We start from the raw sequence: 57,671 nt of genomic DNA on the forward strand, positions 1-57,671 counted from the left end.
CAACTGCTGAAGATCCCGGCAGGGCCCATCACGATGTGTTGCCCACCGGCTTTCAGGGTGATGCTTGCACCCGCATCCAGAATCAAACGCGCGCCGGCTTTAAGGTGAACTTCCTGACCGGCTTCGGCGACCAGCGTTTGCCCGACGCGGGTGTGGCTGCTGTTCGCCACGCATAAATAATCGTTGGCCTTGAGCTGAGTTTTGCGGTCGGCGGTGACGGTGCGCTGGTCTTGCGCTTCCAACACGGCCACGCTGTTGCCCTTGATGATTTCCTTGCGCTCGTTACCGACGTGCAGAAGGCTGTCGTTTTCAACCCGATGCTGCATGTCTCGCTGAGCGCGCAGGTAGATCAACTCTTGGCCGCTACGGTCTTCCAGGTGCAATTCGTTGAAGCCGCTGCTGCCCGGTGAGCTGCGGCTGCGAAACACGCTGCGGGTTTTGTGGGCGGGCAGTTCGTAGATGGCCGCTACGGTCTTCCAGGTGCAATTCGTTGAAGCCGCTGCTGCCCGGTGAGCTGCGGCTGCGAAACACGCTGCGGGTTTTGTGGGCGGGCAGTTCGTAGGGCACGGGGTTAGCGCTGTTACTCAGGCAACCACTGATCACCGGGCGGTCGGGGTCGCCCTCGAGGAATGAAACCAGAACCTCCATGCCGACCCGAGGAATGGTCACCGCCCCATGGCTGTCGCCCGCCCAACTGGAGGCAACACGCAGCCAACAACTGCTTTTGTCATCGGCCTGACCTTCGCGGTCCCAATGAAACTGTACCTTGACCCTTCCGTGTCGGTCACAGTGGATGTCTTCGCCTTTGGGGCCAGTCACCAATGCCGTCTGACAGCCGAATATCCGCGGCTTCCGGTAAGCCTGTTGCGACCGCCCCATGGCTGTCGCCCGCCCAACTGGAGGCAACACGCAGCCAACAACTGCTTTTGTCATCGGCCTGACCTTCGCGGTCCCAATAAAACTGTACCTTGACCCTTCCGTGTCGGTCACAGTGGATGTCTTCGCCTTTGGGGCCAGTCACCAATGCCGTCTGACAGCCGAATATCCGCGGCTTCCGGTAAGCCTGTTGCGAGCGATAGAACACGTCCCACGGCGTGGCCGTAAACGTATTGCGGTAACCCTGAACGAAGTCATCTTTGTGCGCACTGCCGTCGCTCGCAAGGCTCTCCTCCAGAACAGCCGGTTGCAGGCCTTCGTGGCCAATCGAGGTGAGCAACCAAAGGTCATTCCAGTCATTTCGCGGGTGTTGCGACAGCGGCAAAAAATGACCGCTGACCAGCGTGGGTTGGTCACTTTTACCCTCGGCCTGACGGTAATCTGCGCGATGGCGCTCCAGAGCCCGCTGGCTCAACAACTGGCCGCGTGTGCGCTGGGTAAAACCACCGGGGTATTGGTAGTCTTCCAGGTCAGGCTGGCCGTCCTGGGCTGGCGGACGATGGCCCGCTTCGAGCGTGATGCGGGCCTTCTCGAAGTTGTAATCACGTCGCGTTGTGCGGCTGGTACGCGCCGCAAAACGCAGGTTGAAACGCTTGATTACGGGTTCATCAGCGACGAGGCCGGTGTCCTGCACATAGGCTGTGGGCCGGCTCAGCCTGGGGAATATGGTTTGGTCGTCACCCAATACCAATACGTGACCGTTTGGCGAGATCAGCGACGAGGCCGGTGTCCTGCACATAGGCTGTGGGCCGGCTCAGCCTGGGGAATATGGTTTGGTCGTCACCCAATACCAATACGTGACCGTTTGGCGAGTGCTGAAAGTGATAGTGAATACCTTCTTCCCAGCACAAACGGTGGATGTACANATATGGTTTGGTCGTCACCCAATACCAATACGTGACCGTTTGGCGAGTGCTGAAAGTGATAGTGAATACCTTCTTCCCAGCACAAACGGTGGATGTACAGCAGGTCTGATTCGTTGTACTGCACGCAGTAATCGCGCACGGGATAGGTCGAGCCCACGTGAAAATAGTAGGCGTCACCCTGGATGCCATGCTCTTCAAGAATCAGCGCGATAATGTGCGGGACGCTTTTTTGAGGATAGGTCGAGCCCACGTGAAAATAGTAGGCGTCACCCTGGATGCCATGCTCTTCAAGAATCAGCGCGATAATGTGCGGGACGCTTTTTTGTTGGAAAATGCGCTGGTTGGTGCGGTGCGCCAAATAGGCCAACTGCGGCACCAGCGTAAGGCTGTAATGGGTCAGGCGCTTGCCCGAGTCACCTTGGGCAACGCGGTAGATTTGCCCATGAACAATAGGCCAACTGCGGCACCAGCGTAAGGCTGTAATGGGTCAGGCGCTTGCCCGAGTCACCTTGGGCAACGCGGTAGATTTGCCCATGAACACCCGCGCCACTGTGGTTGAACGCCAGGAAGGCTTGTTTGTGCAACAGACGTTCGATGTTCAAGTCAGGGTGTTCGCTGCCCAGTTCCAGTTCAAACGCAAAGGGCGTGCTGATGGACTCTTTGCCGGTGAACGAAAGCACCTGAAAATCATGCTCGAAATCGTTGATCGTCAGGTTGAATTGCGCGTGTGGGGTTGCGACGAACATCCGCCTTTTCCTTGTCGGACTTTTAGCGTGGGCCCATAGGCTGGCAGCAGGCGGGCGCCTGTGAGCGTGTGGGGGCTAAAAATCAGGTTAAACAAGGAGCGGAAAAGAAATATGCAGGAAACTTCCTATATCTAAACGGAATTTTCTCTGATTCAGGAAGGGCTTTGGATCGCGCGTTAATGCGCGCTGGAACCAGGCTACTGCACCAACTGATTGATCTCGATGATCGGCAGCAACACCGCCAGCACAATCACCAACACCACGGCGCCCATCACCACGATCATCAGCGGTTCCAGCAGCGCGGTCATGCCCATGGCTCGGCGCTCGATATCCCGCGATAAGGTCTGCGCCGCACGCTCAAGCATCGACGGCAGCGCGCCGGTTTTTTCGCCGCTGGCGATCAGGTGGATCAGCACCGGCGGGAACACCTTCTCCACGCGTAGCGCAGCGGCGAGGTTGACGCCTTCGCGAACCCTCGCGGTGGCATCGCTCACACTCTGGCTCAGGCGGTCGTTGGACAGGGTTTGCCGCGCGGCTTCAAGGGCACGCAACAGCGGCACCCCGGCGCCACCGAGAATCGCCAGGGTCGAGGCAAACCGCGCGGTGTTCAGGCCCAGCACAAAGCGCCCGATCAACGGCAAGCGCAGCACGCGGCTGTGCCAGTTGAGGCGCGCCACAGGGTTGCGCAAATACACGCGCCACCCCCAGAAGCCCGCGACCATAACGCCCAAACACAGCCAGCCCCAACTGCGAATGAAGTCACTCGCATTGAGCATCGCCAGGGTCAGCCCCGGCAGGTCCTGACGCGCCTGCGAAAATGCGCTGACCACCTGCGGCACCACGTAGCTGAGCAGGAAGATCACGATCGCAATCGACACCAGGCCGACCACGCCCGGGTAGATAAACGCGGTGAGGATTTTACTGCGCAGGTTGTTGCGTTCTTCGATGTAGTCGGCCAACCGCTCCATGACCTGCGCCAGGTCGCCGGACTCTTCGCCGGCGGCAATCAGCGCGCGATAAATCGCCGGAAAATCCCGTGGCCGGGTCGCCAGCGCATCGGCCAAGCGCATGCCGCCGCGCACATCGGCACGCACCGCGCTGAGGGTTTGGGTGATGTGCTTTTTTTCCGCCTGCTCCACCGTGGCGCTCAGCGCCGCTTCCAACGGCAGGCTCGCGCCCAGCAAGCTCGCCAGTTGCCGCGTCGCCCACGCAAGGTCGTTGTCGGAAAGTTTGGCACTGAACAACGAGCCGCCGCCGGCCACTATTGGCGGTTCAAGCTGCACCGAGAGCGCGGTCAAACCGCGACTGCGCAGCACACCAAACGCTGCACCTTGGCTATCGGCTTCGAGATGCCCGGACTCGATTTTGCCGGTGGCGTCGGCCGCTTCGAAACGGTAGCGATTCATCAGGTGTCCCGTGTCACGCGCAGGATTTCTTCCGGCGCCGTGGTCCCGCTGCGCACCCAGCGCTCGCCGTCTTCGCGCAGGCTGAACATGCCGGCTTGGCGCGCAGCGGCGCGCAGCGCTGGTTCGCCGGCGCCTTGGTGGATCAACGCGCGAATCGCATCGTCGATGCAGAACAATTCGTGGATGCCGGTGCGCCCGCTGTAGCCGGTGTGGCTGCAGGCCGCACAGCCGAGCGGGCGCCACGTGCCAGGCTGCGCCGGGTCGGGCTGTTTGCAGTGGCTGCACAGGCGCCGCACTAACCGTTGGGCGAGCACACCGAGCATCGAAGACGCCAGCAGGAAGGGCTCGACGCCCATGTCAATCAGGCGGTTGACCGCCGACACCGAGTCGTTGGTGTGCAGCGTGGCGAGCACCAAGTGACCGGTGAGCGACGCCTGCACGGCGATTTGCGCGGTTTCCAGGTCACGGATCTCGCCGATCATGATGATGTCCGGGTCCTGGCGCAGAATCGCCCGCAAGGCCAGGGCAAACGTCATGTCGATCTTGGCGTTGACCTGGATCTGACTGATGCCTGGCAGGTCATATTCCACCGGGTCTTCAACGGTGAGGATGTTGCTGGTGCTGGCATCGAGTCGCGCCAGGGCGGCGTAGAGGCTGGTGGTCTTGCCGCTGCCGGTGGGGCCGGTGACCAACACAATGCCGTGGGGCTGGCGGATCAGGTTGTCCAGCTTGGCCAACACCTGCGCGTCCATGCCGAGGGTTTCCAGCTGCAGGCGCCCGGCCTGTTTGTCGAGCAACCGCATGACCACCCGTTCACCATGGCCGGTGGGCAGTGTGGACACGCGAATATCAATCGGCCGCCCCGCCACCCGCAAGGCGATGCGACCATCCTGCGGCAGGCGTTTTTCGGCGATGTCGAGTTGCGCCATGATCTTGATCCGTGACACCAACGCTGCGTGCAACGCCTTGCGCGGCGACACCACGTCACGCAAGGCGCCGTCGACGCGGTAGCGCACCACCGAATGGCTTTCGTAAGGCTCAATGTGAATGTCGCTGGCCTCGTCACGCGCCGCTTGGGTGAGCAACGCGTTGATCATGCGGATCACCGGCGCGCCGTCCTGCGTGTCGAGCAGGTCGGTGATTTCCGGGATCTCCTGCATCAATCGGTCGAGGTCGACTTCGTTTTCCGCCGCCCCCACCACGGCCGCCGCGCTGCCGGTGTCGGCGTAGGCCGCGGCGAGCAGCCCGTCGAGTTCCTCGTCACGCACCTGCTGCAAGCACGCCGGGCCGAACTGGCGGCGCACCTCGCTGATCGACCAGCCGGGCGTCGACGGGCACACCGTCAGCACGAGCCCTTCTTCGCCGCTGCGCAACACGATGCGCTGGGCCTTGGCCCAGGCGTAGGGCAGCGTGCTCATTGCACCGGCACCGCACGCATCGTCGCGCGTGGCAGACTTGGCAGCGGTTGCGCTGGCACACCCACGGCGGTTGCCGGCAATTGCGGCGCTTGCATGTCCGGCATCGCCCAATTGCGCTCCGGTTGCAGTGCACCCTGAGCGCGGCGAATGAAGTCGTAGCGGTTGAGGGTGATCGCACGTCCACCAGCGCTGTCACGGATGATATAAGGCCGCAGGAATACCATCAGGTTGGTTTTGGCGGTCGAACGGCGCTCATTGCGAAACAGCGCACCCAGGCCCGGGATGCTCGACAACCACGGCACCGCTTCGTTGCTCTGGCTGTAACCGTCCTGCAGCAAGCCGCCGAGTACCATGATCTGCCCGTCATCAAGCAAAATACTGGTGTCGATTGCACGCTTGTTGGTGACCACGCCCGCCGAACTCGCGGTGTTCGAGGCGCGCTCGTCAATGCTGCTGACTTCCTGGTAGATGTCGAGTTTCACCGTGCCGCCCTCGGAGATCTGCGGCCGCACATTGAGCTTGAGCCCGACCTCTTCGCGCGTCACGGTCTGGAACGGGTTATTGCTGGTGCCACCGCCACCGGTGACGTAGCTGCCACTCACAAACGGGATGGTCTGGCCGACGAAAATGCTCGCGGCTTCGTTGTCCAGGGTCAGCAGGTTCGGGGTTGACAGCACGTTGCTGCCGCCCTTGCTCTTGAGTGCCCGCGCCAGCACTTTGAGGTCCATCACATTGCCGATACCGGGAATGTTAACCGTGCCTTTGAGGTAACCCACACTCAGGCCGCCGGGCAGTGCGTCGATGCTGGTCCTGCCGCCAGCCTGGAAGCCGCTGCCGCCCAAGTTGGTACCGCCGATCACGCCTTTTCCGGCAAGGTCACCGCTCTGCCATTGCACGCCAAATTCGTTGGCATCGTCTTCACTGACCTCAACGATCAGGCTTTCGATCACCACCTGCGCGCGGCGCTGATCAAGCATATCGATGACTTCACGCAGGTTGCGGTACAGCGGCTCGGGCGCGGAAATCAACAAGGTGTTGGTGGTGGCGTCCGCCTGGATGGTCACACCGCCGGCGCTGAACGCAACACTTTGATCCGCCGCTTGAGTGCCGGTCGGGGTGCTCGAATTGCCATTGCTCTGCCCGTAAGCGGGGTTGGTGCCGGCAGTGCTGGCGGTACTCGATGCTTGGCTCGAACTGCTTTGGCTGCCCTGCCCGCCACTGGTGTTGGCACCCATCGCACTTAACACCGAGCGCCCGGTATCGGCCGTGCCGCTGTCGCTTTCGCCGGTCAGTAAACCGCGTAACGCTTGGGCCAGCTTCGCCGCCTGCGCGTTGCGCAAATACACCACGTGCAGGTTGCTCGGGTTGCTTTGGGCGTTGTCGAGTTTGTACACCAGGTTACGCGCCAACTCGGTCCGCTCGGGGCTGCCGGAGCGGATGATGATCGCATTCGAGCGCGGGTCACCGACCAGCGAAATCTTCTGGCTCGGGTCGTTGCCCGGCTGCTCCAGCAGTTGCGAGACCATGCCCGCGATGTCCACCGCGATGCCGTTTTGCACCTGCACCACGTCGGTGTCGATAGCGCTTGGGGTGTCGATGCTCTCGATCAACTGCGCCACGCGCGTCAGGTTGTCGGCGTAGTCGGTGATCACCAAGGTGTTATTGCCGGGGTAAGCGTTGATCGGGTTGTTCGGCGAGATAATCGGGCGCAGCACCGGGATCAGGTTGACCGCGTTTTCGTAGTGCAGCCGAAACGTGCGGGTCAGCATGCCATTCGCGGCCGGCTTGGTGGCGCTGTAGATCGGCCCGCCGAGCAACTTTGCGTCGGCCTCCGGCACCACATGCGCCACACCGCCGACATCGACCACGCTGAAGCCCTGCATGCGCAACGCCGCCAATAACATGTCATACGCCTGGTGGGCCGGCACCTCGCCTTCAGACACCAGCGTCAGGCTGCCCGCCACGCGTGGGTCGACCAGAAACTGTTGCCCGGTGGCACGCGACAAGCTGCGCACCACGGCTTGAATATCCGCATCAACGAAATTCAAGCTCACCGGCTGGTTGCCCAGCGGGCTGCTTGCCGCCGCGCTGCCGGGAACACTGCCAGCCCGTCGCGCCGGGTTGACGATGGTGTGTTGCGGCCGCGCCTGGCGCTGGATTTTCGCCTGGGCGCGCTGGCGCTCCAGCAGCACATCACCGCTGCGCTGGGTGTTGGCCAGGGGTTGGCCAAGTTCACTGTCGACCAGCAACGGTGGCGGGTTTTGCGCCGTTTGAGTGCTGCACGCGCTGAGTGCCAGCAACAGCAACGGCGCAGCTGTATGTACGTAGCTGCGCAGGTAATTGGAACCTGACCACTTCATGAAGCTTCCTTAGCGCCAAGCGCCTGATCCATGCGGACGGTTCCCGACAGAGTGCCTGTCGTATTATCGGTGCGGGTCTCGCCTGCACGCTGCACACGAGCCTCGACCACTTCCAGAGAAAATTGCGCTGGGGCGCTGACCAGCCAGCCTATGACGGCATCCGCCGGCGCATCGTCGAAGGTCAACTGCCAGCCACTGTCGAGTGGCTTTAATTGGTAGCGACCGGCCAGGTCGCGCGCATCCAGGCTGTGGCGCAATGCCTGTTCAAGCGGCTGGTTGGCGGGCGCGAGCGGCACATCGCGCAGCAACTGCTCGAGCGCTTGGGCTTGCGCACGCAATTTCGGCGTTTCAGCCTGCCAATACTCGATTTTTTTCAACGGCGGCTGTACCAGTGCGAACCAGATCAACAAGCCGCCCAGCAACAACGCCGTGCCGCTGACCAAGCGTTTTTCGCGCAGCGACAGGCCACGCCACAGTACGTGGACGCGCGCGTTGAACTGCTGCCACTGGCCACGCCAGGCGGTCAAGGAATGCTTATTCATCGTCCGCCACACCGCCGGAGCCGGATTCAGCGGGCGCGGCCACCGCCGGCAGCAGGCGCCAGCCCGTCGGCGTCGCCTGAACCGCTACGCCAGCCTGCGCGAGCGTGGCTTGCCAGGCGTTGTCTGCGCGGTTAACACGCGCATCGTCAGGCACGTTCAATTGCAGCTCACCGTGTTCAAATATCAGGCCTTGCACACTGCCCACCATGAACGGCATGGCGTCGGCGGCTTGCAACACCAAGCCGGTAAAACGCTGGGGCGCGTCAGTACTCGCCGGGTTGCTGCGCGCGCTCAATTGCTGACGGGCTTGTTGCAGTGGGTTGAGAATCACCGGTAACTCAGGAAAGGCCTGTTTGACGCGCTGCGCCATGTGCGCTTTGAGTGCCTGGCCTTCACCCGCGGCACGCGCGGCGTACAGGTTCAGGCCCAGCAACCACACGCCGATTGCCAGCGCGCAACAGGCAAGCGCCCTGCCCCAACCGGCGGCCGGTTTGGCGGCCTTGCTGACGCCTGCGTGCAACCCCCAGCCCGGTGCAACAGCGCACCAGCGCTGCTGCGCAGGTTGCCGCTCAATAACTGCCACGGGTGCGTCTTCGCCGAACCAGCACACGCCGCTGCCACTGGCCGCCAGCCCGTCCAGGCAGGCCTGAACCTGTGGGTCGACCACGCCGTGTTCGGCGCTGAAGCGCAGCAGCAAATGCCCGTCCTGCACACACGCGCTGATGTGCCCGGCCGAGGGCTCCGGCAGGCCGTATGGCGCGGGGTAAAGCCCGCGCAGCTTCAAACGGTGCTGGCTCAACAACGCTGCGAAATGCTCCAGCGCCACCCTCGGTAACCAACTGAGGAACACCTGCCCTTCACTGTTGCGCGCGCTGTGGGCGACATACATCTGCTCACTGCGGCCGAGGATCAGCGCTTGCGCCGCACACGCCACGGCCGCTTGGGTCTTCGCGGCCGACAGCGGTGGCAACTGCACGTGCGTGAGCACGCTGTCTGTGGGGTGCAGAAAACACTCCACGGCCTGCGATTGAGCAGACGCGCCAAGCTGCAACAAGCTGCTGACACCGCTGCGGCTGACGCGACCGTTGCGGTCCAGGCGTGCGAACTCAAACGCGCTGTCGGCCGTCAGGCTGTGCAGCGGCGGCAACGCAATGCGCACGCAGGTCATACGCCCAGCCTCGACCAGATCACCCTTGGCCGCTCGCCCTCCGAGCGGTACAGCAACGCCTCCAAACTGATGCGGCGCTGGTCACGGCGAGTATTCGCGTGCAGCACAAACCACTCGCTGCTAATGCCGACGTTAAGCTCGTCGACGGTCAGTTGTGGCGAACGCAAGCGATTGAGAAAGTCACCACGGTTGATAAACCACTGGCCTTGATCACGCTCCGCCACCAACGCCTGCGCCGTGGTCAACGACAACCCAGGCACCACCGCCGCCAACACTTCGGCGCTGGCGGTGTTGCCGTTGACCCAAGTCGTGACCGGGATAACCGTGACATGCTGCGCCAAAAGAGCCAACACACGCTCGTTCACACCCTCGATGCCGCGCAGGTCGTCGAGGCTGCGCAGCATCGGACGGGTCGCGGCGATCGGCTTTGCAGCGGCGTTGGGTGAGGTCGCACGGCCGCTGTCAAAGCGGCTTTGCTGCACACTGTGCGGGTGCTCCTGGCGTGGATAAGCCGCAATCACGCGCTGGCTGATGCGTTGCGCCACGCCGGCATGGATGCCGAGCATCGCGCACAGTTGCTCAAAACTGCGCAACTGCGCGGAGTTGACGCGCTCGTTGCCGATTAAATTACGCAGGTTGAATTTGCCTTGCTGATCTTCCAGCCGCCCTTCAAAACTGGCGCCGGAGAGCGGGCTTTTGATCGGCTGCGCCCACGCTTGGCCGCGCCGCGTCAGCGCCTCTTGCCGACGCGCGTCCCAGAGCAATTGCCGACTTATTTCCAGGCCGCCAAGCAGCACCGCACTGCTCTGCAGGCGGGACTGTTGAGCTTCCAGCGCACGCGTGAAAACACCCTGGCGGGTGAGCATACCTGCGGCGATAACCGCGACGACGGCGGTAATCAGCAAGGCGCTGATAATTGCCATGCCGCGTTGTTTCGCCCAACCAGGCGAATAGGTGTTCATGGCGACGCTTAGAGCTGCCAGGAGCCAATATCGGCGTTCACGCCGTCGCCGTCAGGTTGCCCGTCTGCGCCGAGCGAGAAGATGTCGACTTCGCCGTTCGCGCCGGGGTTGAGGTAGTGGTAAGGATGACCCCAAGGGTCATTGGGCAGGCGTTCGAGGTACGCGCGCCAATTGCTGTTTTTTGCGTCAGCCGGGCGTTCAACCAGCACCTTGAGCCCTTGGTTCATGCTGGGATAGGTGCCGTGGTCGAGGCGGTAGAGTTTCAATGCCTGCATCAGGCCGGCGACATCTTGCCTGGCCGCCGTGGCCCTGGCTTGATCGGGGCGGTCGAGTACTTTGGGCACCACCAGCGCCGCCAGAATGCCGAGAATCACCACCACTACCATGATCTCGATCAGGGTGAACCCCTGCTGACCACGGCCGCCTCCAGGCTGAAATTTGACGCGCGCGAAATCCATGTCGACCATCCTTGGCTTGAACTCAATTCGGCGCGCAGTGTAACAAAAGCAAGAAAGTGTGTATTAAAAAAACTCAACCGCGCGCCAGGTAATTTGCCGGATGGCGAGTGCTATCCTGTGCGCCGGTTAACCGCAAAGAGTCACCCATGGAGCTGTCGCGCAAGGAGCAAGGTTTTACGTTAATCGAGGTGCTGGTGGCGCTGGCGATTATCGCCGTGGCGATGTCGGCGGCGGTGCGCGTTGCTGGCCTGATGACCCAAAGCAATGGGCTGCTGCGCGATCGCTCGATGGCGCTGCTGGCCGCGCAAAGTCGGCTGGCAGAGCTGCGTTTGGAAGGCAAACTGAAGCCTGGGCGCAAAGCCTTCGAGTGTGATCAGGGGCGCCTGCGGCTGCGCTGCGAACAAACTATCGCGCCCAGCGCCGACACACGGCTGATGCGCGTCACGCTGCAGGTATCCGACAGCGAGCGCGAGGCGCCACCGTTGGCGCGGCTTGAGACGCTGCTCGGTCAACCACCGGAAAAGCCCGAATGAACCGGCTCAGCGCCGTATCAATTGCGGCAACACCGGGGCATCCGGCAGCGTGCTGACCTTGGATCGAGTCTGCTCGTTGCCGCGTTCAATCACCACGGCATCGCGCTCAATCGCCACCAGGCGTACGCCCGGGCTGAGCCGCTCACCGGCGAGAAAACCACGCGGCGGCGCGCCGTTGAGACTGAGGATCGCCACGGCGCCGTGCGCACCGGCCATGAGCCCCGAGACCTTGATGTCCACCTGCGCAGGCTGGTTGGAAAACCACTGCAATGCAGGCGTGTTCAGCGGCACCGCCGCACTTTCGCGCTCGGCGACCGGCACTTGGCTATCGGCCGGGCTCAGCCACAGCGATGACCAGACCACCACACCGGCCAGTGCTGCGAGCAGCGCCGCCGCCTGCACCGACTGCGTGATCGATAAACGAAACGTAAATGCCAAGACCGAACCTCCCTGTTGTCCCGCCGCAGAGTCTACAGTACGGCGCAGCATCTTTGACCGCCGCAAGCAGCCGAGACACGCAACACCGCTCGACAACGAAGGAACGTTGCCTCATGCACAAACCCACGCAGCAGGGCTTTACCCTGATCGAACTGATGGTGGTGCTGGTCATCATCGGCATCGCCAGTGCGGCGATCAGCCTGAGCATCAAGCCCGACCCGGCGCACCTGTTGCGCCAGGACGCCAACCGCCTCGTGCAATTGCTGCAGATCGCCCAGGCTGAGGCCCAGGCCGACGGCCGCCCGATCGCCTGGCTGGCGGATAACCACGGGTTTCGCTTCAGCCGCCGCAATCAACAAGGCGCAGGTTTTGATCACTTCAAGACAGACCCGCAACTGCGCCCTCGCGCGTGGGACACGGCAGCGGTTCAGGTACGCGTCATCCCCACACAACGCGTGGTACTGAATGCCGAATGGTTCGACACGCCGTTGCAACTGGAACTCTCGGACGGGCAACACAGCCTGTCGGTAATGCGCACAGCGGCCGGCCAATTTCGAGTGGTGAACGCACCATGAAAACCGCCCAACACGGCTTTACGCTGATTGAAGTGATGGTGGCGATCATGCTGATGGCCGTCGTCAGCCTGATTGCCTGGCGCGGCCTGGACGCGGTGACTCGCACCGACAGCCATTTGCAGGCCAGCACCGAGCAGACCGAACAAATACTGCGCGCCTTGAACCAGTTGGAGCGCGACCTGGCCTTGCGTGCCAGCGTCGAATTGCGCGCGCCAAACCTGACCGGTCAGGAAGATGAACCCGCGCCAGTGCCGGCGGTGATCAGCGTACGCAGCGCCGACAATCAGCGCTTTCGCCTTGACGTGATCCGCAGCGCAGCCTCGGTTGATGGCCTGCAACGCGTGCGCTGGTGGCTGAAGGGCGAAACCCTGTACCGCGCAGCAGCACCTGCGCGCAGTCACTACCCATTGCCGGCGCCAAGCGAGGGCGTGGCCGTACTCGACAAGGTCAGTGACCTGCAGGTGCGCGTTTGGGAACCCGGCCAGGGCTGGCGTCAACTCAGCGGCAATCGCAAAGACGAGCCCTCAGGCCTGGAAATCAACCTGACCCGGCAAACGCTGCAGGGTGCCGAACACTATCGGCAAGTGATCGGCCCACTCGACTAAGCGAAGCGCACGCCCTCCACACGCCGCACAACATGATTATTTATGATTATAAAAATTATCTAAATAACATAATTTAATAATTAGCTTATTCCAAAAAAGACCTTCACTCGGGTTTTTTATAGTAATACCTTCGCATCAGCCCTTGAAGCCAATCACCCTCGGCTGAAAACAGCCTGAACTTCCCTCACCGATAATGCTTTCGAAGCTGCACCCGTACCACGGGCCAGTGCCGGGCTTAATGGACTATTTCCGACATGCCAGACATTGCCACCGCGCTACCGAGCAAAAAGTTTCACCTGTCACTGTTAACCAGTTCACTGCTGCTCGCGGCGGCGCCGACGTATGCCAAGGCTGATGATACCCAGCTCAACACCGTCACGGTGATTTCCACCGGCTTGCGTGGCCAGGAACGCACCGTGGCCAACAGCCCGGCGCCGATTGACGTGATCAACAACGAACAACTGCTCAAGACCGGGCGCGCCGAGCTGTCCGAGGCGATTGCAAAACTGCTGCCCTCATTTAATTTCGGCACCAATATCGCAGGCTACAACTCGGTAACGCGCCCGCTGAGCAACCGCAGCCTCGGCCCGGCGTACACGCTGGTGCTGGTCAATGGCAAACGCCGCCACAACGGTGCAACCGGCCAACGCGGCTCGATCGACAACAGCGGCGCGAATGCGGTGGACATCGACCTGATCCCGGTCAGTGCGGTCGACCACATCGAAGTGCTTAAAGACAGCGCTGCCGCACAGTACGGTTCGGACGCGGTGGCCGGGGTGATCAACATCATCCTCAAGTCCAGCGACAACGGCGGGCACCTGGAAACCAGCTATGGCCAGTTATTTTCCGGCCAGGGCGAAACCATCAAGGTGGCCGGCGACCAGGGCTTCAAACTTGGCCAAAGCGGCTTCTTTCACTTCTCCGCCGATGCGCGCAAACGCGGCGAAGCGGCCTGGAACGACAAGGCCGACAGCAGCGTGCGCGCGTTCAACGACCCGGCCAGGGAGGCGGCATGGGACCGGGTTGCGATCAAAAACGGCGACCCCGACCTCAAGGCCTTCAACCTCGGCTATAACGCCGAGCTGCCACTCGAAGACCTCACGCTGTATTCGTTCAGCACCTACGGCGAGCGCGATGCCGAGGCCGCCAACTACTTCCGCCTGCCCACCGGCAGCGCGGCGGTGCCGCAAGTGTTCCCGGACGGTTATTACCCGCTGAACAACATCAAGGACCGCGATTACCAGTTGCTGTTCGGCGGCAAGGGCTTGCTCGCCGAGTGGAACTGGGACCTCAGCAGCACCTACGGGCGCAATAATGTTCACCACTCAAGCGACCTCAACATCAATCCGTCGCTGGGCACCGCGTCACCGACCAAATTCGATAACCTCGCCACCTTCCGCTTTGAACAATGGGTGAATAACCTCGACTTCACGCGCCGCTACGACAGCCTGTTCAACCTGACCTCGCCGGTGCAGGTGTCGGCTGGCCTGGAACATCGCTGGGAGCATTTCAGCACCTTTGCCGGCGACCCCGAGGCCTACATCACCGGCACCTACCCTGCCGCCTCGGGCGCGCAGGCGGCGGTGACGATTCGTCCGGAGGACGAAGTCAGCCTGATCCGCAACAACTATGCGGGCTACCTGGACCTCGGGTTTGATTTGACCGAGCGCTGGTTCCTCGACGTGGCCGGGCGCGTCGAACATTACGACGATGATTCCGGTAATACCTTTGGGCTCAAGGTCAATTCGCGCTACGAACTCACCGACAGCGTGGCCGTGCGCGGCACCGTAGGCACCGGCTTTCGCGCGCCGTCGCTGACCCAGATTGGCTACACGGTGGCGGACAACCGGGTGGCCGTCGACGTGAATGGCAACGTGGTGCCGGCCGTCACACGCCTGACGCCTTCCGGCAGCAACCTCGCCAAAGCCCTGGGCGGTGATGATTTAAAGCCGGAAAAGTCACGCAACCTGGGCTTGGGTTTGACCTGGCAACCGGCGCCGCGCACCAGCATCACCGCCGACGCTTACCTGATCGACATTGATGACCGCATCGCGCTGACCAGCAACCTGTATGACCAAGGCAACGGCGTCATCAACGGCATTCTTGCCGCGCAAGGCATCCCTACCGGTACGTGGGTCAACTATTACACCAACGCCTTCGACACCCGCACCCGCGGCCTCGATGTGGTTGCCGACCACACCACGCCGCTGGCGGCCTTCGGCGAGGTGCGCTGGAGCCTGGGCTTTAACTGGAACAAAACCACCGTCGAAGACAGCCGCGACACCCCGGCGGCGCTCGCCAGTTCCGGCGTAACCCTGGTCGGCCGTGACCGCGAGGGCGACCTGACTGAAGCCTCACCCAAGACCAAATGGATTCTGGGCGCCAACTGGAAGGTCGAGGACCTCGCGGTCAACCTGCAAACCAGCCGCTACGGCGCGGTCAAGACCTTGGCCGTCAACCCCAGCGGTGACCGCAGCTTCGGTGCCAAATGGATCACCGACCTCGACGTCAGCTACACCTTCGTCGATCACCTGACCGTCAGCGTCGGCGGCACCAACCTCTTCAACGTCCGCCCCGACCGCCACGCGGTGTACAGCAACCTGGGCCTGGCGCCTTACGGCAACGCGCCGTTCTACCCCGGCGGCGGCTACTGGTACACCAAGCTCGCCTACGACTTCTGATCCACACCTTACATGCACCCGAATCGCCACACGAGGGCACCCCATTGAACACCTCCCACTTGATGCGCCGTCTGCTCGCCCCTGGTGCCTTGGCGTTAAGCCTTGCCGCGTGCTCACCGTCGTCCACCGACACGGCCGCCAAGACCTTGAACATTGCCTTCTTCGGCGACAACACCACGTTGGTCAGCCTTGATCCGTTTCAGGTGTACTGGCTCGAACACCGCGTGTTGCTGCGCAATGTCGCCGAATCGCTGACCGACCAGGATCCTGCCACGGGCAAGATCATTCCATGGCTGGCCGAGCGTTGGGAGGTCAGTGACGATGCGCTGACCTACACCTTCCACCTGCGCAATAACGTGACCTTCAGCAACGGCGAGCGCTTTGATGCCAACGCGGTGAAAACCGCGTTCGACAGCGACAAGGCCTTTGCCGCCGAGTTGCCGGCGACGTTCGGCGCGACGTACCTGGCGGGCTATGACCACGCCGAAGTGGTCGATGACTTCACCGTCAAATTGGTGCTCGCCAAGCCCAACGCCGGGTTCCTGCAGGCCACGTCCACCACCAACCTGGCGATTCTGGCGCCCGCCTCGTATGCGCTGAGCGCCAAGCAGCGCTCGCTGGGCAAGATCATCGGCACCGGGCCATTTGTGCTGCAAAGCTACACGCCGGAAGTCGGCGCGCACCTGACCAAGCGCAAGGGTTATGCCTGGGCCTCGGCGAATATGCACAACCAGGGCGAAGCACACGTTGATGCCGTGGACATCAGCTACATCCCCGAAGAGAGCGTGCGCAACGGTCTGTTCCTGCAAGGCAAGGCCGACATTCTGTGGCCGCGCAACCCGTTCTCGGAGGTTGACCTGAAATTGTTCCAGTCCAAAGGCGCGACCCTCCAGAGCCGCTCGCTGCCGGGACCGGCCTTGAACCTCTACCCCAACACCCGTGGCGACCGCCCGCTGGCCGACAAGCAAGTGCGCCTGGCGCTGCAAAAGGCCATCGACCGCACCAGTTACGCCAGCACCGTGTACAACGCCGAGTTCCCGGTGGTAGACGGCATCTTCGATGTGACCACGCCCTACTTCAAAAGCCAGGGCAGCAAGTTGGCGTTTGACCCGGCAGGTGCAGAGCGCCTGCTCGATCAGGCCGGCTGGGCCAAAGCTGCCGACGGCTATCGGCAGAAGAACGGCAAGCGCCTCAGCCTCAGCTACAACATCAGCCCTGCGGAAACTGCCGGTGACGTGCTGCTTCAAGACCAACTGCGCAAGGTCGGTATCGCGCTCAAACTCAGCGTGGTGACACGCGCCGAATGGGTCGCCAACAACTCCGCCGGCAACTATGACCTGACGATCAACTACATGACCCGCGCCGACCCGATCATCCTGCAAACCATCCTGGATCCACGCACCGCCAACAGCTCGACCCTGGCGACCAACCTCTACGAACCAGCGGTGCTGGAAAAAGCCAAAGGTTTGTTCGATGCCGGTATCACCGCGACCCAAAGCCAACAGCGCGCGGCGGCTTACGGCGAGCTGCAGGACTTGCTGATTGATGAGGCCTCGGCGTTCCCGGTGTATGAGCGCGTGTGGCAGGCCGCGACGTCGGCCAAGGTGAAAAACTTCCGCTGGACTGCCGAGGGCTTCGCGCTGCTCGGTGACATCGAGATCGCCGCGCCATGAGCCGTTACCTGATCGGCCGTGTCGGCCAGGCGCTGTTGGTGTTATGGGGCGCCTACAGCATCACCTACTTCATCCTCTACCTGCTGCCGGGCGACACCTTGTCGATCATGCTCAGTGCCTCGGGCATGGAAGCCGATGCGTTGTCGCCCGCCGACCTGGCCAAGGCGCGCGCTTACTACGGCCTGGACAAAGGCCTGTTCGAGCAATACATCGACCTGCTGCTGGGCGCGTTGCGCGGTGACTTCGGGCAATCGCTTTCGCTCAATCGCCCGGTGGCCGAGCTGCTTGCCGAGCGCCTGCCGCAGACCTTGTCGTTGGCCGGGCTGGCCATCGTGCTGTCGCTGGTCGGCGGCATCGGCCTGGCCTGCCTGACCGCCTACATTCGCTGGCAGCCGTTGAAAAAAGCACTGGCGCGCCTGCCGTCGCTGGGCTTTTCGGTGCCGGTGTTCTGGATGGGCCTGCTGCTGATTCAAGTGTTTGCCTTTGGCCTTGGCTGGTTCCCCGCCACCGGCAGCCGGGGCATTGAAAGCCTGGTCCTGCCGGCGATCACCCTGGCGATTCCGAGTGCCGCGGTCTACGCGCAGGTGTTGCAACGCAGTTTTCAGGGCGTGTGGAAAGAGTCTTACATCATCACCGCCTACGCCAAGGGCCTCAGCCGTGGCCAGGTGCAGGCTCGCCACGGGTTCAAGAACGCCGCGCTGCCGATCCTCACGCTGATCGGTTTGCAGGTGGGCAATACGGTGTCCGGCGCGGTGCTGGTGGAAACCATTTTTGCTCGCTCCGGCATTGGCCGCCTGGCCCAGGAAGCGGTGTTGCGCCAGGACATTCCGGTGGTGCTGGCGATCGTCGCGGTGTCGGCGGCGGCATTTGTACTGGTGAACCTGCTGGTCGACCTGCTTTACCCGTGGCTCGACCCGCGCATCTCACACACGCCAAAGGTGTCTTAGACCATGACTGTTCTTGAGCAGAACCTCGGCCGTACAAGCCTCCCCGCCAGCCCCGGCGTGTGGCGCCGCCGCACTCGCCTGCAACGCGCAGCCTCAGTGGTATTGCCGTTATTGCGGCGGCCGGGGTTTACCCTGGCGGCGCTGATCGTGTGTTTTGCGCTGGTGTCGGCGATTGCGCCACAGTGGCTGAGCAGTTTCGACCCTTACGCCACTGCGCCCGCCGCCAAACTCACACCACCCAGCCTGAGCCATTGGTTCGGCACCGATGAGCTGGGCCGCGACCTGTTTACCCGAGTGGTCTACGGCGCCAGCCTGTCGGTACTCGCAGCCTTCCTCGCGGTCGGTATCGCGCTGGTCGGCGGGCTCGGGCTGGGCATTTTGTCCGGGTTTGCCGGCGGGCGAATCGATGCGGTGATCATGCGTTTTGTCGACGTGCTGCTCGCCCTGCCCGGCCTGTTGTTGGCCCTGGCGATTGTCACAGCCATCGGCTTCGGCACTGTGCCGGTGGCCGTCGCCGTGGGCATCGGCATCATTCCGGGGTTCGCGCGCACCACGCGCGCCGAAGTGCTGCGGGTCAAGACCTTGCCCTACGTCGAAGCCGCCCGATTGGGCGGCGCGAGCTGGGCGCGCACCTTGCTGCGGCATATCCTGCCCAACGCCTGGGGCCCGGTGGCGGTGTTGGCGACACTCGATTTCGGCGCCGCAATCCTCGCCACCGCGGGCCTGAGTTTTCTCGGTTTCGGCGCGGCTCCACCGGCCGCGGAATGGGGCACCTTGATCGCCAACGGCCGCCACTTTCTAATCACCGCGCCGTGGGTTTCGCTGCTGCCCGGCCTGTTCCTGGTCGCCGTGGTGTTCAGCCTCAACCATATCGCCCGCACCTTCGAGGAGATCCAGCGATGAGCGTGAATAATCTGTTGGTCGATGTGCGTCAACTCAGCGTTACCTACCGCAGCGGCGGGCACACCAACCAGGCCGTGCGAGCGTTGTCGTTTTCGATTGCGCAAGGCGAAACGCTGGCGATTGTCGGCGAGTCCGGCTCAGGCAAATCAACGCTGGCGAATGCGATTCTCGGCCTGCTACCGGACACCGCGCAGATCAGCGCCGGCCAATTGTGGGTCGACGGCAACGACATCACGCAGGCCAACGAACGCCAGAAACGTGCGCTGCGCGGCCGCACCATCGGCCTGGTGCCGCAGGACCCAATGGTCAGCCTCAACCCGACCTTGCGCATCGGCCAGCAAATTGCCGAAGCGCTGGTGCTGGCCAAGGGCAAGCGCTGCCCCGGCATCGACGCCGACATCGTCGAGTTGCTGCAACAGGTGGGCATCGACAAGCCGGTGCTGCGCGCCCGCCAATACCCGCATGAGCTCTCGGGCGGCATGCGCCAGCGCGTGCTGATCGCCATCGCGCTGGCCGGCAACCCACGCCTGATCATCGCTGACGAGCCGACCAGCGCCTTGGACGTCACCGTGCAACGCAAGATCCTCGACCACTTGCAGCGCCTGGTCAGTGAACGCGGGATTTCCCTGTTGATCATCACCCATGACTTGGGCGTGGCCACCGACCGCGCCGACCGTGTGCTGGTGATGCAGCAAGGTCAGGTGGTCGAGCAAGGCCCGCCACGGCAGATTTTGGTGGCGCCGCAACACGACTACACCCGTGCGCTGATCGCCGCCGCGCCTGCGTTCGCCAAACGCCGCGAGCCGCGGGTCAACCTTGAGCCGGCGCGCACACCGATTCTGCGCCTGCAAAACCTCGGCAAGACGTTCGCGCTGCCCAAGGTCAAGGGCGAAGACGCAACGTTCGTGGCCCTGGAAGACCTCAACCTGCAGGTTTACCCCGGCCAAACCCTGGCCATCGTCGGCGAGTCCGGCTCGGGCAAGAGCACCGCGCTGCGTATTGCGTTGGGCCTGGAAAAACCGACTCACGGGCGGGTCTGGTTCGAACAACAGGACGTTACCGAGCTCAGTTGGCGCGAATTCCGCCCGCTGCGCCAACGCCTGCAACTGGTGCAGCAAAACCCGTTCGCCGCGCTCGACCCGCGCTTCAGCGTGTTTGACAGCATCGTTGAGCCGCTGGTGTCGTTCGGCTTGCTCAAAGGCCCGGCCCTGGAACAGGCCGCGCGCGAGCTGATCAGCCGCGTGCACCTGCCGGTCAGTTACCTGGATCGCTTGCCGCGTGAGCTCTCTGGCGGCCAGTGCCAACGCGTTGCCATTGCGCGTGCGCTGGCGTTGAAACCCGATCTGTTGCTGCTCGACGAGCCGGTCAGCGCTTTGGATGTGTCGGTACAGGCGCACATTCTCGACCTGCTGGAAGAGCTGCAACGCGAGATGGGCATTGCTTATGTGCTGGTGTCCCACGACTTGTCGGTGGTCGCCAACTTCGCGCATGAGGTGCTGGTGCTGCGCAATGGCCGAGTGATCGAGCAGGGTTCGGTGGAGCAGATATTCAACCGGCCGGCCAGCGAATACACACGTGAATTGATTGCCGCCATCCCTGGCCGGCAGCTGACGGCAAGCGCTGCGTAACCACACCGTCAGCGCTGGGCGTGTTTGACCTGCACTTCAGGCATCGCCGAGGAGTGATGGTTGAGGATTTTCCATTCGCCAGCCACCAGCTCGTAGATAAAGCTGTAGCGCGCCTGCACCTGGCGCGTCTGGCCGTTTGGCTCGGTCAGCGTGAAGGTGTAGACCCCGCTGTCCATCGCCACGTTACTGCCCAGGCGGCGGATCTCGCGGTAATTGATCTGGCCGACCGGCTTAAGCGTCAGGAAGTGCTCAAAGTAGTTTTCGATCTGCTCACGGGTGGTGCGCACCTGGTTCGACACGGTCGGCTGCAGCACCGCGTTCGGTGCATACAAGTCGACCACCGTGTCGACGTTACCGCTCTGCAACGCGCGGTTCCAGCGGTCAAACAACCCTGCAACCTCGCGGTCCTGCACATTCGCCTGTGCCTGGGCTACCTCGCGGTAGACATACGGTGCTGTCTCGGCGGCCTGAACAAACGGTACGCTCAATGCAAACAACAGCGCGAATGAAGTGGCTTTGAAGTTCATTGCGGTGACTCCTGGGGTGGTCGTTGAGCCCACTTTGCCAACCTGCCCAGCCCCCGGCATCGGCCAACCGGAGTCATTTAACTATGCCATTTGGCAGATGGCGCGCAACCCGCCCGGCGAGGTTTAATAGCCTGCCTCGCGCCCGCGAGCCTGTGCCTGCACCGGAGCCTACGCATGCAAAACACGCCACACGATCCCGGTAGTGCCTTGGCTATCCGCGCGCACTATCGACAATCCGAAAGTCGCACCGCGCGTTTACGGCTGTTGGTCGACACCGGGCAGGCGCTCGCGCAATTGGCCCCAAACGCCATGCGCGAGTGCGCGCTGGCGCGGGCGTGCGCGTTCCTCGCGATGGACCACGGGCTGATTCAGGAGTGGGACGCCGAAGGCACCGCCACAGCGACCGCCCACCATGGCAGCCAGGAGCGGCTGAACAGCCTCGGCGCCATCGCTGACCGCAGACTGCGCGCACCGTGCTGGCTGGAGCTGCCGGGAAGCGCCCTGCCCAGCGTGTTGCAAGTGCCGTTGCGCGGCGGCGACGGCGAGGCCTTTGGCGTACTGGTGCTGGGCAACAGCGTGAGCTTGCGCGCGCCAGAGCATGAAGACAGTGAATCGTTGCAATTGCTCGCCACGCTGCTGGCCGCACACCTGGAAAACAATCGCTTGCTCGGCACCCTGCAAACGCGCGACAGAACGCTCTCCGACCTGGTCAACCGCTTGCTTCGCGCGCAGGAAGACGAGCGTAAACGCGTGGCCTACGACCTGCACGACGGCCTGGCGCAAACCCTCGCCGGGTTGCATCAACGCCTGCAAGGGTTTGCCGGCCGTTGCCCGACACTGCCGGGCACCCTCAACGCAGACTTGCAGGCGATTCTGAGCCTCGCCCAGCACTCCGTCGGTGAAGGCCGACAACTGATCGCCGGCCTGCGCCCGACCGTGCTGGATGACTTCGGTTTATTCAAAGCGCTCGACAAAGAAGCCGACCGCCTGCGTGACGCTGGCGTCGGCGTGCAATGGACCCTCGCCTACGAAGGGCGTTTGCCCAGCCAAGTGGAAATCGCCTTGTTCAGGATCGGCCAGGAAGCGATCAACAATGTCCTCAAGCACGCGCAGGCCAGCCACGTGCAACTGGCTCTGGAACTGCACGACGACGAGGCCTCGCTGCGCGTCATCGACAACGGCCAAGGCTTTGCCCGCGACCAGCACCCCGGCACTGAAGACGCCCAGCACCTCGGCCTGGCGACCATGCACGAGCGCGCCAGCCTGCTCGGTGGGCGGCTCAGTTGCAGCAGCGCGCTCGGTCGCGGCGCCCACCTGCACGCTCGCGTGCCTGCCCTTCTCAATGGAACAGCGCAATGAACGGCGTATTACGCTTGGTACTGGCGGATGATCATGAAGTCACGCGCACCGGTTTTGTTGCATTGCTGGCCGGTCATCCGCAGTTTGAAGTGGTCGGCCAAGCGCGCGATGGTCAGCAAGCGGTCGACCTTTGCGAGCAATTGTTGCCTGACATCGTCATCCTCGACATTCGTATGCCGGTGCTCAATGGCCTCGGCGCCGCGCGCCTGCTGCAACAACGCTTGCCGGCGATCAAGGTGGTGATATTCACCATGGACGACAGCGTCGATCACCTGGAAGCGGCGATGAATGCCGGTGCCGTCGGCTACTTGCTCAAAGACGCCAGCCGCGATGAAGTGATCGGTGCGCTGCAACGCGTCGCTGCCGGTGAAGAAGCGCTGAACACTGCGGTCAGCGCGCGGCTGCTGCGGCGTATGACCGAGCGCAGCGCTGCGGGCGCTACCCCGACCGAACATCTCACCCCACGCGAACGCCAGGTGCTTGGGCTGGTGGCGAACGGCAAAAGCAACCGCGAAATAGGCGAACAACTGGGCATCACCACCGGCACCGCTAAAGCCCATGTAGAACGGGTGATTGGCAAACTCGGTGCAGCCGACCGCACCCAGGCCGCCGTGCGTGGCATCGCGTTGGGCCTGGTGACGCAAGCATGAAGCTGTTTTACGCGAAACGCTGGGCCGACCTGCCCTTGCGCGGCAAGGCGCTGGTGGTGATTTCACTGCCGCTGGTGGTGCTGTTGTTGTCGCTGGTGCTGATCTACATCACCGAACGCCAAACCGCGCGTGCGGAAGAGGACGTGCGCCGCGTGCTGCGCGTGCAAGGCGATATTCGCGCGGTGCACACCCTGCTCGCCGAGGCGGCCGCCAGCGTGCGCGGCTACCTGCTGACGCGCCGCGAGGACTTCCTGCCGGGTTACCTCAATGCCAAGCCGCAGATTGAATCGGCCCTGCGCCGACTCGACCGCGATGTTCGCGATTCGCGCGTGCGCGAACAGCTCGCGTTGATCACGCCACTGATCAACAACAAAATCGATGGGCTGGAAGACATGCTCAGCGACCCGACCACACCCGCTGACACGCTTACGCAGATTCTGGTCAACAACAAATACATCCTCGATGCCTTGCGCCAACACATCGGCACCATGCTCACCCTTGAGGATTCGTTGCTCGCCGAGCGCACCTCGGCGGCGTCCGAAACTCGCCAGCGGCTGTTATTGTCGACCTGGCTGGCGGCCATCTGCGGCCTGTTTGGGGCGATTGTCGCGGTGCTGTTTCTGTCCAAGGGCATCGTTGCGCGGGTGCAACAGGTGCAAGGCAACGCGCAACGCCTGGCCCTCGGTCAACCGTTGCAGCCGCAACCGCCGGAGAACGACGAGATTGGCCAGTTGGGCACGCGCCTGGTGGAAGCCGGTGTGCTGTTGGCCGAGCGCGAGCGTGCGTTGCGCGAGAATGAAGAACGTTTGCGGCTGATCATCGACGGGGTCAAGGACTACGGCATCTTTGCGCTGGATACCGGCGGCCATGTCACCAGTTGGAATGCCGGTGCCGAACGGATCAAGGGCTACACCGAACAAGAAATCATCGGTCAGCATTTTTCGGTGTTCTACCTGCCGGATGAAAGCCCGCAACACCCGGCGATGGCGCTGGACGAAGCCACCCGCAACGGGCATTACATGGAAGAAGGCTGGCGCTGCCGCCAGGATGGCACGCGGTTCTGGGCCAGCGTGGTGATCACCGCGCAGTTCGACGCGACCGGCGCCTTGCGCGGGTTCTCGAAGATCACCCGCGACATCACCGACCGGCGCGCAGCGGAGATCGCACTGGGCACCGCGCGCGAGGAAGCCGAACGCGCCAGCCGCGCGAAAAGCGAGTTTTTGTCACGCATGAGCCACGAGCTGCGCACCCCGCTCAACTCGATCCTGGGCTTTGCGCAACTGCTGGACATGGACTCGGCGGCAGGGCAAAAAGCCCACGTCGGTCACATCCTGCGCGCCGGCCAGCACCTGCTGACGCTGATCAATGAAGTCCTCGACATTGCCAAGATCGAGGCCGGACGCCTGCCGCTGAACATTCAACCGATGCCGCTGGCGGGCACGTTGCAAGAAGCCCTGGCGCTGGTCTCACCGATGGCCGCCGACGCGGGTATTCAGTTGCAGCCGCTGCCAACCCTGGCAGCGCACATCGGCATCGTTGCCGACCGGCAACGCCTGACCCAAGTGCTGCTCAACCTGCTGTCCAACGCGATCAAATACAACCGGCCTCAAGGCCAGGTCAGCATTGAGGTCACGCTCGATGGGCAACGCATCCAGGTGGCCGTGTGCGACACCGGCAAGGGCATCGCCGCCGACAAGCTCGGGCAACTGTTCAAGCCGTTCGAACGCCTCGGCGCCGACCCGAACGTAGAAGGCAGCGGCCTCGGCCTGGCGCTGAGTAAAAGCCTGCTGGAAAAAATGCACGGCCACCTCAGCGTGCACAGCCAACACGGCGTCGGCTCACGCTTCACCCTCGAACTGCCGTTCGTGCACGTGCAGGCACCGCATGGGCTGGCGGCTGCCGTGGTGGAGATGCCGTCGACAACGCCGGCCGTGACGGCACCCGCGATCTACGGCAAGGTGCTGTATATCGAAGACAACCTCTCCAGCCTGGCGCTGATCGAAACCTTGCTGCAGCGCCGGCCAGGGATAAAACTGCTGTCGAGCATGCAAGGCCAACTCGGCCTGGACCTCGCCGCACAGCATGCGCCACAACTGATTCTACTCGACGTGTCACTGCCCGACATCGACGGCTTGACCGTGCTGCAGCGCTTGCGCAGGTTGACGATGACGCACACCACACCGGTGCTGATGATCACCGCCGACGCCAGCGACGTCACCCGTGAGGCGTTGCACAACGCGGGCGCGACCGCCGTGTTGAACAAGCCAATTAACGTGCCCGCGTTTCTCGCCCACCTCGACCAGTATTTTCCGGAGCCTGTGTGAACCTCGACCTGCGCATTCTGATCATTGACGACCAACGCCCGAACCTCGACCTGGTGGAGCAACTGCTGGCGCGCGAGGGCCTGACCAACGTACTGAGCAGCACCGAGCCGTTGCGCACCCTGGAACTGTTCAACAGCTTCGAGCCGGACTTGGTGATTCTCGACCTGCACATGCCGGAACTCGACGGCTTTGCGCTGCTGGAGCAACTCAACCGGCGCATCCCCAACGGCGAGTACTTGCCGATTCTGGTGCTGACCGCCGACGCCACCCGCGACACGCGCCTGCGCGCGCTGGCACTCGGCGCCCGCGACTTCATCAGCAAACCGCTGGACGCGCTGGAAACCATGCTGCGCGTGTGGAACCTGCTGGAAACCCGCGTGCTCTACAAAACCCTGCGCACGCTGGTGCCGGCGGATCAGATTGAGCTGTTGCACCGGCGCGGGGCGACCGGCGCCGCGTATAATGCCGAGGTGCCGACAGGCACGCCGGTTATTCGACGTTGCTAGCGCAGAACCAGCAAACCTGTCTCCAGCCAGCGCGATGCGTGAAGCTTTAGCCGGCCTGAGGACGCGGGAACAGACCCTGACAAACTATCTGCGCGAGTGTTCCTTGCAACCAGCGCAACAGTCCTTTGCCATCAAGCGTATTGATAGCTCCCTAACGAAACCCGCATTCTAGAGGGCTAATCTCGCGCTTATATCATTCCGAATGATAGTTACCTTTGCCTCATTCGATTCGTGACACAGCACCTCGCCGCGCATGATCCGCCCATCTTAAATACATTGGCGGATGCACCCATGGAACACTCACTCAAACATTTGCGCTTGCCCCTGGCGATATTGGCCGTGGTGGTGATGAGCGCGTGCGGCAAGACGCCGGATCAAGCGGCCGCCATGCCGGCACCAAAAGTCAGCGTGGCCAAAGTGCTCGAACAACCGGTCAACGAGTGGGACGAGTTCACCGGGCGCCTCGAAGCCCCCGAAACCGTGCAGATTCGTCCACGGGTCTCTGGCCAGATTGACCAAGTCGCTTTTACCGAAGGCGCTTTGGTCAAGAAGGGCGACCTGTTGTTCCAGATCGACCCGCGCCCATTCCAGGCTGAAGTACGTCGCCTTGAAGCGCAGTTGCAGCAAACCCGCGCCGCCGCCAGCCGCAGCGATAACGAAGCGCAACGCGGCGACCGCCTGCGCCAGAGCAACGCGATTTCCGCCGAACTGGCCGACTCGCGCACCACCGCCGCCCAGGAAGCCCGCGCCGCAGTGGCGGGCATTCAGGCGCAGTTGGACCTGGCCAAGCTGAACCTGAGCTTCACCCGTGTGGCCTCGCCGATCAGCGGCCGCGTCAGCCGTGCCGAAATCACCGCCGGCAACCTGGTGACCGCCGATGTGACCGCGCTGACCAGCGTGGTTTCCACCGACAAGGTTTACGCCTACTTCGACGCCGATGAACGTGTGTACCTCAAGTACACCGAACTGGCCCGCCAAGGCCGCCGTGGTGCTACCACGCCGGTTTACCTGGGCCTGTCGAATGAAACCGGCAACCCGCACTTGGGCCAGATGAATTTCGTCGACAACCAGGTCAATCCGGCCACCGGCACCATCCGTGGTCGCGCGGTGTTCGATAACAGCAAAGGCGAATACACGCCGGGCCTGTATGCCCGCCTCAAACTGGTCGGCAGCGGCACCTACTCCGCCGTGCTGATCAATGACGAAGCGGTCGGTACTGACCTTGGCAAAAAATTCGTACTGGTGATGGACGGCGACAAGCCGGCTTATCGCGCGGTGGAACTGGGGCCGAAGATCGAAGGGCTGCGCATCGTGCGCAGCGGCCTGAATAAAGACGACACGATTATCGTCAAGGGCCTGCAGCGTGCCCGCCCTGGGTCGCCGGTCGCCCCGGAAACCATCCCGATGGCCAGCAAGGAAACCCTGGCGGCCTTGGCCCAACAACGACAAGCACTTGAAGCCAGCAACGTGGAGCAAGTGGCGCCGGATAAAACCGCGCCAAAACTTGCGAGCAGCGCGACTCCACGCGGTTAAGGGATACAACTCCAGATGAATTTTTCCAAGTTCTTCATTTCGCGGCCGATCTTCGCAGCGGTGCTCTCGCTGTTGATCCTGATCGCCGGCGCGATCTCGCTGTTCCAACTGCCGATCAGCGAATACCCGGAAGTGGTGCCGCCGACGGTAGTGGTGCGCGCTAACTTCCCGGGCGCCAACCCCAAAGTCATCGGTGAAACCGTGGCTGCACCGCTGGAGCAGGCGATTACCGGCGTCGAGAACATGCTGTACATGTCCTCGCAGTCGACCGCCGACGGCAAACTGACGCTGACCATTACCTTTGCCCTCGGCACCGACCTGGACAACGCGCAGGTGCAGGTGCAAAACCGTGTAACGCGCACTCAGCCAAAGCTGCCTGAAGAAGTTACGCGTATCGGTATCACCGTGGACAAGGCCTCCCCCGACCTGACCATGGTGGTGCACTTGACCTCACCGGATCAGCGCTACGACATGCTCTACCTGTCGAACTACGCGATTCTGAATATCAAAGATGAGTTGGCGCGCCTTGGCGGCGTGGGCGATGTGCAGTTATTCGGCATGGGCGATTACTCCCTGCGCGTTTGGCTGGACCCGAACAAAACCGCCTCGCGCAACCTCACCGCCACCGATGTGGTGACGGCGATCCGCGAGCAGAACCGCCAGGTCGCGGCCGGTGCCCTCGGCGCGCAGCCTGCGCCGAGTGACACCAGCTTCCAGTTGTCGGTGAATACCCAGGGCCGCCTGGTGACCGAGGAAGAGTTCGAGAACATTGTGATTCGTTCCGGCGAGAACGGCGAAATCACGCGACTCAAGGACATCGCGCGGGTCGAGCTGGGTTCCAGCCAATACGCCCTGCGCTCGTTGATCGACAACCAGCCGGCGGTGGCGATTCCGATCTTCCAGCGCCCCGGCTCCAACGCCATCGACATCTCCAATGACGTGCGCAGCAAGATGGCGGAGCTGAAAAAGAGCTTCCCGGAAGGCATGGATTACCGCATCGCCTATGACCCGACGATCTTTGTGCGCGGCTCTATCGAAGCAGTGGTTCACACACTGTTCGAAGCACTGATTCTGGTGGTACTGGTCGTTATCCTGTTCCTGCAAACCTGGCGCGCGTCGATCATTCCGTTGGTGGCGGTGCCGGTGTCGTTGATCGGTACGTTCGCGGTGATGCACATGTTCGGCTTCTCGCTGAACGCGCTGTCGCTGTTCGGGCTGGTGTTGGCGATTGGTATCGTGGTGGACGACGCCATCGTGGTGGTGGAGAACGTCGAGCGCAACATCGAACTGGGCCTGGAGCCGTTCCAGGCCACCGAAAAAGCCATGAGCGAAGTGACCGGGCCGATCATTGCCACGGCGCTGGTGCTGTGTGCGGTGTTCATCCCGGCCGCCTTTATCAGCGGCTTGACCGGGCAGTTCTACAAGCAGTTCGCCTTGACCATTGCGATTTCGACGGTGATTTCGGCCTTCAACTCGCTGACGCTGTCGCCGGCCCTGGCCGCCGTGTTGCTGCGTGGGCATAACGCGCCGAAGGATCGTTTCTCGAAGTTCCTCGACAAGATTTTCGGCGGCTGGTTGTTCCGTCCATTCAACCGCTTTTTCGAAAAAGCCAGCCATGGCTATGTCGGCACTGTGCGCCGAGTGATTCGCGGCAGTGGCATTGCGCTGTTCGTGTATGGCGGCCTGATGGTGCTGACGTTCTTCGGCTTTGCCCACACGCCTACCGGTTTCGTACCGGCCCAGGACAAGCAATACCTGGTGGCGTTTGCGCAACTGCCGGACGCTGCGAGCCTGGACCGTACCGAAAACGTGATCAAGAAGATGTCTGACATCGCCTTGAAACAGCCGGGCGTCGAAAGCGCGATTGCGTTCCCGGGCCTGTCGATCAACGGCTTCACCAACAGCCCGAACAGCGGCATCGTGTTCGTGACCTTGAAGCCCTTCGATGAGCGTAAAGACGCGAGCATGTCGGCAGGTGCGATTGCCGGTGCCTTGAACGGCAAATACAGCGAAATTCAGGAAGCCTACATGGCGATCTTCCCACCGCCGCCGGTACAAGGCCTGGGTACGATTGGCGGGTTCCGCCTGCAGATCGAAGACCGTGGCAACCTGGGTTACGACGAGCTGTACAAAGAAACCCAGAACATCATTACCAAAAGCCATGGCGTGCCTGAGCTGTTCGGCCTGTTCACCAGCTACACGGTGAACGTGCCTCAGGTTGATGCGGCGATTGACCGTGAAAAGGCCAAGACTCACGGCGTGGCGATCAGCGACATTTTCGACACCCTGCAGATCTACCTGGGCTCGCTGTACGCCAACGACTTCAACCGTTTTGGCCGCACCTATCAGGTTAACGTGCAGGCTGAGCAACAGTTCCGTCAGGACCAGGACCAGATCGGCCAGTTGAAGGTGCGTAACAACAAAGGCGAGATGATCCCGCTGGCGACCTTTATCAAGGTCAGCGAGACCTCCGGCCCGGACCGCGTGATGCACTACAACGGCTTTATCACCGCCGAGATCAACGGCAACGCCGCACCGGGCTACAGTTCCGGCCAGGCGCAGGTGGCGATCGAAAAACTGTTGAAGGATGAGCTGCCCAACGGCATGACCTACGAGTGGACCGACCTGACCTATCAGCAAATCCTCTCGGGCAATACCGCGCTGTTCGTGTTCCCGCTCTGCGTACTGCTGGCGTTCCTGGTACTCGCCGCCCAATACGAAAGCTGGAGCCTGCCGCTGGCGGTGATCCTGATCGTACCGATGACGCTGCTGTCGGCAATTACCGGGGTGATCATCTCGGGTGGCGACAACAACATCTTCACCCAGATCGGCCTGATCGTACTGGTGGGCCTGGCGTGCAAGAACGCGATTCTGATCGTCGAGTTCGCCAAGGATAAACAACAGGAAGGTCTCGACCCGCTGGCTGCAGTACTGGAAGCCTGCCGCTTGCGTCTGCGGCCGATTCTGATGACCTCGTTCGCCTTCATCATGGGCGTGGTGCCGCTGGTGTTGTCCAGCGGTGCCGGTGCCGAGATGCGCCATGCGATGGGCGTGGCGGTGTTCTCCGGGATGATCGGGGTGACCTTCTTCGGGCTGTTGCTGACGCCAGTGTTCTACGTACTGATCCGTCGCTATGTGGAGCGCCAAGAGGCGCGCAAAGCGGCCAAGGCCTTGAAGCTGGAGACACAGCAATGAGCGTGAAAGTCTTTCTGCCGAGCTTGCTGGTACTTGCGTTGAGCGCCTGTGCCGTCGGCCCGGACTACAAAACCGAACAACTTGAGGCGGCCAACATCACGGCCGCCGCCGACACCAAAAGTTATGACCATGCCAAGTACGAAGGCATTTGGTGGCAGCAGTTCGAGGACCCTACCCTCGACCAGTTGGTCACCCAGTCGTTGAACGGTAACCGCGACCTGCGCGTGGCATTCGCCCGCCTGCGAGCGGCCCGCGCGATTCGCGATGACGCCGCCAATGACATCATGCCGGTCGTCACCAGCCGTGCCAGCAGTGAAGTGGGCAAGGGCCAGATTCCCGGCCAGACCACCCAGCGCGTCAACAGCGAGCGTTATGACTTGGGCCTCGACATGGCCTGGGAACTGGATTTGTTCGGCCGCATACGCCGCAACCTCGAAGCCAGCGACGCTGACCAGCAGGTCGCCGAAGCCGACCTGTACCAGTTGCAAGTCAGCATGATTGCCGAGCTGGTGGACGCCTACGGCCAACTGCGCGGCGCACAACTGCGTGAACGCATCGCCCTCGACAACCTGAAGAACCAACAGGAATCGCGCACCATCACCGTCAGCCTGCGCGATGCCGGCGTGGGTGATCAGCTCGACGTGGAACGCGCCGATGCGCGCCTGGCTTCGGTTGAAGCCAGCGTGCCGCAACTGCAAGCCGAGCAAGTGCGCGAGCGCAACCGCATCGCCACCCTCCTCGGCCAGCGCCCCGACAAACTGAGCGTCGACCTGAGCCCCAAAGACCTGCCGGCGATTGCCAAGGCATTGCCGATTGGCGATCCAGGGCAATTGCTGCAACGTCGCCCGGACATTCTCAGTGCCGAACGCAAACTGGCCGCCGCCACCGCGCGTATCGGCGTGGCCAAGGCCGACCTGTTCCCACGGGTCAGCCTCAGCGGCTTCCTCGGCTTTACCGCCGGGCGGGGTTCACAGATTGGTTCAGCAGCAGCGAATGCCTGGTCGCTCGGCCCGAGCATCACCTGGGCCGCGTTCGACCTGGGCAGCGTGCGTGCGCGTTTGCGCGGTGCAAATGCCGAGGCGGAAGGCGCGCTGGCGACCTATGAGCAGCAAGTGTTGCTGGCGTTGGAAGAATCGGAAAATGCCTTCAGTGATTACGGCAAACGCCAGCAGCGGTTGGTCTCGTTGATACGCCAGAGTGAGTCGAGTCGCGCCGCGGCTGACCTTGCCGCGATTCGCTACCGCGAAGGCACGGTGGACTTCCTGGTGCTGCTGGATGCGCAACGTGAGCGTTTGGCAGCCGAAGATTCGCAGGCGCAGGCCGAAGTGGATTTGTACCGCGGTATTGTCGCGATTTACAAGGCCCTCGGTGGGGGCTGGCAGCCGAACACGGTAGTGGCAAGCAGCCAGTGATTTGATTTAAAGCGCTCCTTTGGTTGGTCGCATCCAGCCAATTTTTAGCCCCGTGGTCCATTCGGTCACGGGGCTTTTTTTTGAGTTTTTTGGGGTGGTTGGAGTATGTGTTGTGTATACGTTTCTTTGGTAACGACCGCTTATGATTCCGCCCTTGCGGCGGGGCACTTTTGATAGATCAAGATCACGATCAAAAGCAGGCGGCCCGAAAGCCGACCCAATCTCCCAAGCAGAATGCAGTCAACTGTGGGAGCGGGCTTGCTCGCGATGGCATCAACTCGGTGTACCTCATATACCGAGGTGCCTGCATCGCGAGCAAGCCCGCTCCCACAGAAAGCAGATTTGCTGTGTATGCGAGTGGTGGGGCGAGAGCGTTTTGGTTACTTTTGACTGGGCCAGCTTCCGGTTCTATCAAAAGTGACTCGCTGTAAATGCGAAACCGATATAATCCGTCACCCAAATAACGGACATACACTCAACCCGCATCGTCGAGAATCAAACCCCTATAATGCCCGGGATTCGACCCTGACCACTTACGAAACGCCTTGTAAAACGAACTCGCATCCGCAAACCCCAGCCGCGCTGCGATCTCGGCGAAACTGATCTGCGGCTCAGCCAGCCAGACAATCGCCAACTCCTTGCGCACGCTGTCCTTGAGGCCTTGGTAGGTCTGCCCCTCTTCTGCCAGGCGGCGGCGCAGAGTGGACGCCGAGATGCAGTGGCTGGCCGCCAGGCCCTCGGTTTCTGGCCAGCTATCGGGAGGCATCTGGCGCAGGTCGTGCTTGATCCGTGTGGCCAGGCTTTCCGGGTCGCGGTATTTGACCAGGATGTTGGCCGGCGCGCGCGCCAGGAAACGCTTGAGTTCCTCGGGGCTGCGCTTGACCGGCAGGTCGAGGCAGTCGGCGGAAAAGATCATGCGCGTGCGTGGCCGGTCAAAGCGCAGGTTGTCGGAAAACATCACCCGGTAGTCGTCGCAGAAATCCGGCTGTGCGCACCGCAGCTCTATCGCCAGAATCGGAATGCGCCGCCCCGCCAGCCAGCAGGCAACGCCGTGCACGATCATCCAATAGGTAAAATAGGTAAACGCCCGCTTGGGCTCAAGCGCTGGCTCCAACAGCACGATCTCTGCCAGGCTTTGCTGGCGCACAAGCTGCGCGGGCAAATGCTCAAGCATCAACGACAGAAACCCCAAACCAGTCTCCAGGCTGGCGCCCAGGTGTGGCTGCGCCATGCACGCGCGGCACAAGAACTCCAGGCTGCCGGACTTGAGCTTGCGCGGGTCCATGCCGAAAAACTCATCGTCGCTGCGCCGCGCCAACAAACGCCACAGTCGCGCATACGCGGTGGCGGGCACACGGGCGTCGGGCTGCGCCAGCAGCGCCGGGTCGATTGCGACTTTGCTCAACGCTTCAAGCGTGGCCTCCCCCGGCGCGCAGCTTTGCAGCAAAGCCTCACGGACAAGATGGATGGAGATGGTGTCTTTTTCCGCCATTGGAAGTCGGTTAATCAACGCTGTAAAAGAGGTTTTGCATCATAAGCGGCTATGCAATTCGCCACCACCGTTCAGGCGCAGTTCAGTAAACAGGCAGATTGGCTGTTTAGTAATGAGTATCATTATGTTACAAATTAGCATCCTCTCCCGTCATGATGCGGTGCCAAATGCTTGTTCCTTTTTTAATCATGCTGCGCGAAGGCATTGAAGCTGCACTGATCGTCGGCATTATCGCCAGTTACCTGCAACAAACCGGCCGTGGCCAGTGGATGCCCGCCGTGTGGATCGGCGTGTTCCTGGCGGCCGCCCTGGCCCTGCTGGTCGGCGGTGGCCTGGAACTGGTCAGCGCTGAATTTCCGCAAAAACAACAAGAGCTGTTCGAAGGTGTGGTCGGTCTGGTGGCCGTTGGCATCCTCAGTTCCATGGTGTTCTGGATGCGCAAAGTGGCGCGGTCCATCAAGCATTCCTTGCACGAATCACTTGATCACGCCTTGGCGGGCTCCAAACACCAAGTGATCGCGCTGATCGCCATGGTGTTTTTCGCGGTTGCGCGCGAAGGCCTGGAGACGGTGTTTTTTCTACTGGCGGTGTTCCAGCAAAGCGAAGGCCCGGGCGCGCCGATTGGCGCCCTGCTCGGCCTGATTTTGGCGATCATCACAGGCTTTTTGATCTACACCGGCAGCATGCGCCTTAACCTCGGCGCGTTCTTTCGCTGGACCGGCCTGTTCATCCTGGTGGTGGCTGCCGGCATTCTCGCCAACTCGGTACAAGCCCTGCACGAAGCGGGCGTGTGGAACCACTGGCAAACCGTGTTGTTCGATTTCAGCGCGACGCTGCCGATGGACGGCCCGTTGGGTTCGGTGCTGGCCGGGATGTTCGGCTATCAGGACGCCCCAACCGTGAGCACGCTCGGCGCTTATCTGATTTACCTGGTAGTGGCCCTGGTGATGTTCTTTATGCCCTCGGCCCCTGCCAAGCCCGTCGCCAAAACCTCTTCCGTTTCCAGCCAGTAAGGACCGTCATTTGTCCAGCCAAACCCCTCAACCGGCTCCGCCGTCCCGCGCCCTGCGCTGGGCGGTGGCGGGCTCGGTGGTCGTTATGATCGCCGCCGGTGGTCTATTTTATTACGCCTCGCAATTGGCCGCCGCCAAACGCCAGACCCACCACGATGAAATCACCGTGACCATTCACGGTCACGCCTGTGAACCCAACGCACTCACCGTGCCCGCCGGGCGCGCAAGCTTTCGTATCATCAACCGCTCCGAACGGGCGGTGGAGTGGGAAATTCTCGACGGCGTGCTGGTGATCGAAGAACGCGAAAATATCGCGCCGGGCTTGAGCCAAGTGATCAATGCCAACTTGCTGCCCGGCGACTACGCGATCACCTGCGGCTTGCTGAGCAACCCGCGTGGCACCTTGCACGTGACGCCGACGGCGGAGTCCGACGCCAAGGCCAAGGCCAAGCCGTCGATGGTGGCGTTTATCGGCCCGCTGTCGGAGTTCCGCGTGTACCTGAGCGGCCAAGGCAGTGCACTGATCACCGCCGTCACCGCCCTGGCGCAAGCCGTCGAGGCCGGTGATTTGGCCCAGGCGCAGGCGCTGTATGTGCCAGCGCGTGAGGCCTACCAGCGCCTGGCGCCAGCGTCGCAACGCTTGGCCGAGTTGGACAACGCGATCAACGCGCGCGCCGACTACTTTGAAAAACGCGAGCAAGACCCGGCCTTCACTGGCTTCCATCGCCTGGAATACAGCCTGTTCCAACAGCGCAGCCTGGACGGGCTGGCGCCAATTGCCCAAGCCCTGGTCAGCGACGTCACGCGCCTCAAGCAACAACTGCTCGCCCAGTCGCTGCCACCGGAACAACTGGTGAGCATTGTGGTGCGCAACCTCAACAGCCTGGCGGATGTGCGCGCGGCCAGCGGTGAAGAAGAACGCTACAGCCACATCGACCTCAACGGCTTTGCCGCCAACCTGCAAGCCGCGCACAAGGTGGTCGAGCTGATGCGGCCGTTGCTGAGCAAGTCGGCGGCTAACGTGTTGAGCAACGTCGACAGCGCGCTTGAGGCGTTCGATGCACAACTGAACAGCTTGAAAGTCGACGGCCACTACCGCCGCTACGACAGCGTGACCGCCGATCAGCGCAAGCAGATCGCCGACAAGGCCAAGGCTCTGGCCGTTGCACTCGATGGAATCGACCCCGCCCTTGGCCTTTCCGGCCTGCAGTGAAGACGACCGCACACATGAGTGATTCAGAACAATTTTCCGCACAACGTCGCCGTGTCTTGCTGGGCATGGCGGCCACCGGCGCGGCTATTGCCGGTAGCAGCCTGAGCTGCCCGGCGCTGGCCGCCGCTGCCGAGCAGGTCACCACTGCGCCGCGCAGTGACAAGACGCAGGACCACCACGACTTTTTCGGCAAGCACCAAACCGGCATCGTCACGCCGCGCCCGGCCTGCGGCATGCTGGTGGCGTTCGACGTATTGGCCAGCGACCGTGAAGACCTCGAACGGTTGTTCCGCACCTTGAACGAGCGCATCAGCTTCCTGATGACCGGCGGCACCGTGCCGCAGGTCGACCCGAAGCTGCCGCCCACCGACTCGGGCATTCTAGGCCCGGTGGTCACGCCGGATAACCTGACCATTACCGTCTCGGTCGGCGAGTCGCTGTTTGATGAGCGCTTCGGCCTGACTGCAGTCAAACCCAAGCGCCTGACGCGCATGGTGGGGTTTCCCAACGATGCGCTGGAACCGGCGCAGTGCCACGGCGACCTGAGCCTGCAATTTTGCTCGAACACCACCGACACCAATATCCACGCCCTGCGCGACATCGTGAAAAACCTGCCCGACCTGTTGCTGGTGCGCTGGAAACAGGAAGGCAGCGTGCCGCCTCAAGCCCCGGCCAAACCTGGCGAACCTGCGCAGAGCGCGCGTAACTTCCTGGGCTTTCGTGACGGTTCGGCCAACCCGGACTCCAACGACGACAAGAGCATGGACCAGATTGTCTGGGTGCAACCGGCCAGTGACGAACCGGCCTGGGCCGCCAATGGCAGCTACCAGGCGGTGCGCATCATCCGCAACTTCGTCGAGCGCTGGGACCGCACGCCGCTGCAAGAGCAGGAAAGCATCATCGGCCGCGTCAAAACCACGGGCGCGCCGATGGACGGCCAGCAAGAATCGCAAGTGCCGGACTACAGCAAAGACCCGCACGGCAAGTTGACCAAGCTCGATGCGCACATCCGCCTGGCCAACCCGCGCACCGCGCAAACACAGGCCAACCTGATTCTGCGTCGGCCGTTCAACTACTCCAACGGCGTCAATAAAAACGGTCAGCTGGACATGGGGCTGCTGTTCATCTGCTACCAGGCTGACCTGGAGAAAGGCTTTATCAGCGTGCAAACCCGGCTCAACGGCGAGCCGCTGGAGGAATACCTCAAGCCGGTCGGCGGCGGGTACTTCTTCACCTTGCCAGGCGTCACCGGGCCCAAGGATTTCATTGGGCGCACGTTGCTCGCTGCAACGCACCCGCAAACCACTGCCAATACTTAAAACACACCAGAGCGCACACCTCCCATGAAGAAGTCGACTATCGCGTTGTCGTTGTTAATGACCCTTTCGCCGCTGGCAGCGTTCGCCGCCACCGCGCCGCTGGACCTGGTAGGCCCGGTGTCGGATTACAAGATTTACGTCACCGAAGAAATCGCTGAACTGGTCACGCAGACCAAGGCGTTCACCGACGCCATCAACCAGGGCGACCTGGCCACCGCCAAGAAGCTTTACGCGCCAACCCGCGTTCACTACGAGTCCATCGAGCCGATCGCCGAGCTGTTCAGTGACCTCGACGCCTCAATCGATTCGCGCGTTGATGACCACGAAAAAGGCGTAACCGCTGAAGACTTCACCGGCTTCCACCGCATCGAATACACGCTGTTCTCGCAGAACACCACCAAAGGCCTGGAAACCCTGACCGCCAAGCTCAACACCGACGTCAACGACCTTAAAACCCGTGTCGACGGCCTGACCTTCCCACCCGAAAAGGTCGTGGGCGGCGCCGCTGCGCTGCTGGAAGAAGTCGCTGCGACCAAGATCTCCGGTGAAGAAGACCGCTACAGCCACACCGACCTGTACGACTTCCAGGGCAACATTGACGGCGCGAAAAAAATCGTCGACCTGTTCCGCGGCCAGATCGAGAAACAAGACAAAGCCTTCCTGGCCAAGGTCGACAAGAACTTCGCCAGCGTCGACAAGGTGTTGGCCAAGTACAAAACCAGGGATGGCGGGTTTGAGACCTACGACAAGGTCAAGGAAAACGACCGTAAAGCCCTGGTGGGCCCGGTCAACACCTTGGCTGAAGACCTGTCGACCCTGCGCGGCAAGTTGGGTTTGAACTAAGTCTAAGTCAGCCCAGGCCATCAGAGACGTCAGTGTGCGCAGCGCTATGACTGACACTGCCCGACAGCGCAACCGATCAATCGGCATCGGTTGCGCCCCTCGCAAGTTTAGCGATTTGCCGTGTGGATCAAGCGTCAACTCGATTCGGGGGTGAACTGCTCCAGGGGTACCCCTTCCGGCCTATGACTGACGGGGTTGATGGCGTACCACGAGCCGTTTTTCTGAACCGCAATAACCTCCTGGTTTGCACTCAAGCCTTTCCTGGCGCCCGGCCACTGGCTGTCGGGTTGATGGGTACCCTGCACCGTATCCCACGCCCCCAAAGACCATCGCAACTGCTCGAAAGCTTTGACTGGCAGGTACACATCGTAGGCGATATTAACCGGGATTACGTCGCCGAGCCTCTTCCACACACGCACGCCGTTCGGCCCCGCACGGATAAGCGCAGGGACGTTTTCCAAGGGGTTGAACACACCGCGAATAAATGACGCGCCGCCTTTCAGCCCGGCCATGCTGAATGGCTTGCCGCTGAAAGGAATCAACATTTTTAAACCCTTGCCAAAAAGCTTTGCCCCGGCCAGCCCACCGGTAGCCAGGAAAGACGCAAGGTCGATCAGCAAGCCTTTCACCCCAGCCTCGATTTTACCCTCCACCAAATCGGCAATGGCACCCACAAAAGGGATCAGGCTTATGACCTTGCGGGCATTTTCAGCCGTGAATGGGTTGGCAAAGGTACGCCCTTGTAACGCTGTCGGTTCGTTGGCATGCGCTATCCGCGCTTCACGGTTGTCATCAAAGCTGTGGGCCAACAACCTGTCTACGATCTTCGACGTCTTGCCAGAAAAAAATGAGTTGGGTAGCAGGGCCTTGTTGTCAGGCGTTGGTGTCTCTGGCAACTCGGCGCCGAGACGCTCGATAATCACCGTCGATTGCGCGCCAGAACGTGGCGCAGAGCCTGTGCTATAGGCATCAAAATCAAACCCTTGCAGCCTGCCATTGCGGATTACAGGGCCAAGGTAATGATGAGGTCCAGCGCTTACTATTCGGTTTTCCACCTTCCCGTCGAGCTGCAACTCAACGGGCAAATCGGTTCGCTTGACCATTTTCATTGAACCCGGAAAAACCTCGTAGTAACCGAACTTTGGCCAAACTGCGTCGGTTTCATAACGCAACAAGAGGCCATGCGTGCCCTTGCTTTTTTCAACGTTCGAGTTTTGCCCCAGATCGACCTGCAGAGTGTCCCCGGTGGTTTTGCGCAGGCTGTAGAACGTGATCTTGCCCACCTCCAGCGCCTTGCGCTCGTTCAATGGTAAATCGGCGATCATCAGCTTCAATGCCGTGGCTTGGGCCGCGCGGGTATCGGTGATGAATTTATCAACAGCAGGCACCACTAAAGGTTTAAGGTCAGGCAGTTGATCGAGACGTTCCCTGAAAGCAGCAAGGGAAATATTCGGATGAATAAACTCATCAGTCACCCAGCTCTCGTCTTCACCAAATGGCGGATTACCCTCCACCAGATTCTTCAGGACTATATCGACCAACGACGTCGGCCTCCGGTAAATAAACGGCGTCGAATTAGGGTAATCCACAAGAGATCTGGAGTTAGCCGCGTTTGCTGAAAAATCGGGGTACTTTTTCAGCGTTATTTGACTAATGTCCTGCTCGCTCATCTCTGGGAACAACTTGGCCAGTTGCTGCAGCAACACGCTCCTTTGGGTAGGCGACTCGCTCGATAAGGTACCGAATGCCTCACTCGTTTGGTTTTCGCGCGTGGTAAAGGCCTTTGCCGCCGCCGCGTAATCGCCCGCCGAGTATTTACCGTCTGAAGTCGCGGGAAAAATGCCCGCCATTACCGCCCAGTCCAGCAGCGCCTGGGTGCTCAGCTCTTTGATCAGCGCTTCTTGTTTTGGCCCCCCGCCGTCCTGGCGTGCCAGCGCCATTGCTTGCGTAAGGTTCATACGTGAGTCGCCCGCGATTGCACTCCCCAGGCGAAGGTTCATCCAGCCTGTCGACCCGACCTTGATGTTTTCCGGGTCCCGGTTGAGAATCCGGGCGGTATCGGCAGGTACCGTTGGGTCTTTCTTGACCAACATCTCCGGTGCCGACTGGGCCAAAAACAGGTGGGCCATCAGTGATGCGTGCTTCGGGTCAACCCCTTTGCTTTGGAGATGCTTCTCCACCTCATCACGGACTTCTTTAAGCGTGCGGCCCATATTGCCCGGTTGATAGAGCTCATACCCGGCCACAGTGCCCGTCATGCCGGGCATAGGCATATCCACACTGGATTTCATGGCCGTGGCCAATAGTTGATGGCGGTCGGCCCTTGAAAGCGCTTGCCCATCGGACACGGCATAGTGCTTGAGGGACTTGGCAATGCCTTCGGCCACGGCGATGGCCTGCGCAGAATCAAAAAAAGCTGCGAGCTGATTGTCCGGGTCGGGATAATTCTGGAAGCCGTGGGTGCTGACGGAAAAGTCCTTTAACAACGCCATGACCTGCGTCGATGCCTTTTTCAAGAGGCTACCTGCCTCGGCAGGTAACGTGCCATGCGCCGGCGAATAAGGCGTCATGCCCGCATAGTCGCCTGCCAACGGGGCATCCGCCAGTTGAATGCCAAGCCATCCCAGCGCACCGCGTAACTGGCCAACGGTGTGCGGAGTGTCGAGGGCATACAGCGCAAAGGCCTGGCGAGCGTCATAGCTGCGCGTGGAGTACAAAGCGTTGCCGGTTTTCTCGCTCATGGTTACTAACTGGTCGAAATCCGTATTCATCTTGCGAGCGCTAAGCCCATCTGCGTCGTCAACCCTTGACGTCTGCTCGACCTCAGCGTCGAACGCCTGCTGCAACGAGACCCAATCACCTGCGAGATTACGCATCTGCAGGTCGCCCGCAGATAGCCTGAACTCACTCATCTTCACCTCACTGCCGGGAAGATCAAACCCGGCCTTCTTGAGAAAGGCTTGAAATGTCGGTGACACAAGGAACTCAAGGAACCGTTTACGCGGCTGTTTACTGCGCCGGTCCAGAGCAGAGCCAGGCCCAGCAACCACGACCTGCGTTTCCAGGTTCAACAGGTTAGTGTCGGGTTCGCCTTCGAATTGAGATCGAAATTGCTCTACCAGCCGCGTGCGTATGGCACTGTCCTCGCGGTGTTGGGACAGCTGTTTAAACTGCCCCGCCCACTCAGCGCGTTGCGTTTGTGCGACCTCGGGCCACCCGCTCTGCGAGAGTTTTTTGCCCAGTTGCGGCGCAGACTTTTCATTCAGGGGCGGCTTTACTCCGTAAAAGCCGAGGAACACATCAGGGCTGATTGCACTGTAATTCGGACTCGGGCCTGGGTTGCCGGGCAGGCCCAGGTCATTGGGCGAGAGCACTTTTTGCACATAGCCGATGCTTTTGCTGACTTGCCCCCAGCCCGATCCATCCGTAATGGAAAAACGTTGAAAGGTTTCTTTACCATCGCGCACTACCACGCCCACCACGTAATCGCTGAATACCCGCACCGTCTGGGGCTTCAGGTGTTGGGTTTTGAACCATGCCTGTACGGCTGGCTCATTGATAGCGTGGTAGTACATCTCGATGAAGGGTGTGATAGAGGCTTTTTTTGGAATGTCTTTTTTATTCGCTTCGCCAGTTTTCAACCACTGAACCAGGATTTTCTGCAACCGAATGTCCGCCATCTTGGCGTCAACCGTGGCAGGGTAACTGCCCTTAAGGTTACTTTTATTGACGGGCGCCGCCGCTGGTTGATCGGCAGTATCGCGCCTGGCTCGACCTGCCGGTTGCTCCAGGCTCAATTGACGCAGTGATGACGTTGCACTGAAGGATTGATTATGAGAAGGGCTGAACGCTACAGCCGGGTGCGGGGGCGCCACGGGGTTATCGGCGGGTGGCAAGAGCGGTGCAGGGTTCTGTGGAGTTGATGCCTGGCTAAAAATCGTTAAGGTATTTTTTGTTTGGATTGCCGACATTTCTACGGGTCTCTATCGAAGGGATCAGAGTCCTTGTCCATAAGAACAGTCGATAGAAAGCGTATGAAAAAACAAGCCGGCACAGCATAGGCAAACTCGCACTGCACCCAGGAAAACAGCCTGACGCTAATACTGCCAGGCCTGCTTCCATTTACCGTGCCAAGCGCTATGGCTTACAAAATGCGGTAAAGCAACCGTTCAATGCGCACCCGGCTGACCCGTCGCAGGAACTTGCCGACCGCTTGCGGGTAATCCACCAGCGTCTGCAACTGCTGGTAACCCGCGATGCGCGTGGCGTGCTGGAAAATATTCGCCAGTTCGGCACGCCGTGGTGCCAGCCACTCGCCTTGTGGGTCGTCGATCAGCAGGGCATTTTCCAGATCGAGGCGGAACGCCCGGGGGTTGAGGTTGTTGCCGGTAAGCAAGGTGTAACGCTGGTCAACCCACAGGCCTTTGAGGTGGTAGGTGTTATCGCCGTCGCGCCACAGGTGCAGGTTCAACTGGCCGCTGTCGATCATCGGCTGATGACGCTTGGCGAAACGCCGCAGGCTGATTTCATACAGGTAAGGCAACGCTGCGATGACCTTGAACGGCTCGCTGGGCGGAATGTAGAAATCGTTGGCGGTTTTGTCACCGACGATGATGTCGATCTTCACCCCGCGCGCCAGGGCGCGGTTGATCTCGCGGGTCACCGGCAGCGGCAAATTGAAGTACGGCGTGCAGAGGGTCAACTGGTGCTGGGCACTTGCGATCAGTTCGAGGATTACCCGGTTCAGCGGGTTGTTTTTGCCGACACCGAGCAACGGGCTCACCGACATGTGGCCATTGGGCAAGAGGCCCTTGGTGGTGTCGTAGGTCGCGTGCTTGAGGCGGCTGCGCAGGTCGCCAATGTCGTTGCGCAAACTGCGGGTGGTGGGCGGGTTGGGCAAGTCCAGGCGATGCACTGCCCTGGAGGCCAACAGGCCGTGTTCCAACAGGTGCTGCATCGAATCCGCCAGCGGCGCGCTGTGGATCAGGTGGTAGCGGTCATAGCGGTATTTGTCGAACTTGTGCAAGTACACGTTGTTCAAACTGGCGCCGCTGTACAGCACACTGTCGTCGATCACAAAACCCTTCAGGTGCAGCACGCCGAACAACTCGCGGGTCTGCACCGGAACGCCGTACACCGGTACTTCACTGGCGTGCGCCTGGGTCATGGCCTGATACCAGGCGCTGTTGCCCGGCTGCTTGCCGGCGCCGATCAAGCCGCGCTGGGCGCGCAACGAGTCGACCACCACCACCACGTCCAATTCGGGCCGCGCGGCCTTGGCGGCGTGCAACGCGTCGTAGATTTCCTGCCCGGCTTCATCGTGCTGCAAGTACAGCGCGACGATGTAGATGCGCCGCGTGGCGTGGGGGATTTTTTCCAGCAGGCATCGACGAAACTCAGCGGCGCCGGACAGCACCTCCAGTGTCTCGGGAGACACTGGGAAACCGCGCAGTTTAGGCAACAGGGAGCGTTTGAAGAACGACGGCATAAGGCTCGCAATGGGTCGAATCCGAAGAGGCCCAAAGCTTACACCATGGGGCTGCTCAGGTCTCGCCGGGGAACATGGAAAAAATAAATTGACCATGAAGAACGATCGTTCTAGTGTTCGCAACATGAACGACATAGCCCACAATGAAACCCGCGACATTATTCTCGATGTGACCGAGAAGTTGATCTATCGGCACGGCATCGCCGCCACCGGCATGGCGTTACTGGTAAAAACCGCCGGTGTCTCGCGCAAGAGTATTTACCATTACTTCGCCAACAAAGATGAGTTGGTGCTCGCCGCCCTGCAACGTCGCGACGAACGCTGGATGCAGTGGCTGCGCGAGGAAGTGCAACGCCGCGAAGGCAGCGGCGAGCGCTTGCTGGCGCTGTTCAGCGCGCTTAAAGCCTGGTTCGACTCAGCAGACTTTCGCGGTTGCGCCTTCATCAACACCAGTGGTGAAACCGGCAATGCACAAGACCCGGTGCGTCTGCTGGCCAAGGCGCATAAACAAAAACTGTTCGAGTACGCACTCGAACTGTGTAAAGCGCATGGCAGCTGCGCCCCCGAACAGCAGGCCGCGCAACTGCTGATACTGATCGATGGCGCGATAACCGTCGCGCTGGTCATGGGCGATTCCAGCGCGGCTGATAATGCGCAATGCATGGCGCGAAAATTGTTCGGCCTGTGAACGCAGGCCTTTGCAACCGTCGATAACCCTTACTATTTCAGGAGTTGCCCCATGTCATCTGACGCAGAAGCACGCCCACCGTTGCCGCCGTTTACCCGCGAGTCAGCGATTGAGAAAGTCCGCCTCGCCGAAGACGGCTGGAACTCCCGAGACCCGCAACGGGTGTCGTTGGCGTACACCCTGGACACGCAGTGGCGTAACCGCGCCGAGTTTGTGCAGAACCGCGAACAAGCCAAAGGCTTCCTGACCCGTAAATGGGCCAGGGAATTGGACTATCGGCTGATCAAGGAGTTGTGGGCGTTCGGTGGAAACCGTATCGCCGTGCGGTATGCCTATGAATGGCACGACGACTCCGGCAACTGGTTCCGCTCTTACGGCAATGAAAACTGGGAGTTTGACCAGAACGGCCTGATGGCCAAGCGGTTTGCCTGCATTAACGATCTGCCGATCGAGGCCAGCGAGCGCAAGTTTCACTGGCCGCTGGGGCGGCGCCCGGATGATCATCCGGGGTTGTCGGACCTCGGGCTTTAAGGCCCACCTGTGGGAGCGGGCTTGCTCGCGATGCAGGCACCTCGGTATATCAGCCAAACCGAGTTGACGGCATCGCGAGCAAGCCCGCTCCCACAAAGGCGCTGGCGTTAGTTCTGGTTCAAGCCCACCCGATACAACACACCATCATCCTCATCCGTCAGCACATACAGATACCCATCCGGCCCCTGCCGCACGTCTCGGATACGCGCATTCAAACCGCCCAGCAAGCGTTCCTCATGCACCACCTTGTCGCCATCAAACTGCAAACGAATCAGCTCCTGACTCGCCAACGCACCGATAAAAACATTGTGCTGCCACGGCTTGAACCGGTCAGCGTCGTAAAACGCCATACCCGAAATACCCGGTGACTTTTCCCAGACATGATGCGGCTGCACGGTGCCCTCAACCTCCTTGCCCTTGGCCTCGGGAATCGGCGTCAGGGAATAGTTGATGCCGTGCGTCGCCAGCGGCCAACCATAATTCTTGCCACGCTCGATGATGTTGATTTCATCACCGCCACGCGGCCCATGTTCGTTTTCCCAGATCGTCCCACTCCAGGGGTTCAACGCCAGCCCCTGCGGATTGCGCTGACCATACGACCAGATTTCCGGTCGCACGCCCGCCTGACCGACAAACGGATTGTCATCCGGCACACGGCCGTCCGGGTAAATGCGCACCACCTTGCCTTGCAACTTGTCCAGGTCCTGGGCGGTCGGCCGGTCGTTATTCTCGCCCAGCGTCACAAACAGATAACCATCACGGTCAAACGCCAAACGCGAGCCGAAGTGATTGCCGGTGGACAGCTTGGGCTCCTGGCGCAGGATCACCTTAAAATCTTTCAAGCCGCTTAAATCATCGGCCAAACGCCCACGCCCAACAGCGGTGCCGGCCTTGCCGCCCTCACCGCCGCCCTCGGCGTACGACAGGTAAACCATGCGGTCTTGCTTGAAGTCCGGCGACAGCACCACATCCAGCAAACCGCCCTGCCCTTTGGCCCATACCTGCGGCACACCCGTTAACGGCGCAGAAAGCTTGCCGTCAGGGCTCACAAAGCGCAGGTGGCCGGGGCGTTCGGTCACCAAAAAGCCTTGCTTGTCCGGGAGAAACGCCACGGCCCAAGGGTGGTCCAGGCCTTTGGCAATTGGGGTTGCGGTGACACTGCCCTGCTCACTCGGAAACTGCTGGGCATCGGCTGCAAAAACCGCCGTGACCGGCAGCAGCGAGGTGGCACACAGTGCGGCTAGAAGCGTTTTGCGTAGCAACATTAGACGGAGTCCTTACCGGCGATTGCCGTTGGCATCGTAAGTGGGGGCTTTGGTTTCGGTTTTTGGACGGCTGGGCGCGGCGTCGCGCTTGGGATAGCTATTGCCGATACCGCCGTTTTGCAACGTGGGTGCGGGGCTGCTCGGCCCGGTCTGAATGCCGCGGGTGGCCGGCGCATTGGGCTGGGTGCCCTGCATGCTGTTGGGGTTGGCCCGATGAATAGGGCTGTTATTGGAGTCGTAGCTGCCGGGCAGGGTTTGCGCCTGGGCCAACGAGGTGAATGCCAAGCCCAACGCCAGCACGGCCAGGTGACGCACACAACTGTTCATAACAAAGCCTCTCTTGAGCGAGTGGTACGTGCTTTCGATAACACGCTACGCCTTGGGTTCGGCTTTCGACACTAAATACTTCCTCATCAGGTGTAACACGATTTGTCCACGCATCTGCCCGCCGAAACTTTTGCCAGCGCCTGCTAGTCACCAGAACACAGTCTTTTTGCAAGGAGTCGCAAGCATGCCACGGGCAATCTGGAAGGGCGCAATCAGTTTTGGCTTGGTTCACATCCCGGTATCACTGGTTTCCGCCACGTCGTCACAAGGCGTTGATTTTGATTGGCTGGACAAACGCAGCATGGACCCGGTCGGTTACAAGCGCATCAACAAGACCACCGGCAAGGAAGTCACCAAAGAGAATATCGTCAAGGGCGTGGCCTTCGAAAAAGGCCGCTATGTGGTGCTCAGCGAGGACGAGATTCGCTCGGCGCACCCCAAGTCCACGCAGACCATTGAGATCATCGCGTTTGTCGCAGGCGAGCAGATCCCTTTGCAAAATATCGACACGCCCTACTTCCTGGCCCCGGACAAACGCGGCGGCAAGGTCTACGCCTTATTGCGCGAAACCCTGAAAAAAACCGGCAAAGTGGCGCTGGCTAACGTGGTGTTGCACACCAAGCAACATCTGGCGGCGGTCATGCCGCTGGATTCGGCGCTGGTGCTGGTAATGCTGCGCTGGCCCGCCGAAGTGCGCAGCCTGGACGAGCTGGAATTAAGCGCCGATGTGACCAAACCGAGCTTGGCCAAAGGCGAGTTGGACATGGCCAAACGCCTGGTGGAAGACATGAGCGCAGACTGGCAGCCGGACGAGTACCGCGACAGCTTCCAGGACAAGATCATGGCGCTGGTGGCCAAGAAGGCCAAGGCCGGCAAGATCGAAAATGTCGAAGACCAGGAAGACAGCGAAACGCGCCAGTCGGCCGATGTCATCGACCTGACCGAGTTGCTCAAGCGCAGCCTGGCGGGTAAACCTGCGGCCAAGTCCACGGCGAAAAAACCAGCGGCAAAAAAGGCCGCTAAAAAGGCTTCTTAAGCCTGCCCTACGCCGGAGAACGACATGGCAAAGCCCCTGAGCGAATACCAGCGCAAACGTGATTTCCAGATCACCGCCGAGCCCTCTGGCAGCGCAACCACAGGCAAACGCGCGGCGTCGGCGCTGTCATTCGTGATTCAAAAACACGACGCGCGCAACCTGCACTATGACTTTCGCCTGGAACTCGATGGCGTGCTCCTAAGCTGGGCCGTGCCCAAAGGCCCAAGCCTGGACCCGAGCCAAAAACGCCTGGCGGTACACGTTGAAGATCATCCGCTGGGCTATGGCGATTTCGAGGGCAGTATTCCAGCCGGCCAATATGGCGCAGGCGATGTGATCGTGTGGGACCGTGGCGTTTGGCAGCCGCACGACGATCCGCACAAGGCGTATGCCGCCGGCAAGCTCAAATTCACCCTGGTCGGTGAAAAACTCGCCGGCGACTGGGCGCTGGTGCGCACGCGCCTTAAAGGCAGCGGCGACAAGGAGCAATGGTTGCTGATCAAGGAAAAAGACCAGCAAGCGCGTGCGGCGGCCGACTACGACATCCTCAAGGACCAGCCGAAAAGTGTGCTCAGCGACGCCTCGGTCGGCACACCCAAAGCGCGTGCAAAACGCCCCAAAGCCTCCGCGGCTAAAACCCGCCAAGCCCTCCCCGAGCAATTCACGCCGCAACTGGCAACCCTGGTCGACCGCGCCCCCGACGGCGATTGGCACTACGAAATCAAATTCGACGGCTACCGCATGCTCGCGCGGATCCGCGACGGCGAGGTGCGCCTGTTTACGCGCAACGGGCATGACTGGACCGACCGCCTGCCGCGTCAGGTCAAGGCCTTGCAAGCGCTGAAGCTGGGCGACAGTTGGCTGGACGGTGAAGTGGTCAGCCTCAATGACGACGGCTTGCCGGATTTCCAGGCGCTGCAAAACGCGTTCGAGGTCGGCCGCAGCCTGGACATCGTGTATTACTTGTTCGACGCGCCGTTTCTGGAGGGCCAGGATCAGCGTGAGGCCCCTGTAGAGGCGCGCCGCGCGGCGCTCAAGTCCGCGCTATCGAGTAGTCGCAGCAAGCTGCTGCGGTTCTCAGAAGCGTTTGTCGCCAACCAGCGCGACATCTTCGAAAGTGCTTGCGACCTCGCACTCGAAGGCCTGATCGGCAAACGCCTGGGCAGCCCGTATGTGTCGAGCCGCAGCACCGACTGGATCAAACTCAAATGTCGCGTGCGCCAGGAGTTCGTGATTGTCGGCTACACCCGGCCACAAGGCTCGCGCAGTGGCTTTGGCGCGCTGCTGCTGGCGGTCAATGATGATACGGGGCTGGTGTACGCCGGGCGCGTGGGCACTGGTTTCGACCAAGCGGCACTGCAGGCGGTTTATGCGCAACTCAAACCGTTGGAGCGCAAAACTTCACCGCTGCAAAAACCGCTGACCAGCCCCCAGGCGCGCGGCGTGCACTGGGTTGAGCCGAGCACGGCGTGCGAGGTGAATTTTGCCGAATGGACCCGCGAGGGTGTGGTACGCCACGCCTCGTTCATTGCGCTGCGCAGCGACAAACCGGTGGCGCAGATCATCCATGAACAGCCACGCAAGGCCAGCTCGGTTAAACCGGCAGCACCCGCGAAAAAACTCAGCGGCGGCGTAAACATCACTCACCCGGAGCGGGTGATTGACGCGCAAAGCGCAACGCAAAAACATCAGTTGGCGGCGTTTTACCAGAATATCAGCGAGTGGATATTGCCCTTCCTGCGCCATCGCCCGGTCTCACTGCTGCGCGCACCCGAAGGCATTGACGGCGAGCAATTCTTCCAAAAACACTCGGAGCACCTGGCCATTCCGCACATCAAGCAGTTGGACCCGGCGCTGGACCCAGGCCATGCACGTCTGATGGAAATCGATCAGCCAGGCGCGCTGATCGGCGCCGTGCAGATGGGCACCATTGAACTGCACACGTGGGGCGCCACCTCGGACAAAATCGAAACCCCTGACCTGTTTGTGCTCGACCTCGACCCGGACCCGGCGCTGCCGTGGAAAACCATGCTGGAGGCCGCGCAACTGACGTTGTCGGTGCTTGATGAGCTGGGGCTGGCAGCGTACGTCAAGACCAGCGGCGGCAAAGGCTTGCACCTGATCGTGCCGCTCGCGCGCCGGGATGACTGGGGCACAGTAAAGGCCTTCGCCAAGGCCATCGCTCAGTTCATGACGCAGCAACTGCCCGAACGCTTTACCGCGACTTCCGGCCCGAAAAACCGCATCGGCAAGATCTTCATCGACTACCTGCGTAACGCGCGCGGCGCCAGCACCGTAGCGGCTTACTCCGTGCGTGCGCGGCCAGGCCTGCCGGTGTCGGTGCCGGTGAGTCGAGAGGAGTTAAAGGGCTTGCGCGGTGCCCAACAATGGACCGTGGCCAACCTGCATGAGCGGTTGGCGCACCTGAAAGAAGACCCATGGGCCGGTTATGCCAACCGGCAAAAGATCAGCAAGAAGATGTGGGACAAGCTCGGCGCGAAACCACCGGCGTGATTCGCGCCCAACGTTGCGTTAGATATAGATAAAGATCAGCGCCAATCCCGCAAAAATCGCCCACTTTTCCAGGTAGTAACGCGTGCGGTTGCGCTTTTTCAGTTCTTTGCCGCGCAGGCGAATCTTGTACAGGCGCGTGAACGCTCGATTCAAGCCGCCGGTCTTGTCGCCTGCATCATTCGGCGAACCCGCCGACGCCATCACATTACGGCTGAACCAGCGGTTGAACGCCGCCGCCCAGCGGTACTTCATGGGCCGCTCGATATCGCAAAACAAAATGATGCGGTTCTGCTGCGTGGTGTTTTCCGCGTAGTGAATGTAGGTCTCGTCAAACATCACCGGCTCGCCATCGCGCCAGTAATAGCTTTCGCCATCCACGTTGATGTAGCAGCCGGGGTCGTTAGGTGTATCCAGACCCAAGTGATAGCGGTAGGAGCCGGCGTACGGGTCGCGGTGGCGAACCAGCTTGGAGCCCGGCGGCAGCTCGGCAAACATGGCGGCCTTGATCGAACCGATGCTCTGCACCAGTTCAGTCGTGCGCGGGCACAGCTTCATCGCCGACGGGTGACTGTCGCCATACCACTTGAGGTAAAAACGCTTCCAGCCCGACTTGAAGAACGAGTTGAAACCCACATCGTTGTACTGCTCGGAACGCTTGATCTCGCCGGCGCGCATCAGGTTCTGGGCTTCCTCGCGGATCTCCTGCCAGTGCTCCTGCAACGGGCTCAAATCAGGAAAGTCGCCGGGTGCCAGATAGGGCCGGCTTGGCTGCCTGGAAAACAGGTAGAGGAAGCAGTTGATCGGCGCCAGGAACGTCGAATGATCGCTAAGCTGGCGACCCAACTTGTGTCGCACCCGGCCGCGCAGGTGTACATACGCAATGCAGGCAACGTAGAGAAAAACAATGATGAGTTTCAAGAGATTCGTCACATGTCAGTAGAAAACAGGCTGCTCCTGCGTGCCCACAACGGCCGAGGATTGAAGATGCAGCACCTGAGTTCACAATTCACAAATACGCGGCATTAGCGGTTTGTCGACAACCGATTCATGGCCATTGGCAGTTATTTAGCCACAGTTTGTAACCAAAGGTTAGCTAAGATTTGTGAAAAGCTGTCTATGGAACCGATAGATTTGCCCGTGGGCAGGTGTTGGCACCCGCCCACTGCCCGCCCTGTTTACGGCAGCGGCTGATCATCCTTGCTCTCGTAGCGAGGCAAGCGGCCGTCGGTTAATGGCGAATGAGATTCAGCCTTTCGATGGCTCAAGATGAAGTAGCGCAACACCGCTATCAGCACGCCCAGGAACAGACCTGCGATCAAGCTGATAGCGATGATCAGCGATTTTTTCGGCTTGATCGGCGACAGCGGTTCCTGAGCTCGGCGGTCAACGGCCACCAGCTTCAAGTTAGTCATGTCGATATTCAGCGAACGCAAGCGCGCCACTTCAGCGCGGAGCGGTTGCACGTCCTGCAGGAAAATATCCTCGTTGGCGCGTTTTTGCAGAACCTCAACTTCACGGTTCGACTGCAGCAGTTGCAGTTCCTTGCCAATTTCAGCGATACGCGTGCTGGTGAAGTCATCGCTGGTGCGCTTTTGCAACGCGGCTTGCTCGGCTTCCAGGGCTTCGGTACCCATGAAATACAACGGAATTTTCTGGTTGTTGACCTCGGTGCGCATCACCTGATTGGAACCTGAACGCGTGGCATCGCCCATCGCCGACGGCGTGGTGGGTGTACGGATACCCATCGATTTGGCAATCGAGATCGCTTCGGCCAACTCTGCCAGGCGATCGCCGCGCTCCATTTTCATCTGCAGGCGCAGTGCGCTGAGTTCATCTTGCAACTGGGCACGTTTGAGCCTGTCGGCCTCAAGCAGCTTGGCGATCTTGGATTCTTTTTCGGTCTCGTAATTGGCGCGAGCGGCGTCGATCTTGCCTTTGAGTTCGCTCAAGCGGTTATTCACGATGACCTTGAGGTCGGCCCCCACCTGCTCACGTTCCGCCGCAATCGCGTAGTCGACAAACCCGTTGAGGATGGCCACGCCATCCACGTCCGACGGGTATTGCATCTCCAGACGGATGTAACTGGACAGCGAATCTGATTTCTTCGGGTCCGGCGCGATCACGTTGACCGCGTTCCGGTTGAAATCTTCAAAACTCTGCTCGAGGCTTTGCCCGGGCTTGCGAAAAGCCTGGAACAATTGTTCGTGGCTTTTGAAAAAATCCAGGCGCGCACCGTAGGAATCCAACTGAGCGCCGACTTTCGCCAGCGCGTCTGCGGGCGGCAGTTTGTAGACTTCCGAGCGGTTCAAGGCATCCAGTTCGTTGATCGCCGCAGGCCGTAACACACTGCTGACCTCATACACCTTGGGCGCCAAAAACGCATAGCTCGCGCCCAAGACTCCCACCAGGATAGTGCAACCCAACACCAGTTTTTTTTGCCGCCAAATCGAGTCAGCTACCTCAACCAAGTCAATTTCATCTGACACTGCAGGCACATTGAGCGAAGAAGTTCGATTCAAAATAAGAACACCTTAAAACTGATATTAAAAAGCCGCTACGCCCTGAACCCCGAATTTTCAGCCCGAATGGCCTGAGAATCAGAAACAACGCCCTAATCACAACTGGCTAATGGCACTCTGACCATTTCACTGCAGGAAAAGTCCGACGCCATTAGAGATTATTTCTACTGCATGTCAATCACTACAGAATAGCTTTCATGCGGGCGATCATGCTGCCGAAGGCATGCTGATGCAGGATAAATGGCTGGCAGCCGGAAAAATTTCGGCTTCAGGGCGCAGTTCCAGCGTGCTATCGATACAATTCCAGCTGTTTAACCTTTGGCACTTTTGCACTCATCCAGCGTTTAAGCCCTCAGCAAGAAGGAATTTGCATGCACGTTTCAGACCCGGACTATCAACAGCTTCAAGGCACGTGGGAACAAATAGCCCTGGAAGACAGCGGCGTGCTTAACCCCGCCGACGCGCACACTGCCCCCGGCGCAATCACCACCATTGCAGGCGACCAGTTCGAGGTGAAGACCGTTAATGGCGACGTGTTGCTGGCTGGCCGGTTTTTTCTGGACAGCACCACCGCGCCAAAAAGTATTACCTGGGTGGACGCCATGGGCGAAGACGCCGGCAAGGCATTGCCCGCCAGCTATCGCCTCGAAGGCGATGACTTCGTGTTTATTGCCGCAGATGAAGGCATGCCGCGACCGGCGGTATTCAGCACCGGGCCTGGGCAAACCATGCGCACTTTCGTACGCCGCCGCGCAAAACCGCTCGCCGATTAAAAGCACGGGGCGTAGCCGAAACTAATTTCAAGGCGTGCAGGTCATTAATACACGAAGCATTCAGCCCCTGAATGCCCATCCCGAAGACCTCGCCATGGCCCTTCAGCCCGACCTGCGTAATAACGTGCCTCTGGACAGCCTGAATTTCTTCCTCGCAGACGTTCGCGACGGGCTAGGCCCGTACCTGGCGATTTACTTGCTGGCCGTGCACCACTGGGACCCCGCCAGCATCGGTGTGGTCATGACACTGGCGGGCATTGCCGGGCTGGTCACCCAAGGCCCGGCGGGCGCGCTGATCGACCGTACGCGCAGCAAGCGCGCGGTGGTGGTGGTGGCCGCCATCCTCGTCACCGCCAGTTGCCTGATGCTGCCGTTTGTCAGCGCCTTCAGTTGGGTGGCGTTGACCCAAGCCGCCAGCGCCGTCGCCGCTTCGGTATTTGCGCCGGCTATTTCAGCAATCTCTTTGGGCATTACCGGACCGCGTGCCTTCACTCGCCGCACCGGGCGCAACGAAACCTTCAACCATGCGGGCAATGCCGTCGCGGCGTTGCTCGCCGGTGGCCTGGCGTACCTGTACGGCCCGGTGGTGGTGTTTTACTTGATGGCGTTTATGGCGCTGGCAAGCATCGTCGCGGTCAGTTGCGTGTCGGCCAAAGCGATTGACCATGAAGTTGCACGCGGCTTCGACCCGGCGCACAGCAGCGATCACGAGCAACCGACCGGCGTGAAGGCGTTGTTGGGTAACCGCCCACTGTTGTTGTTCGCCATTTGCTGCGCCTTGTTCCACCTGGCCAATGCCGCGATGCTGCCGCTGGTCAGCCAGAAGTTATCGCAAATCAACCTGCACATGGCCACGCCGCTGACCTCGGCGTGCATCGTCGCCGCGCAATTGGTGATGGTGCCGATGGCCTGGCTGGTGGGGCTCAAGGCCGACGTGTGGGGGCGCAAGCCGCTGCTGCTGGCCGGTTTCATGATTCTGCCGTTGCGGGGTGTGCTGTATACCGTGTCCAACGACCCCTATTGGCTGGTCGCCGTGCAAATGCTTGACGGCGTGGGCGCAGGCATTTTCGGCGCGCTGTTCCCGGTCATCGTCAAGGACCTGACCCAAGGCACCGGCCGCTTCAACGTCAGCCTTGGCGCGCTGTCCACTGTATTTGGCCTGGGCGCGGCACTGAGTAACAGCCTGGCCGGGTTCGTGGTGCAACAGGCCGGCTACAACGCAGCTTTCCTCGCGCTGGCGGCGGTCGCGGCCGTGGCCTTGGCGCTGTTATGGCTGGCCATGCCGGAGACGCTGGCAAAACCATCCCTCGCTCGCCATACAACTGCACTAAGGGGCCCTTTCGAGTAACCGTTGGTACCTAATGCACTTGATTCAAAGCAGGCGAGCGATGCAAACCCGCCATACGCAAAAAGCCCAGCGCGGGGCTGGGCTGGGCTGGGCTGCCAGATCTGCCATCGACTTTCTCGGAAGCCTGCTACTTCAAAATCTCATACCAAATTCGCGCATTAGCCAGCATTCTGACTGCGTTAAGTTTGTCGACCGCATACTGCGGGGCTGTCTCCCAAGGTAGCGAACTGCCTGTAAAAACAAGCAGCGGCTCATCCGTACCGCTCTCAAGCACAAGTCGAGCTTTAATAGATGTGAATTCAGGCTTGGCATTCAAAGCATCGCGCAGAGTTATGCGCTGCATTGGCGGAAGCTGACTCCAGGCCACAAACTCAGTGATCGGCTCCAGCCCAGCTGGATAGGTGTCGCGATGTAAGGTATTTCCAAACGTCTTTAAAATTTGCCCCATGTCATCAGTGAAGTCCATCCATTGATTGTTATCGGCTATCCGTGCGGGCAGCATTCTATTCCGAAAATTGGGATTAGAACTCAGCATGCCTGACTCACCATCAAAGTGACTGTACTTGATGTTCGTTCGATTAAACTCATAAAAGCGCAAGGTTGCATACTTGTCGAAAGTCGACACAGCTGAGCAACCAGGCAACAGGAGCGCAGGAATCGTGAGCGACAAAGCTATCAACATTTTACGCATGAGCATCCTTACGATTCAGATGGGGAGGAGATTTGAACAGTAGCCAATCTACCTCGTACCTGTCTAGGCATCCAGTGTGGATGGAATGACAGTGGCGGGATTGGATCCAGCCGTAGTAGCTTTCCGATATCAAGTACTGCTCACAGGAATGGTGAAAATGGCTAAAAGAGTTTCCAAGGCCGAGCAGGCGCTCTATGGCTGGTTGTTGTTGATCGGCATCATCGTCGGAGTGCCAGTCTATCTCTTCGACAAAGTAAACAAATCGGTTGGCTGGCAGATTCCAGCGTCTGTCATCGTAGCGCTTTTGATCCTGGCGATACTGATGAACCAGGCCAAGAAACGAGCTCGTCTGAATCGCCTGCGCAGCAAGTATGGTGATGAAGGCATTGTGCAAAATATCCTCGCCCGGAGGTTTTGGGCTGGACAAACCGCCGAGCAGTTGACCGACTCGCTTGGCCCCCCAGCTGCTACAGATCGAAAATTTCTGAAGACAAAGAACCGCGACATCTGGAAGTACCACCGGAAAGGTACAAATCGCTATGCATTGCGGATAACCGTTGAGGACGGCTTCGTTACGGCGTGGGATAAAAAATCTCACTAAAGAATATCCCAGCCCTTCGCTAGCAAGCCCAAGGACTGGGATTGCGCCAATACCGGCGCGGATAACGCACGGAAAGTGAAAGGAGTGAAATTGACGAGCCGATGAGCAGGCGACGGATCATCTGCTCGAAGCGCTGGCCCAAGGCAAAGAGGTACTTCCCTTTGGTCCGCCGTGTGAAGGCCTCGATTTCGCCGGCGATGGCTGTCTAGGTCATGACAAGGTGGACGCATGAAGCGCATCTACCCTATGCGGGCAAATGACCGACTTGTCCAAAATAAAATTCCCGGCCTTAGCCGCGCTGACCTCCTGCCCGCCGCAGGATGGCTAAACTGGCGCTAAACAAAGTGTTTTGGCGTCCATTAGACGACAACACAGCGGTTGGTTGAGGCACGACTATCGCCATTCTGCGTTGATGTAATCACGCGTGGACTGTCCAGAGCTCAGTTTTTTAGCCGATAGTTTACTGATTTCGCTGATCCGAGACACAGGGTCAACTAATGAAAATACAGCCGAGGTAAAAGACTTTCTATATTTCTCGTTGATCACCGGGCTTGGGTCGTCTGCACTGTATTGCCTGTAAATATCTACCAGTAGCTGCAAAACGATGTTCCGGTAACCCCTATATGCCAAGGGCTTACTTTCCCCAAATTTATCTTCAACGATGTTTGGAAAAAAGAATCTTCCTTGCTCGATAAGGGCTGACAAAGCGCAAAGGTCATCATGGACGTCGGGCCTATCAATTGGAAGCTTCTCCAAACGCATCAGACAGAAAACAACCTCCTTGTGCCAAGCAAGCAAGTTTTCAACATAGGCGGTTTCCATCTGATACCGCGTATGGCGCCTATCTCTCAAGAAGTAGTACGCCGTAGCCACAGAAACAATCAGCGAGATCCCGGGTATGGCGACAGTTCCTATCCACGAATAATCCATTTCACCCCATCCCAAATCTAAAACGCGACTATACATACAGGGTGTCGTACATGACCACAAACCAAATGATTGACGGCGTGCCGCGCGAGCTGGTTGAGCTTGCAGCAAAGCAGCTAGTGTTCTACGGACGCGAACTTGTTGCACAAGATCTGCGCGCCCTGCTGGAAATGCCTGAATCAGAACCTTGCGCAAAATCGCAAGTTGAGCCATCCGCCAATCCCAGGGCGTGCCGGTGGATCGCCAACCGGAAGCAATCATTGAGGGCGTGATGACTCGGGCGGGCAGCTCTCATGCGATCTTTGCGAGTACTGTCACGCTCAAAGATGGCGAGCAGGTGAAGTTCTACGCCGAGCAGCCCACGCCGATAGCGGTGGTGCTGCTTGGCCGTATGGGGCACTCAACTCGCGGAACTGGTTGGAATGCCTGCCTCGACGAAGTAACTCGCCTCAACGCCAAATCCTGAAAGAGTACGCCTGCACTCTCGCCTCGAAACACGTACCCCCCCTTTAAAATCAGCCGCTATAGCGGCAAAGACGAAGTCATGCCTGAAGAAATCAAATTGATCCAGCCAGCCCCGGTCGTGCGCGATGAATACGGCACGTTCGCTCACCCAGATATGCCCGACTTCGACGAGGGCGACGGTGATAAGTGCAATGCCTGAATCGCTGCACAGTGCTTGCAGGTGAAAATGGTGAGCCTCGAATATCACAGCGACGAAGCGGTCTCTGA

General features: G+C 60.6%; 47 protein-coding genes and 4 pseudogenes (1 of these 51 running past the window's edge). 28 read left to right on the forward strand and 23 right to left on the reverse strand.

Going from position 1 to position 57,671, the window contains the following annotated elements:
* The 12 genes and pseudogenes from AO240_RS29315 to gspG all read right to left on the reverse strand — a co-directional run.
* Positions 1 to 458: pseudogene (locus tag AO240_RS29315) on the reverse strand (type VI secretion system tip protein VgrG); the annotation flags it as partial.
* Positions 459 to 501: 43 nt separating this feature from the next.
* Positions 502 to 1,627, reverse strand: a pseudogene (gene tssI / locus AO240_RS29320) (type VI secretion system tip protein TssI/VgrG); the annotation flags it as partial.
* Positions 1,614 to 1,820, reverse strand: coding sequence for a contractile injection system protein, VgrG/Pvc8 family (locus AO240_RS29325; protein ID WP_371918626.1), 207 nt, complete (start codon positions 1,818 to 1,820; stop codon positions 1,614 to 1,616). The gene AO240_RS29325 and the pseudogene tssI, both read right to left, overlap by 14 nt.
* Before the next feature lie 21 nt (positions 1,821 to 1,841).
* Positions 1,842 to 2,250 (reverse strand): annotated as a pseudogene (locus AO240_RS29330) (contractile injection system protein, VgrG/Pvc8 family); the annotation flags it as partial.
* Positions 2,216 to 2,548 (reverse strand): contractile injection system protein, VgrG/Pvc8 family, encoded by a 333-nt coding sequence (locus AO240_RS29335; RefSeq protein WP_177445820.1) that lies wholly within the window; start codon positions 2,546 to 2,548, stop codon positions 2,216 to 2,218. The pseudogene AO240_RS29330 and the gene AO240_RS29335, both read right to left, overlap by 35 nt.
* Before the next feature lie 197 nt (positions 2,549 to 2,745).
* Complete coding sequence (gene gspF, locus AO240_RS12775; RefSeq protein WP_099236783.1) at positions 2,746 to 3,954, reverse strand: type II secretion system inner membrane protein GspF; 1,209 nt, start codon at positions 3,952 to 3,954, stop codon at positions 2,746 to 2,748.
* Positions 3,954 to 5,372, reverse strand: coding sequence for a type II secretion system ATPase GspE (gspE, locus tag AO240_RS12780; RefSeq protein WP_099236784.1), 1,419 nt, complete (start codon positions 5,370 to 5,372; stop codon positions 3,954 to 3,956). The genes gspF and gspE overlap by 1 nt, the downstream gene beginning before the upstream one ends.
* Entirely contained in the window at positions 5,369 to 7,732 is a 2,364-nt protein-coding gene (gene gspD / locus AO240_RS12785; protein ID WP_099236785.1) for a type II secretion system secretin GspD, read from the reverse strand. The genes gspE and gspD overlap by 4 nt, the downstream gene beginning before the upstream one ends.
* A complete protein-coding gene (gspM, locus tag AO240_RS12790; protein WP_099236786.1) occupies positions 7,729 to 8,274 on the reverse strand; it encodes a type II secretion system protein GspM in 546 nt (181 codons plus the stop codon). Before gspM ends, gspD begins: the two co-directional genes overlap by 4 nt.
* Positions 8,267 to 9,442, reverse strand: a complete 1,176-nt coding sequence (gspL, locus tag AO240_RS12795) for a type II secretion system protein GspL (protein ID WP_099236787.1) — start codon at positions 9,440 to 9,442, stop codon at positions 8,267 to 8,269. The genes gspM and gspL overlap by 8 nt, the downstream gene beginning before the upstream one ends.
* Entirely contained in the window at positions 9,439 to 10,404 is a 966-nt protein-coding gene (gspK, locus tag AO240_RS12800; RefSeq protein WP_099236788.1) for a type II secretion system minor pseudopilin GspK, read from the reverse strand. Before gspK ends, gspL begins: the two co-directional genes overlap by 4 nt.
* An 8-nt stretch (positions 10,405 to 10,412) precedes the next feature.
* Positions 10,413 to 10,862, reverse strand: a complete 450-nt coding sequence (gene gspG, locus AO240_RS12805; protein WP_058414609.1) for a type II secretion system major pseudopilin GspG — start codon at positions 10,860 to 10,862, stop codon at positions 10,413 to 10,415.
* Between the two features lie 146 nt (positions 10,863 to 11,008).
* Here gspG and gspI point away from each other — a divergent pair, with 146 nt between their 5' ends.
* Complete coding sequence (gene gspI, locus AO240_RS12810; RefSeq protein WP_058414610.1) at positions 11,009 to 11,395, forward strand: type II secretion system minor pseudopilin GspI; 387 nt, start codon at positions 11,009 to 11,011, stop codon at positions 11,393 to 11,395.
* Positions 11,396 to 11,401: 6 nt separating this feature from the next.
* Here gspI and AO240_RS12815 read toward each other — a convergent pair whose 3' ends face one another.
* The gene (locus tag AO240_RS12815; RefSeq protein ID WP_099236789.1) at positions 11,402 to 11,833 is read right to left on the reverse strand and encodes a general secretion pathway protein GspC; all 432 of its coding nucleotides are present in this window, start codon (positions 11,831 to 11,833) and stop codon (positions 11,402 to 11,404) included.
* Between the two features lie 113 nt (positions 11,834 to 11,946).
* Between AO240_RS12815 and gspH the strand changes: the two genes are divergently transcribed.
* The 7 genes from gspH to AO240_RS12850 all read left to right on the forward strand — a co-directional run bounded on the left by gspH (position 11,947) and on the right by AO240_RS12850 (position 20,845).
* The gene (gene gspH / locus AO240_RS12820; RefSeq protein WP_099236790.1) at positions 11,947 to 12,408 is read left to right on the forward strand and encodes a type II secretion system minor pseudopilin GspH; all 462 of its coding nucleotides are present in this window, start codon (positions 11,947 to 11,949) and stop codon (positions 12,406 to 12,408) included.
* Complete coding sequence (locus tag AO240_RS12825; RefSeq protein ID WP_099236791.1) at positions 12,405 to 13,013, forward strand: prepilin-type N-terminal cleavage/methylation domain-containing protein; 609 nt, start codon at positions 12,405 to 12,407, stop codon at positions 13,011 to 13,013. Before gspH ends, AO240_RS12825 begins: the two co-directional genes overlap by 4 nt.
* Before the next feature lie 254 nt (positions 13,014 to 13,267).
* Positions 13,268 to 15,694 carry a TonB-dependent siderophore receptor gene (locus AO240_RS12830; protein WP_099236792.1) on the forward strand — a complete coding sequence of 809 codons (2,427 nt, stop codon included), beginning with the start codon at positions 13,268 to 13,270 and terminating at the stop codon, positions 15,692 to 15,694.
* Positions 15,695 to 15,756: 62 nt separating this feature from the next.
* Positions 15,757 to 17,367, forward strand: coding sequence for an ABC transporter substrate-binding protein (locus AO240_RS12835; protein ID WP_099236793.1), 1,611 nt, complete (start codon positions 15,757 to 15,759; stop codon positions 17,365 to 17,367).
* The gene (locus AO240_RS12840; protein WP_099236794.1) at positions 17,364 to 18,314 is read left to right on the forward strand and encodes an ABC transporter permease; all 951 of its coding nucleotides are present in this window, start codon (positions 17,364 to 17,366) and stop codon (positions 18,312 to 18,314) included. The genes AO240_RS12835 and AO240_RS12840 overlap by 4 nt, the downstream gene beginning before the upstream one ends.
* A gap of 3 nt (positions 18,315 to 18,317) precedes the next feature.
* Positions 18,318 to 19,217 carry an ABC transporter permease gene (locus AO240_RS12845; protein ID WP_099236795.1) on the forward strand — a complete coding sequence of 300 codons (900 nt, stop codon included), beginning with the start codon at positions 18,318 to 18,320 and terminating at the stop codon, positions 19,215 to 19,217.
* Entirely contained in the window at positions 19,214 to 20,845 is a 1,632-nt protein-coding gene (locus tag AO240_RS12850) for an ABC transporter ATP-binding protein (RefSeq protein ID WP_099236796.1), read from the forward strand. Before AO240_RS12845 ends, AO240_RS12850 begins: the two co-directional genes overlap by 4 nt.
* Before the next feature lie 8 nt (positions 20,846 to 20,853).
* Here AO240_RS12850 and AO240_RS12855 read toward each other — a convergent pair whose 3' ends face one another.
* Entirely contained in the window at positions 20,854 to 21,372 is a 519-nt protein-coding gene (locus tag AO240_RS12855; protein ID WP_099236797.1) for an SgcJ/EcaC family oxidoreductase, read from the reverse strand.
* Between the two features lie 174 nt (positions 21,373 to 21,546).
* On the opposite strand from AO240_RS12855, the gene AO240_RS12860 reads away from it, so the two are divergent.
* The 7 genes from AO240_RS12860 to AO240_RS12890 all read left to right on the forward strand — a co-directional run bounded on the left by AO240_RS12860 (position 21,547) and on the right by AO240_RS12890 (position 32,351).
* Positions 21,547 to 22,731: a sensor histidine kinase gene (locus AO240_RS12860; RefSeq protein ID WP_099236798.1), complete on the forward strand. Its 1,185-nt coding sequence runs from the start codon at positions 21,547 to 21,549 to the stop codon at positions 22,729 to 22,731.
* On the forward strand, positions 22,728 to 23,381 hold the full coding sequence (locus AO240_RS12865; protein ID WP_099236799.1) for a response regulator transcription factor: 654 nt from the start codon (positions 22,728 to 22,730) through the stop codon (positions 23,379 to 23,381). The genes AO240_RS12860 and AO240_RS12865 overlap by 4 nt, the downstream gene beginning before the upstream one ends.
* A complete protein-coding gene (locus tag AO240_RS12870; protein ID WP_099236800.1) occupies positions 23,378 to 25,705 on the forward strand; it encodes an ATP-binding protein in 2,328 nt (775 codons plus the stop codon). Before AO240_RS12865 ends, AO240_RS12870 begins: the two co-directional genes overlap by 4 nt.
* Positions 25,702 to 26,211 carry a response regulator gene (locus AO240_RS12875; protein ID WP_099236801.1) on the forward strand — a complete coding sequence of 170 codons (510 nt, stop codon included), beginning with the start codon at positions 25,702 to 25,704 and terminating at the stop codon, positions 26,209 to 26,211. Before AO240_RS12870 ends, AO240_RS12875 begins: the two co-directional genes overlap by 4 nt.
* Before the next feature lie 291 nt (positions 26,212 to 26,502).
* Positions 26,503 to 27,744: a multidrug efflux RND transporter periplasmic adaptor subunit MexE gene (mexE, locus tag AO240_RS12880; RefSeq protein ID WP_099236802.1), complete on the forward strand. Its 1,242-nt coding sequence runs from the start codon at positions 26,503 to 26,505 to the stop codon at positions 27,742 to 27,744.
* Positions 27,745 to 27,759: 15 nt separating this feature from the next.
* Positions 27,760 to 30,939, forward strand: coding sequence for an efflux RND transporter permease subunit (locus AO240_RS12885; RefSeq protein ID WP_099236803.1), 3,180 nt, complete (start codon positions 27,760 to 27,762; stop codon positions 30,937 to 30,939).
* On the forward strand, positions 30,936 to 32,351 hold the full coding sequence (locus tag AO240_RS12890; RefSeq protein ID WP_099236804.1) for an efflux transporter outer membrane subunit: 1,416 nt from the start codon (positions 30,936 to 30,938) through the stop codon (positions 32,349 to 32,351). Before AO240_RS12885 ends, AO240_RS12890 begins: the two co-directional genes overlap by 4 nt.
* 475 nt (positions 32,352 to 32,826) lie before the next feature.
* Here the strand turns inward: AO240_RS12890 and AO240_RS12895 are convergent, their stop codons facing one another.
* Positions 32,827 to 33,843 (reverse strand): AraC family transcriptional regulator, encoded by a 1,017-nt coding sequence (locus AO240_RS12895; protein WP_099236805.1) that lies wholly within the window; start codon positions 33,841 to 33,843, stop codon positions 32,827 to 32,829.
* Between the two features lie 167 nt (positions 33,844 to 34,010).
* On the opposite strand from AO240_RS12895, the gene efeU reads away from it, so the two are divergent.
* Genes efeU through efeO (AO240_RS12915) form a run of 4 tightly spaced genes read left to right on the forward strand, consistent with a single transcriptional unit; the run spans position 34,011 to position 38,231 of the window.
* Positions 34,011 to 34,856, forward strand: coding sequence for an iron uptake transporter permease EfeU (gene efeU / locus AO240_RS12900; RefSeq protein WP_099236806.1), 846 nt, complete (start codon positions 34,011 to 34,013; stop codon positions 34,854 to 34,856).
* Between the two features lie 10 nt (positions 34,857 to 34,866).
* Positions 34,867 to 36,069: an iron uptake system protein EfeO gene (gene efeO, locus AO240_RS12905; protein ID WP_099236807.1), complete on the forward strand. Its 1,203-nt coding sequence runs from the start codon at positions 34,867 to 34,869 to the stop codon at positions 36,067 to 36,069.
* A 14-nt stretch (positions 36,070 to 36,083) separates the two neighbouring features.
* A complete protein-coding gene (efeB, locus tag AO240_RS12910) occupies positions 36,084 to 37,388 on the forward strand; it encodes an iron uptake transporter deferrochelatase/peroxidase subunit (protein ID WP_099236884.1) in 1,305 nt (434 codons plus the stop codon).
* Between the two features lie 24 nt (positions 37,389 to 37,412).
* Positions 37,413 to 38,231 carry an iron uptake system protein EfeO gene (efeO, locus tag AO240_RS12915; RefSeq protein WP_099236808.1) on the forward strand — a complete coding sequence of 273 codons (819 nt, stop codon included), beginning with the start codon at positions 37,413 to 37,415 and terminating at the stop codon, positions 38,229 to 38,231.
* 134 nt (positions 38,232 to 38,365) lie between these two features.
* Here the strand turns inward: efeO (AO240_RS12915) and AO240_RS12920 are convergent, their stop codons facing one another.
* Both AO240_RS12920 and pssA read right to left on the reverse strand, forming a co-directional pair.
* Complete coding sequence (locus AO240_RS12920) at positions 38,366 to 42,202, reverse strand: hypothetical protein (protein WP_256585938.1); 3,837 nt, start codon at positions 42,200 to 42,202, stop codon at positions 38,366 to 38,368.
* Between the two features lie 173 nt (positions 42,203 to 42,375).
* On the reverse strand, positions 42,376 to 43,719 hold the full coding sequence (pssA, locus tag AO240_RS12925; protein ID WP_099236809.1) for a CDP-diacylglycerol--serine O-phosphatidyltransferase: 1,344 nt from the start codon (positions 43,717 to 43,719) through the stop codon (positions 42,376 to 42,378).
* Between the two features lie 124 nt (positions 43,720 to 43,843).
* Between pssA and AO240_RS12930 the strand changes: the two genes are divergently transcribed.
* Both AO240_RS12930 and AO240_RS12935 read left to right on the forward strand, forming a co-directional pair.
* Positions 43,844 to 44,407 carry a TetR/AcrR family transcriptional regulator gene (locus tag AO240_RS12930; RefSeq protein ID WP_099236810.1) on the forward strand — a complete coding sequence of 188 codons (564 nt, stop codon included), beginning with the start codon at positions 43,844 to 43,846 and terminating at the stop codon, positions 44,405 to 44,407.
* Between the two features lie 51 nt (positions 44,408 to 44,458).
* Positions 44,459 to 44,938, forward strand: a complete 480-nt coding sequence (locus tag AO240_RS12935; protein ID WP_099236811.1) for a nuclear transport factor 2 family protein — start codon at positions 44,459 to 44,461, stop codon at positions 44,936 to 44,938.
* 107 nt (positions 44,939 to 45,045) lie between these two features.
* On the opposite strand, the gene AO240_RS12940 is transcribed toward AO240_RS12935, so the two are convergent.
* Entirely contained in the window at positions 45,046 to 46,203 is a 1,158-nt protein-coding gene (locus tag AO240_RS12940) for a PQQ-dependent sugar dehydrogenase (protein WP_099236812.1), read from the reverse strand.
* Between the two features lie 12 nt (positions 46,204 to 46,215).
* Entirely contained in the window at positions 46,216 to 46,530 is a 315-nt protein-coding gene (locus tag AO240_RS12945; protein WP_099236813.1) for a hypothetical protein, read from the reverse strand.
* A gap of 184 nt (positions 46,531 to 46,714) precedes the next feature.
* Here AO240_RS12945 and AO240_RS12950 point away from each other — a divergent pair, with 184 nt between their 5' ends.
* Together AO240_RS12950 and ligD are read left to right on the forward strand one after the other, a co-directional pair.
* A complete protein-coding gene (locus AO240_RS12950) occupies positions 46,715 to 47,566 on the forward strand; it encodes a Ku protein (RefSeq protein WP_099236814.1) in 852 nt (283 codons plus the stop codon).
* Between the two features lie 24 nt (positions 47,567 to 47,590).
* Positions 47,591 to 50,080, forward strand: coding sequence for a DNA ligase D (gene ligD, locus AO240_RS12955; RefSeq protein WP_099236815.1), 2,490 nt, complete (start codon positions 47,591 to 47,593; stop codon positions 50,078 to 50,080).
* A gap of 18 nt (positions 50,081 to 50,098) precedes the next feature.
* On the opposite strand, the gene lpxO is transcribed toward ligD, so the two are convergent.
* Positions 50,099 to 50,998, reverse strand: coding sequence for a lipid A hydroxylase LpxO (gene lpxO, locus AO240_RS12960; RefSeq protein WP_099236816.1), 900 nt, complete (start codon positions 50,996 to 50,998; stop codon positions 50,099 to 50,101).
* 257 nt (positions 50,999 to 51,255) lie between these two features.
* On the reverse strand, positions 51,256 to 52,599 hold the full coding sequence (locus tag AO240_RS12965; protein WP_099236817.1) for a Wzz/FepE/Etk N-terminal domain-containing protein: 1,344 nt from the start codon (positions 52,597 to 52,599) through the stop codon (positions 51,256 to 51,258).
* A gap of 371 nt (positions 52,600 to 52,970) precedes the next feature.
* On the opposite strand from AO240_RS12965, the gene AO240_RS12970 reads away from it, so the two are divergent.
* Together AO240_RS12970 and AO240_RS12975 are read left to right on the forward strand one after the other, a co-directional pair.
* Positions 52,971 to 53,372, forward strand: coding sequence for a TIGR03067 domain-containing protein (locus tag AO240_RS12970; RefSeq protein ID WP_099236818.1), 402 nt, complete (start codon positions 52,971 to 52,973; stop codon positions 53,370 to 53,372).
* A gap of 94 nt (positions 53,373 to 53,466) precedes the next feature.
* Positions 53,467 to 54,720 carry an MFS transporter gene (locus tag AO240_RS12975; protein WP_099236819.1) on the forward strand — a complete coding sequence of 418 codons (1,254 nt, stop codon included), beginning with the start codon at positions 53,467 to 53,469 and terminating at the stop codon, positions 54,718 to 54,720.
* 127 nt (positions 54,721 to 54,847) lie between these two features.
* Here the strand turns inward: AO240_RS12975 and AO240_RS12980 are convergent, their stop codons facing one another.
* Positions 54,848 to 55,411, reverse strand: coding sequence for a hypothetical protein (locus tag AO240_RS12980; RefSeq protein WP_099236820.1), 564 nt, complete (start codon positions 55,409 to 55,411; stop codon positions 54,848 to 54,850).
* Positions 55,412 to 55,568: 157 nt separating this feature from the next.
* Between AO240_RS12980 and AO240_RS28970 the strand changes: the two genes are divergently transcribed.
* On the forward strand, positions 55,569 to 56,012 hold the full coding sequence (locus AO240_RS28970; protein WP_256585939.1) for a hypothetical protein: 444 nt from the start codon (positions 55,569 to 55,571) through the stop codon (positions 56,010 to 56,012).
* Between the two features lie 393 nt (positions 56,013 to 56,405).
* On the opposite strand, the gene AO240_RS12990 is transcribed toward AO240_RS28970, so the two are convergent.
* Entirely contained in the window at positions 56,406 to 57,152 is a 747-nt protein-coding gene (locus tag AO240_RS12990; RefSeq protein WP_143505367.1) for a hypothetical protein, read from the reverse strand.
* Positions 57,153 to 57,174: 22 nt separating this feature from the next.
* Between AO240_RS12990 and AO240_RS13000 the strand changes: the two genes are divergently transcribed.
* Both AO240_RS13000 and AO240_RS13005 read left to right on the forward strand, forming a co-directional pair.
* Positions 57,175 to 57,405, forward strand: a complete 231-nt coding sequence (locus AO240_RS13000) for a hypothetical protein (RefSeq protein WP_143505369.1) — start codon at positions 57,175 to 57,177, stop codon at positions 57,403 to 57,405.
* 78 nt (positions 57,406 to 57,483) lie between these two features.
* Positions 57,484 to 57,671: pseudogene (locus AO240_RS13005) on the forward strand (hypothetical protein); its annotated part runs 52 nt beyond the window's last position; the annotation flags it as partial.

Origin of the sequence: Pseudomonas sp. ICMP 460, assembly GCF_002723595.1 — a bacterium.
Classification (GTDB): Bacteria; Pseudomonadota; Gammaproteobacteria; order Pseudomonadales; family Pseudomonadaceae; genus Aquipseudomonas; species Aquipseudomonas kitaguniensis.

What these genes read in the sequence shown, in the direction of transcription:
- AO240_RS12885 (WP_099236803.1), top strand. Translation starts at nt 27,760, where the DNA reads ATGAATTTTTCCAAGTTCTTCATTTCGCGGCCGATCTTCGCAGCGGTG.
- AO240_RS12940 (WP_099236812.1), bottom strand. Translation starts at nt 46,203, where the DNA reads ATGTTGCTACGCAAAACGCTTCTAGCCGCACTGTGTGCCACCTCGCTG.
- gspE (WP_099236784.1), bottom strand. Translation starts at nt 5,372, where the DNA reads ATGAGCACGCTGCCCTACGCCTGGGCCAAGGCCCAGCGCATCGTGTTG.
- AO240_RS12980 (WP_099236820.1), bottom strand. Translation starts at nt 55,411, where the DNA reads ATGCGTAAAATGTTGATAGCTTTGTCGCTCACGATTCCTGCGCTCCTG.
- AO240_RS12950 (WP_099236814.1), top strand. Translation starts at nt 46,715, where the DNA reads ATGCCACGGGCAATCTGGAAGGGCGCAATCAGTTTTGGCTTGGTTCAC.
- gspK (WP_099236788.1), bottom strand. Translation starts at nt 10,404, where the DNA reads ATGAACACCTATTCGCCTGGTTGGGCGAAACAACGCGGCATGGCAATT.
- gspI (WP_058414610.1), top strand. Translation starts at nt 11,009, where the DNA reads ATGGAGCTGTCGCGCAAGGAGCAAGGTTTTACGTTAATCGAGGTGCTG.
- gspG (WP_058414609.1), bottom strand. Translation starts at nt 10,862, where the DNA reads ATGGATTTCGCGCGCGTCAAATTTCAGCCTGGAGGCGGCCGTGGTCAG.
- AO240_RS12895 (WP_099236805.1), bottom strand. Translation starts at nt 33,843, where the DNA reads ATGGCGGAAAAAGACACCATCTCCATCCATCTTGTCCGTGAGGCTTTG.
- gspH (WP_099236790.1), top strand. Translation starts at nt 11,947, where the DNA reads ATGCACAAACCCACGCAGCAGGGCTTTACCCTGATCGAACTGATGGTG.
- efeU (WP_099236806.1), top strand. Translation starts at nt 34,011, where the DNA reads ATGCTTGTTCCTTTTTTAATCATGCTGCGCGAAGGCATTGAAGCTGCA.
- AO240_RS12970 (WP_099236818.1), top strand. Translation starts at nt 52,971, where the DNA reads ATGCACGTTTCAGACCCGGACTATCAACAGCTTCAAGGCACGTGGGAA.
- AO240_RS12850 (WP_099236796.1), top strand. Translation starts at nt 19,214, where the DNA reads ATGAGCGTGAATAATCTGTTGGTCGATGTGCGTCAACTCAGCGTTACC.
- AO240_RS12975 (WP_099236819.1), top strand. Translation starts at nt 53,467, where the DNA reads ATGGCCCTTCAGCCCGACCTGCGTAATAACGTGCCTCTGGACAGCCTG.
- AO240_RS12945 (WP_099236813.1), bottom strand. Translation starts at nt 46,530, where the DNA reads ATGAACAGTTGTGTGCGTCACCTGGCCGTGCTGGCGTTGGGCTTGGCA.
- AO240_RS12920 (WP_256585938.1), bottom strand. Translation starts at nt 42,202, where the DNA reads ATGTCGGCAATCCAAACAAAAAATACCTTAACGATTTTTAGCCAGGCA.
- AO240_RS12860 (WP_099236798.1), top strand. Translation starts at nt 21,547, where the DNA reads ATGCAAAACACGCCACACGATCCCGGTAGTGCCTTGGCTATCCGCGCG.
- AO240_RS12935 (WP_099236811.1), top strand. Translation starts at nt 44,459, where the DNA reads ATGTCATCTGACGCAGAAGCACGCCCACCGTTGCCGCCGTTTACCCGC.
- AO240_RS12990 (WP_143505367.1), bottom strand. Translation starts at nt 57,152, where the DNA reads ATGGCTCAACTTGCGATTTTGCGCAAGGTTCTGATTCAGGCATTTCCA.
- pssA (WP_099236809.1), bottom strand. Translation starts at nt 43,719, where the DNA reads ATGCCGTCGTTCTTCAAACGCTCCCTGTTGCCTAAACTGCGCGGTTTC.
- AO240_RS12845 (WP_099236795.1), top strand. Translation starts at nt 18,318, where the DNA reads ATGACTGTTCTTGAGCAGAACCTCGGCCGTACAAGCCTCCCCGCCAGC.
- AO240_RS12930 (WP_099236810.1), top strand. Translation starts at nt 43,844, where the DNA reads ATGAACGACATAGCCCACAATGAAACCCGCGACATTATTCTCGATGTG.
- AO240_RS12840 (WP_099236794.1), top strand. Translation starts at nt 17,364, where the DNA reads ATGAGCCGTTACCTGATCGGCCGTGTCGGCCAGGCGCTGTTGGTGTTA.
- AO240_RS29335 (WP_177445820.1), bottom strand. Translation starts at nt 2,548, where the DNA reads ATGTTCGTCGCAACCCCACACGCGCAATTCAACCTGACGATCAACGAT.
- gspF (WP_099236783.1), bottom strand. Translation starts at nt 3,954, where the DNA reads ATGAATCGCTACCGTTTCGAAGCGGCCGACGCCACCGGCAAAATCGAG.
- gspD (WP_099236785.1), bottom strand. Translation starts at nt 7,732, where the DNA reads ATGAAGTGGTCAGGTTCCAATTACCTGCGCAGCTACGTACATACAGCT.
- efeO (WP_099236808.1), top strand. Translation starts at nt 37,413, where the DNA reads ATGAAGAAGTCGACTATCGCGTTGTCGTTGTTAATGACCCTTTCGCCG.
- AO240_RS12830 (WP_099236792.1), top strand. Translation starts at nt 13,268, where the DNA reads ATGCCAGACATTGCCACCGCGCTACCGAGCAAAAAGTTTCACCTGTCA.
- efeB (WP_099236884.1), top strand. Translation starts at nt 36,084, where the DNA reads ATGAGTGATTCAGAACAATTTTCCGCACAACGTCGCCGTGTCTTGCTG.
- AO240_RS12835 (WP_099236793.1), top strand. Translation starts at nt 15,757, where the DNA reads ATGCGCCGTCTGCTCGCCCCTGGTGCCTTGGCGTTAAGCCTTGCCGCG.
- ligD (WP_099236815.1), top strand. Translation starts at nt 47,591, where the DNA reads ATGGCAAAGCCCCTGAGCGAATACCAGCGCAAACGTGATTTCCAGATC.
- gspL (WP_099236787.1), bottom strand. Translation starts at nt 9,442, where the DNA reads ATGACCTGCGTGCGCATTGCGTTGCCGCCGCTGCACAGCCTGACGGCC.
- AO240_RS28970 (WP_256585939.1), top strand. Translation starts at nt 55,569, where the DNA reads ATGGCTAAAAGAGTTTCCAAGGCCGAGCAGGCGCTCTATGGCTGGTTG.
- AO240_RS12855 (WP_099236797.1), bottom strand. Translation starts at nt 21,372, where the DNA reads ATGAACTTCAAAGCCACTTCATTCGCGCTGTTGTTTGCATTGAGCGTA.
- mexE (WP_099236802.1), top strand. Translation starts at nt 26,503, where the DNA reads ATGGAACACTCACTCAAACATTTGCGCTTGCCCCTGGCGATATTGGCC.
- AO240_RS12870 (WP_099236800.1), top strand. Translation starts at nt 23,378, where the DNA reads ATGAAGCTGTTTTACGCGAAACGCTGGGCCGACCTGCCCTTGCGCGGC.
- gspM (WP_099236786.1), bottom strand. Translation starts at nt 8,274, where the DNA reads ATGAATAAGCATTCCTTGACCGCCTGGCGTGGCCAGTGGCAGCAGTTC.
- AO240_RS12890 (WP_099236804.1), top strand. Translation starts at nt 30,936, where the DNA reads ATGAGCGTGAAAGTCTTTCTGCCGAGCTTGCTGGTACTTGCGTTGAGC.
- AO240_RS12865 (WP_099236799.1), top strand. Translation starts at nt 22,728, where the DNA reads ATGAACGGCGTATTACGCTTGGTACTGGCGGATGATCATGAAGTCACG.
- AO240_RS12825 (WP_099236791.1), top strand. Translation starts at nt 12,405, where the DNA reads ATGAAAACCGCCCAACACGGCTTTACGCTGATTGAAGTGATGGTGGCG.